At 69.0% G+C, this 56,247-nt stretch carries 54 protein-coding genes (2 of these 54 running past the window's edge); 34 read left to right on the top strand and 20 right to left on the bottom strand.

Annotation, left to right across the window (positions count from 1 at the left end):
- Together ACGFNP_RS17470 and ACGFNP_RS17475 are read right to left on the bottom strand one after the other, a co-directional pair.
- Window positions 1–633, bottom strand: the 5' portion of a protein-coding gene (locus ACGFNP_RS17470) for a MurR/RpiR family transcriptional regulator (RefSeq protein ID WP_358330154.1). It extends 273 nt beyond the left edge of the window; only the first 633 of its 906 coding nucleotides appear in the window; it begins with the start codon at window positions 631–633; its stop codon lies off the left edge, out of view.
- Window positions 618–2,021, bottom strand: a complete 1,404-nt coding sequence (locus ACGFNP_RS17475) for a glycoside hydrolase family 3 protein (RefSeq protein WP_393319539.1) — start codon at window positions 2,019–2,021, stop codon at window positions 618–620. The genes ACGFNP_RS17470 and ACGFNP_RS17475 overlap by 16 nt, the downstream gene beginning before the upstream one ends.
- 118 nt (window positions 2,022–2,139) lie before the next feature.
- On the opposite strand from ACGFNP_RS17475, the gene ACGFNP_RS17480 reads away from it, so the two are divergent.
- Complete coding sequence (locus tag ACGFNP_RS17480) at window positions 2,140–3,669, top strand: glycoside hydrolase family 10 protein (RefSeq protein WP_393319542.1); 1,530 nt, start codon at window positions 2,140–2,142, stop codon at window positions 3,667–3,669.
- A 16-nt stretch (window positions 3,670–3,685) separates the two neighbouring features.
- Window positions 3,686–4,786: an anhydro-N-acetylmuramic acid kinase gene (locus ACGFNP_RS17485; protein WP_393319545.1), complete on the top strand. Its 1,101-nt coding sequence runs from the start codon at window positions 3,686–3,688 to the stop codon at window positions 4,784–4,786.
- Between the two features lie 13 nt (window positions 4,787–4,799).
- Here ACGFNP_RS17485 and ACGFNP_RS17490 read toward each other — a convergent pair whose 3' ends face one another.
- On the bottom strand, window positions 4,800–5,450 hold the full coding sequence (locus ACGFNP_RS17490) for an FHA domain-containing protein (protein WP_358330142.1): 651 nt from the start codon (window positions 5,448–5,450) through the stop codon (window positions 4,800–4,802).
- A gap of 181 nt (window positions 5,451–5,631) precedes the next feature.
- Here ACGFNP_RS17490 and ACGFNP_RS17495 point away from each other — a divergent pair, with 181 nt between their 5' ends.
- The 6 genes from ACGFNP_RS17495 (at window position 5,632) to ACGFNP_RS17520 (ending at window position 10,353) form a co-directional block, all read left to right on the top strand.
- Window positions 5,632–6,753: a citrate/2-methylcitrate synthase gene (locus tag ACGFNP_RS17495; protein ID WP_393319548.1), complete on the top strand. Its 1,122-nt coding sequence runs from the start codon at window positions 5,632–5,634 to the stop codon at window positions 6,751–6,753.
- Entirely contained in the window at window positions 6,750–7,040 is a 291-nt protein-coding gene (locus tag ACGFNP_RS17500) for a DUF3017 domain-containing protein (protein ID WP_358330136.1), read from the top strand. The genes ACGFNP_RS17495 and ACGFNP_RS17500 overlap by 4 nt, the downstream gene beginning before the upstream one ends.
- A gap of 53 nt (window positions 7,041–7,093) precedes the next feature.
- Complete coding sequence (locus tag ACGFNP_RS17505; RefSeq protein ID WP_393319551.1) at window positions 7,094–8,308, top strand: NADP-dependent isocitrate dehydrogenase; 1,215 nt, start codon at window positions 7,094–7,096, stop codon at window positions 8,306–8,308.
- A gap of 201 nt (window positions 8,309–8,509) precedes the next feature.
- On the top strand, window positions 8,510–8,707 hold the full coding sequence (locus ACGFNP_RS17510; RefSeq protein WP_358330129.1) for a hypothetical protein: 198 nt from the start codon (window positions 8,510–8,512) through the stop codon (window positions 8,705–8,707).
- Window positions 8,708–8,716: 9 nt separating this feature from the next.
- On the top strand, window positions 8,717–9,121 hold the full coding sequence (locus ACGFNP_RS17515) for a type II toxin-antitoxin system VapC family toxin (RefSeq protein ID WP_393319554.1): 405 nt from the start codon (window positions 8,717–8,719) through the stop codon (window positions 9,119–9,121).
- A 194-nt stretch (window positions 9,122–9,315) separates the two neighbouring features.
- Window positions 9,316–10,353, top strand: a complete 1,038-nt coding sequence (locus ACGFNP_RS17520; protein WP_393319557.1) for a polysaccharide deacetylase family protein — start codon at window positions 9,316–9,318, stop codon at window positions 10,351–10,353.
- Here ACGFNP_RS17520 and ACGFNP_RS17525 read toward each other — a convergent pair.
- On the bottom strand, window positions 10,328–11,464 hold the full coding sequence (locus tag ACGFNP_RS17525) for a saccharopine dehydrogenase family protein (RefSeq protein ID WP_393319561.1): 1,137 nt from the start codon (window positions 11,462–11,464) through the stop codon (window positions 10,328–10,330). The two genes, ACGFNP_RS17520 and ACGFNP_RS17525, sit on opposite strands and share 26 nt — an antisense overlap.
- 202 nt (window positions 11,465–11,666) lie before the next feature.
- Between ACGFNP_RS17525 and ACGFNP_RS17530 the strand changes: the two genes are divergently transcribed.
- Both ACGFNP_RS17530 and ACGFNP_RS17535 read left to right on the top strand, forming a co-directional pair.
- On the top strand, window positions 11,667–13,619 hold the full coding sequence (locus ACGFNP_RS17530; protein ID WP_393319564.1) for a serine/threonine-protein kinase: 1,953 nt from the start codon (window positions 11,667–11,669) through the stop codon (window positions 13,617–13,619).
- Between the two features lie 54 nt (window positions 13,620–13,673).
- Window positions 13,674–14,648: a malate dehydrogenase gene (locus ACGFNP_RS17535; RefSeq protein WP_358330115.1), complete on the top strand. Its 975-nt coding sequence runs from the start codon at window positions 13,674–13,676 to the stop codon at window positions 14,646–14,648.
- A gap of 272 nt (window positions 14,649–14,920) precedes the next feature.
- On the opposite strand, the gene galE is transcribed toward ACGFNP_RS17535, so the two are convergent.
- Window positions 14,921–15,874, bottom strand: coding sequence for a UDP-glucose 4-epimerase GalE (galE, locus tag ACGFNP_RS17540; protein WP_393319567.1), 954 nt, complete (start codon window positions 15,872–15,874; stop codon window positions 14,921–14,923).
- 86 nt (window positions 15,875–15,960) lie between these two features.
- Here galE and ACGFNP_RS17545 point away from each other — a divergent pair, with 86 nt between their 5' ends.
- The 3 genes from ACGFNP_RS17545 to ACGFNP_RS17555 all read left to right on the top strand — a co-directional run bounded on the left by ACGFNP_RS17545 (window position 15,961) and on the right by ACGFNP_RS17555 (window position 19,697).
- On the top strand, window positions 15,961–17,274 hold the full coding sequence (locus tag ACGFNP_RS17545) for a hemolysin family protein (protein WP_358330110.1): 1,314 nt from the start codon (window positions 15,961–15,963) through the stop codon (window positions 17,272–17,274).
- A 14-nt stretch (window positions 17,275–17,288) separates the two neighbouring features.
- The gene (trpS, locus tag ACGFNP_RS17550) at window positions 17,289–18,293 is read left to right on the top strand and encodes a tryptophan--tRNA ligase (RefSeq protein WP_358330107.1); all 1,005 of its coding nucleotides are present in this window, start codon (window positions 17,289–17,291) and stop codon (window positions 18,291–18,293) included.
- Window positions 18,294–18,422: 129 nt separating this feature from the next.
- A complete protein-coding gene (locus ACGFNP_RS17555) occupies window positions 18,423–19,697 on the top strand; it encodes an ATP-binding protein (protein WP_393319571.1) in 1,275 nt (424 codons plus the stop codon).
- A gap of 99 nt (window positions 19,698–19,796) precedes the next feature.
- Here the strand turns inward: ACGFNP_RS17555 and ACGFNP_RS17560 are convergent, their stop codons facing one another.
- Window positions 19,797–20,303: a MarR family winged helix-turn-helix transcriptional regulator gene (locus ACGFNP_RS17560; RefSeq protein ID WP_393319574.1), complete on the bottom strand. Its 507-nt coding sequence runs from the start codon at window positions 20,301–20,303 to the stop codon at window positions 19,797–19,799.
- Between the two features lie 60 nt (window positions 20,304–20,363).
- Between ACGFNP_RS17560 and ACGFNP_RS17565 the strand changes: the two genes are divergently transcribed.
- Together ACGFNP_RS17565 and ACGFNP_RS17570 are read left to right on the top strand one after the other, a co-directional pair.
- The gene (locus ACGFNP_RS17565; RefSeq protein WP_393319577.1) at window positions 20,364–21,644 is read left to right on the top strand and encodes an amidohydrolase family protein; all 1,281 of its coding nucleotides are present in this window, start codon (window positions 20,364–20,366) and stop codon (window positions 21,642–21,644) included.
- 107 nt (window positions 21,645–21,751) lie between these two features.
- Window positions 21,752–22,684, top strand: coding sequence for a YihY/virulence factor BrkB family protein (locus ACGFNP_RS17570; protein WP_358330095.1), 933 nt, complete (start codon window positions 21,752–21,754; stop codon window positions 22,682–22,684).
- On the opposite strand, the gene ACGFNP_RS17575 is transcribed toward ACGFNP_RS17570, so the two are convergent.
- Entirely contained in the window at window positions 22,677–23,804 is a 1,128-nt protein-coding gene (locus ACGFNP_RS17575) for a D-alanyl-D-alanine carboxypeptidase (RefSeq protein WP_358330092.1), read from the bottom strand. The two genes, ACGFNP_RS17570 and ACGFNP_RS17575, sit on opposite strands and share 8 nt — an antisense overlap.
- A gap of 89 nt (window positions 23,805–23,893) precedes the next feature.
- Between ACGFNP_RS17575 and ACGFNP_RS17580 the strand changes: the two genes are divergently transcribed.
- Entirely contained in the window at window positions 23,894–24,097 is a 204-nt protein-coding gene (locus tag ACGFNP_RS17580; protein ID WP_250904727.1) for an SCO4848 family membrane protein, read from the top strand.
- Here ACGFNP_RS17580 and ACGFNP_RS17585 read toward each other — a convergent pair.
- On the bottom strand, window positions 24,057–25,460 hold the full coding sequence (locus tag ACGFNP_RS17585) for a peptide ligase PGM1-related protein (protein WP_358330089.1): 1,404 nt from the start codon (window positions 25,458–25,460) through the stop codon (window positions 24,057–24,059). The genes ACGFNP_RS17580 and ACGFNP_RS17585 overlap by 41 nt on opposite strands.
- A 501-nt stretch (window positions 25,461–25,961) precedes the next feature.
- Between ACGFNP_RS17585 and ACGFNP_RS17590 the strand changes: the two genes are divergently transcribed.
- A complete protein-coding gene (locus ACGFNP_RS17590; protein WP_214633381.1) occupies window positions 25,962–27,173 on the top strand; it encodes a M20 family metallopeptidase in 1,212 nt (403 codons plus the stop codon).
- Window positions 27,174–27,299: 126 nt separating this feature from the next.
- On the opposite strand, the gene ACGFNP_RS17595 is transcribed toward ACGFNP_RS17590, so the two are convergent.
- Window positions 27,300–29,174 (bottom strand): Xaa-Pro dipeptidyl-peptidase, encoded by a 1,875-nt coding sequence (locus tag ACGFNP_RS17595; protein WP_393319583.1) that lies wholly within the window; start codon window positions 29,172–29,174, stop codon window positions 27,300–27,302.
- Between the two features lie 292 nt (window positions 29,175–29,466).
- Between ACGFNP_RS17595 and ACGFNP_RS17600 the strand changes: the two genes are divergently transcribed.
- From ACGFNP_RS17600 to ACGFNP_RS17625, 6 genes are all read left to right on the top strand, one after another.
- Entirely contained in the window at window positions 29,467–30,546 is a 1,080-nt protein-coding gene (locus ACGFNP_RS17600) for a BMP family ABC transporter substrate-binding protein (RefSeq protein WP_358330083.1), read from the top strand.
- A gap of 105 nt (window positions 30,547–30,651) precedes the next feature.
- Window positions 30,652–32,259 (top strand): ABC transporter ATP-binding protein, encoded by a 1,608-nt coding sequence (locus tag ACGFNP_RS17605; protein ID WP_358330081.1) that lies wholly within the window; start codon window positions 30,652–30,654, stop codon window positions 32,257–32,259.
- Window positions 32,259–33,398 (top strand): ABC transporter permease, encoded by a 1,140-nt coding sequence (locus ACGFNP_RS17610; RefSeq protein WP_393319587.1) that lies wholly within the window; start codon window positions 32,259–32,261, stop codon window positions 33,396–33,398. The genes ACGFNP_RS17605 and ACGFNP_RS17610 overlap by 1 nt, the downstream gene beginning before the upstream one ends.
- Window positions 33,395–34,684 carry an ABC transporter permease gene (locus ACGFNP_RS17615; protein ID WP_393319590.1) on the top strand — a complete coding sequence of 430 codons (1,290 nt, stop codon included), beginning with the start codon at window positions 33,395–33,397 and terminating at the stop codon, window positions 34,682–34,684. The genes ACGFNP_RS17610 and ACGFNP_RS17615 overlap by 4 nt, the downstream gene beginning before the upstream one ends.
- Window positions 34,681–35,076, top strand: a complete 396-nt coding sequence (locus tag ACGFNP_RS17620; RefSeq protein ID WP_358330072.1) for a cytidine deaminase — start codon at window positions 34,681–34,683, stop codon at window positions 35,074–35,076. The genes ACGFNP_RS17615 and ACGFNP_RS17620 overlap by 4 nt, the downstream gene beginning before the upstream one ends.
- Window positions 35,076–36,350: a thymidine phosphorylase gene (locus ACGFNP_RS17625; protein WP_358330069.1), complete on the top strand. Its 1,275-nt coding sequence runs from the start codon at window positions 35,076–35,078 to the stop codon at window positions 36,348–36,350. Before ACGFNP_RS17620 ends, ACGFNP_RS17625 begins: the two co-directional genes overlap by 1 nt.
- A gap of 52 nt (window positions 36,351–36,402) precedes the next feature.
- Here ACGFNP_RS17625 and ACGFNP_RS17630 read toward each other — a convergent pair whose 3' ends face one another.
- Window positions 36,403–36,789 carry a MarR family transcriptional regulator gene (locus ACGFNP_RS17630; RefSeq protein WP_358330066.1) on the bottom strand — a complete coding sequence of 129 codons (387 nt, stop codon included), beginning with the start codon at window positions 36,787–36,789 and terminating at the stop codon, window positions 36,403–36,405.
- A gap of 135 nt (window positions 36,790–36,924) precedes the next feature.
- Here ACGFNP_RS17630 and ACGFNP_RS17635 point away from each other — a divergent pair, with 135 nt between their 5' ends.
- From ACGFNP_RS17635 to ACGFNP_RS17645, 3 genes are all read left to right on the top strand, one after another.
- Window positions 36,925–38,283 carry an MFS transporter gene (locus ACGFNP_RS17635; RefSeq protein ID WP_393319595.1) on the top strand — a complete coding sequence of 453 codons (1,359 nt, stop codon included), beginning with the start codon at window positions 36,925–36,927 and terminating at the stop codon, window positions 38,281–38,283.
- Between the two features lie 81 nt (window positions 38,284–38,364).
- Window positions 38,365–39,015: a hypothetical protein gene (locus ACGFNP_RS17640; RefSeq protein WP_393319598.1), complete on the top strand. Its 651-nt coding sequence runs from the start codon at window positions 38,365–38,367 to the stop codon at window positions 39,013–39,015.
- Between the two features lie 4 nt (window positions 39,016–39,019).
- Window positions 39,020–39,370: a cupin gene (locus ACGFNP_RS17645; RefSeq protein WP_358330058.1), complete on the top strand. Its 351-nt coding sequence runs from the start codon at window positions 39,020–39,022 to the stop codon at window positions 39,368–39,370.
- Window positions 39,371–39,572: 202 nt separating this feature from the next.
- Here the strand turns inward: ACGFNP_RS17645 and ACGFNP_RS17650 are convergent, their stop codons facing one another.
- Window positions 39,573–39,968, bottom strand: coding sequence for an NUDIX domain-containing protein (locus ACGFNP_RS17650; RefSeq protein WP_393319601.1), 396 nt, complete (start codon window positions 39,966–39,968; stop codon window positions 39,573–39,575).
- A gap of 64 nt (window positions 39,969–40,032) precedes the next feature.
- Here ACGFNP_RS17650 and ACGFNP_RS17655 point away from each other — a divergent pair, with 64 nt between their 5' ends.
- The 4 genes from ACGFNP_RS17655 to ACGFNP_RS17670 all read left to right on the top strand — a co-directional run bounded on the left by ACGFNP_RS17655 (window position 40,033) and on the right by ACGFNP_RS17670 (window position 43,133).
- Window positions 40,033–41,106 (top strand): adenosine deaminase, encoded by a 1,074-nt coding sequence (locus ACGFNP_RS17655; protein WP_358330053.1) that lies wholly within the window; start codon window positions 40,033–40,035, stop codon window positions 41,104–41,106.
- On the top strand, window positions 41,103–41,714 hold the full coding sequence (locus ACGFNP_RS17660) for a PH domain-containing protein (RefSeq protein WP_358330050.1): 612 nt from the start codon (window positions 41,103–41,105) through the stop codon (window positions 41,712–41,714). Before ACGFNP_RS17655 ends, ACGFNP_RS17660 begins: the two co-directional genes overlap by 4 nt.
- A 61-nt stretch (window positions 41,715–41,775) precedes the next feature.
- The gene (locus ACGFNP_RS17665; RefSeq protein WP_358330047.1) at window positions 41,776–42,594 is read left to right on the top strand and encodes a MerR family transcriptional regulator; all 819 of its coding nucleotides are present in this window, start codon (window positions 41,776–41,778) and stop codon (window positions 42,592–42,594) included.
- Window positions 42,595–42,647: 53 nt separating this feature from the next.
- Complete coding sequence (locus tag ACGFNP_RS17670; RefSeq protein ID WP_393319606.1) at window positions 42,648–43,133, top strand: GyrI-like domain-containing protein; 486 nt, start codon at window positions 42,648–42,650, stop codon at window positions 43,131–43,133.
- A gap of 71 nt (window positions 43,134–43,204) precedes the next feature.
- Here the strand turns inward: ACGFNP_RS17670 and ACGFNP_RS17675 are convergent, their stop codons facing one another.
- The 5 genes from ACGFNP_RS17675 to ACGFNP_RS17695 are packed head-to-tail and all read right to left on the bottom strand — an operon-like array spanning window position 43,205 to window position 48,153.
- Entirely contained in the window at window positions 43,205–44,839 is a 1,635-nt protein-coding gene (locus ACGFNP_RS17675; RefSeq protein ID WP_393319609.1) for a phospho-sugar mutase, read from the bottom strand.
- Entirely contained in the window at window positions 44,836–45,006 is a 171-nt protein-coding gene (locus ACGFNP_RS17680) for a hypothetical protein (protein ID WP_393319612.1), read from the bottom strand. Before ACGFNP_RS17680 ends, ACGFNP_RS17675 begins: the two co-directional genes overlap by 4 nt.
- 60 nt (window positions 45,007–45,066) lie before the next feature.
- Window positions 45,067–45,870 (bottom strand): purine-nucleoside phosphorylase, encoded by an 804-nt coding sequence (locus ACGFNP_RS17685; protein WP_358330038.1) that lies wholly within the window; start codon window positions 45,868–45,870, stop codon window positions 45,067–45,069.
- Between the two features lies 1 nt (window position 45,871).
- The gene (locus tag ACGFNP_RS17690) at window positions 45,872–47,176 is read right to left on the bottom strand and encodes a M20/M25/M40 family metallo-hydrolase (protein WP_358330035.1); all 1,305 of its coding nucleotides are present in this window, start codon (window positions 47,174–47,176) and stop codon (window positions 45,872–45,874) included.
- Entirely contained in the window at window positions 47,173–48,153 is a 981-nt protein-coding gene (locus tag ACGFNP_RS17695; protein ID WP_358330033.1) for an Lrp/AsnC family transcriptional regulator, read from the bottom strand. Before ACGFNP_RS17695 ends, ACGFNP_RS17690 begins: the two co-directional genes overlap by 4 nt.
- A 110-nt stretch (window positions 48,154–48,263) precedes the next feature.
- Here ACGFNP_RS17695 and ACGFNP_RS17700 point away from each other — a divergent pair, with 110 nt between their 5' ends.
- Window positions 48,264–49,568 (top strand): MFS transporter, encoded by a 1,305-nt coding sequence (locus ACGFNP_RS17700; RefSeq protein WP_393319616.1) that lies wholly within the window; start codon window positions 48,264–48,266, stop codon window positions 49,566–49,568.
- On the opposite strand, the gene ACGFNP_RS17705 is transcribed toward ACGFNP_RS17700, so the two are convergent.
- Window positions 49,565–50,017 carry a gamma-glutamylcyclotransferase gene (locus ACGFNP_RS17705; RefSeq protein WP_219531270.1) on the bottom strand — a complete coding sequence of 151 codons (453 nt, stop codon included), beginning with the start codon at window positions 50,015–50,017 and terminating at the stop codon, window positions 49,565–49,567. The two genes, ACGFNP_RS17700 and ACGFNP_RS17705, sit on opposite strands and share 4 nt — an antisense overlap.
- 71 nt (window positions 50,018–50,088) lie before the next feature.
- Between ACGFNP_RS17705 and ACGFNP_RS17710 the strand changes: the two genes are divergently transcribed.
- Window positions 50,089–51,483 carry an NAD(P)H-quinone dehydrogenase gene (locus tag ACGFNP_RS17710; protein WP_219531269.1) on the top strand — a complete coding sequence of 465 codons (1,395 nt, stop codon included), beginning with the start codon at window positions 50,089–50,091 and terminating at the stop codon, window positions 51,481–51,483.
- A 64-nt stretch (window positions 51,484–51,547) separates the two neighbouring features.
- Here the strand turns inward: ACGFNP_RS17710 and ACGFNP_RS17715 are convergent, their stop codons facing one another.
- The 3 genes from ACGFNP_RS17715 to ACGFNP_RS17725 all read right to left on the bottom strand — a co-directional run bounded on the left by ACGFNP_RS17715 (window position 51,548) and on the right by ACGFNP_RS17725 (window position 55,612).
- Entirely contained in the window at window positions 51,548–52,936 is a 1,389-nt protein-coding gene (locus ACGFNP_RS17715) for a hypothetical protein (protein WP_393319621.1), read from the bottom strand.
- Between the two features lie 127 nt (window positions 52,937–53,063).
- Complete coding sequence (locus ACGFNP_RS17720; protein WP_393319624.1) at window positions 53,064–54,815, bottom strand: acetyl/propionyl/methylcrotonyl-CoA carboxylase subunit alpha; 1,752 nt, start codon at window positions 54,813–54,815, stop codon at window positions 53,064–53,066.
- Between the two features lie 77 nt (window positions 54,816–54,892).
- Window positions 54,893–55,612: an SDR family oxidoreductase gene (locus tag ACGFNP_RS17725; protein ID WP_393319627.1), complete on the bottom strand. Its 720-nt coding sequence runs from the start codon at window positions 55,610–55,612 to the stop codon at window positions 54,893–54,895.
- A gap of 123 nt (window positions 55,613–55,735) precedes the next feature.
- On the opposite strand from ACGFNP_RS17725, the gene ACGFNP_RS17730 reads away from it, so the two are divergent.
- Window positions 55,736–56,008: a WXG100 family type VII secretion target gene (locus tag ACGFNP_RS17730; protein ID WP_219531266.1), complete on the top strand. Its 273-nt coding sequence runs from the start codon at window positions 55,736–55,738 to the stop codon at window positions 56,006–56,008.
- Window positions 56,009–56,081: 73 nt separating this feature from the next.
- Window positions 56,082–56,247: the 5' portion of a S8 family serine peptidase gene (locus ACGFNP_RS17735; RefSeq protein WP_393319630.1), read on the top strand. The gene runs 1,010 nt beyond the window's last position; 166 of the gene's 1,176 nt are visible here — the first part of the coding sequence; its start codon is at window positions 56,082–56,084; its stop codon lies beyond the right edge, outside the window.

The raw sequence follows: 56,247 nt of genomic DNA on the forward strand, positions 1-56,247 counted from the left end.
GTCCGGCGTCTCGCCGCTGCAACTGATCGCCACCACCACGTCGCCGTCCCGGAGCAGGGCCGCGCTGGTCAGCGCCATGTGGGCGTCGCTGAACGGATGGCTGGACAGCCCGATCCGCAGCAGCTTCTGCGACATGTCGGTCGCCACCAGTCCGGACGCCGCCACGCCGTACACGTCCACCCGCCGGGCCGCGGCGATGGCCGTGACGATCTCCCCGAGCGGTTCGGGGTCGAGCTGCGCCGCCGTGTCGGCCAGCGCCTCGGACTCGGCCCGCGCCACCTTGGCGATGACGTCGGTGAGCGGGTCGTCGGGGCCGAGGTCGCCGGGCACCAACCGTTCGGGCTGCTTGGCCACGGCGGCGGCCAGGGCGAAGCGCATCTGCGAGTAACCGGTGAAGCCGAGCGCCCTGGCGGTGCGTACGATCGTCGCCTCGCTCGTCCCGGACACCGCGCTGAACTCGGTGATCGTGCTCCGGACCACCACGCCGGGGTCGGCGAGGATGATGCGCGCGATCGCCTGCGCGGCCGGGGTCAGCGACGGGAACACCGCACGGACGGCGGAGACCGGGTTCGACGGCTCGTTCATGCGCCCGTCCGTCCCATCGAGCGGCGCCCCGGTCACCGGGTCAGCCATTCGGCGGCCGCCTGTGCCGAGACGCGGGAGATACCGTGCGTGACCAGGTGCGCGGCTCCGGCGGGCGCCGCGGGGATGCCGGTGTCCACGACGATCACCTCGGGCCGCACCTGTACGGCCCGCGCCACCGTCTCCCGCACCCAGGAATGCCGGGCGGCGTCGTGCACCACGAGGACGACCGGCCGATCGTCGAACGGCGGCAGCTCGCCCTCGGGTTCCATCTGGACCCGCTCGGTGCCCGGCAGCAGCGCGCCGAGAGCCGCCGTGATGCCGGTCGGCGTCGAGGGGTCCACGGCCTTGTTGAGGCGCGTGTTGACCTCCACGACCAGCGGCGCCCGGGTCAGCGAGGCCGTTCCCGTGGTGGTCAGCGCGGCTCTGGCGGCGTCCAGGCCGACGCCTCCGTCGACGTCGGCGCGGGCCTTCTCGCGCAGGGCCGACTGCCGGTCGTACCAGCCGGACAGGGCGAGCACCCGGGCGGCGGCCTCGGCCAGGCGCTCCTCGGAGAGCACGCCCGCCCGGACGGCGGCCACGATGGCGTCGCGGATCTCGTACAGGCTCCGCTCGGTCGACAGGCCCACGCAGATGGCGTCGACGCCCGCGCCGAGCGCGCGGACCGCGATCTCGCCGGGGGTGAACATCGCGGCCACCGCCCGCATCTCGATCGCGTCGGTGACCAGCATCCCGTCGAAACCGAGCTCGCCCCTGAGGAGCTCGGTCATGACGGTACGGCTGAGCGTCGCGGGCATCGACGGATCGAGGGCGGGGACGAGCAGGTGGCCCGACATGATCGAGCGCACCCCGGCCTCGATCGCGGCCCTGAACGGCGGCAGGTCGCGCTCGGCCAGCAGCTCACGCGAGGCGTGCACGGTCGGCAGCGCCAGGTGCGAGTCCGTTACCGTGTCACCGTGACCGGGGAAGTGCTTGGCGCAGGCGGCGGCCCCGGCGCCCTGCACTCCGTTGACGTAGGCCACGGTGTGGCGGGAGACCAGGTCGGCGGTCGGGCCGAACGAGCGGACGCCGATCACCGGGTTGGCCGGGTTGGCGTTGACGTCGGCCGAAGGCGCGTAGTTGAGCGTGATGTCGGCTTCGGCGAGCATCCGGCCGATCTGGCGGCCCACCCGCTCGGTCAGGGCCACGTCGTCCACCACACCGAGCGCCCGGTTGCCCGGGAAGGAACTGCCGGAGGTGACCTCCAGGCGGGTGACCGCCCCGCCTTCCTCGTCGATCGCCACGACGGCGCCCGGGTTCTCGGCGCGAAAGCGCTGGACGAGCTGCTCCCCGGGCTCGTTGCGGGCGAACAGCACCAGGCCGCCGAGTCCTTCGCCGAGCGCCCTGAGCAACCAGTCGGGCGCGGACGCGCCTTCGTAGCCTGGCTGGAGCACTGTCATCGCTAGTCGGTACAGGTCAGGGGACATGTCGGCATTTTCCTTCACGATTATTGAATTGAAGGTAATTTTCTGTCATCGTCGCCCTCGACACAACCACTTCCGAGAGGCCATCCCCCACATGCCCAGCAGAAGGACGTTACTGAAGGGCCTCGCCCTCGCCGCTGCCGCCTCTGTCGTACCGCTCCCCGCCTTCGCCGCCGACTATGTGCCGCCGTTGCGCCAGATGCGCGGCATGTGGATCGCCTCCGTGGTCAACATCAACTGGCCCTCCAAGACCGGGCTGACCGTCGAGCAGCAGAAGGCCGAATATCTCGCCTGGCTGGACCTGGCGGTGCAGCGGAAGCTGAACTCCGTCTTCGTGCAGATCAGGCCGACCGCCGACGCGTTCTGGCCGTCGCCGTTCGAACCGTGGTCGCAGTGGCTGACCGGCACCCAGGGGCAGGACCCCGGCTACGACCCGCTGGGCTTCATCGTCGAGGAGACGCACAAGCGCGGGCTGGCCTTCCACGCCTGGTTCAACCCGTACCGGGTCTCGATGCAGGCCGACCCGGCCAAGCTGCACCCCGACCACCCGGGCCGCAAGCACCCCGACTGGATCCTGCCGTTCGGCGGCAAGCTCTACTACAACCCCGGCATGCCCGAGGTCCGTAAGTTCTGCCAGGACGCGATCATGGACGCGGTCACCCGGTACGACATCGACGGCCTGCACTTCGACGACTATTTCTACCCGACGAACACCACCGCCTTCGACGACAGCGCCACGTTCGCCCAGTACGGCGCGGGCTTCCCCGACCTGGCCACCTGGCGGCGCAACAACGTCGACCTCATGGTCTCGGAGATGCAGCAGCGGGTGCGCCAGGCCAAGCCGGACATCGCGTGGGGCATCAGCCCGTCGGGCATCTGGCGCAACAAGGCCAGCGACCCGCTCGGCTCCGACACCGCCGGCGGCCAGTCCTACGACAGCCTGCACGCCGACACCAGGGGCTGGGTGAAGAAGGGCTGGCTCGACTACATCGCGCCCCAGCTCTACTGGTACATCGGGCAGCCGCCGGCCGACTACGCCAAGCTCGTCCCGTGGTGGTCCGACGTGGCGAACGGCACCGGCACGCTGCTCTGGATCGGCCAGGCGGCCTACAAGGCGGGCGACCCGGCCCAGACCGCGCCCGAATGGCAGGTCCCGGCCGAGCTGTCCAAGCACCTCACCCTCAACCGGGACAATCCACCGGTCAGCGGCGACATCTGGTACAACGCCAACGACCTGCGGGCCGACCGGATCGGCTCGATCAGCACGGCCGTGGCCGACCACTACACCCGGCCCGCGCTGGCCCCGGTGCTGACCAGGCTGGCGGGCGGCGATGCGCCGCACCGGCCGGTGCTGGCGTACGCGCTGCGCAAGCATGATGGGGTGGAGGTACGCGCGGTCGCGACGGATCGGCACGAGCCCTTCCAGTTCGCCATCTTCCGGTTCCCCGGCAAGGCGGGGGCCGGTGCGTTCGCCGACGCCCGCAACCTGGTCGCGGTGGTTCCGGGTGACCGGCAGGTGCGCTGGGTGGACCCGGAGGGCAAGCGCGGGGATCACTACTACGTGGTCGCCGTCGACCGGGCCAACCGGACCAGCAAGCCGAGCAACGGCTTCCGCGTCCTTTAAGTTCACAAGGAGCACGATGCGGGTTCTCGGCCTCATCTCAGGCACGTCCCACGACGGGATAGACAGCGCGGTCGTGGACTGGTCGCTGAACGGCGGCGTGCTGACCGGCACGCTCGTCCACACCGGCGAGCGGCCGTACGAGCCCGACCTGAGAGCCCGCATCGTGGCCGCGCTGCCGCCCAGCCGGATCGACCTGGGCGAGGTCTGCGCCCTGGACACGCTCATCGGCCAGGCGTTCGCCGAAGCGGCGGCGCAGGGGCCGCCGGCCGACCTGATCTGCTCCCACGGGCAGACGCTCTTCCACTGGGTGGCGGGCGGCCGGGTGCTCGGCACCCTGCAACTGGGCCAGCCCGCCTGGATCGCCGAGCGCACCGGGCTGCCCGTGGTGTCGGACGTGCGGGCGCGCGACGTGGCCGCCGGCGGGCAGGGGGCGCCGCTCGTCTCCTACCTCGACCTGCTGCTCATGGCCGGGCTACCGGGGCGTACCGGGGCGTTGAACCTGGGCGGGATCGCCAACCTGACCGTGCGGGAGCCGGCCATCGCCTACGACACCGGGCCCGCGTGCGCGCTCATCGACGCCGCCGCCCCGCCGTACGACGAGGACGGGGCGCTCGGCGCGGCCGGGAAGGTCGACGCGGCGCTGCTGGCGGAGCTGCTCGCCGAGCCGTACTACGCGAAGGAGCCGCCGAAGTCCACGGGCAAGGAGCTCTTCACCCCTGGGTACGTCAAAGCGGACCTGCCGCAGGCCGACCTCGTCGCCACACTCACCGCGCTCACCGCGGAGACCGTGGCGGCCGAGATCCGCGGGCACGGACTCGACACCGTGATCGTCTCCGGCGGCGGTGTGCGCAATCCCACTCTCATGGGCATGCTACGCGCGCGGGTGCCGCGGACGCGGCTCGTGACCAGCGACGAACTCGGTGTGCCCGCCGACGCGAAGGAGGCGATCGCCTTCTCACTGTTCGGCTGGCTCACCGCGCACGGCCTGCCATCGACCGTGCCCAGTTGCACGGGCGCCTCGGGGGCGCGCGTCCTGGGCACGGTGACGCCGGGCTCCGGTCCACTCGCACTGCCGGAGCCCCTCGCCGTGGCACCGGTCGCGATCCGTTTCCGCTGAAGTCCGCCGCAGTCTATGAGGCCCTGCGTCCGGCGGCCGTCGGCTGTTGCTGCTCGGCCGACGTCCCCGACCGCTGTGGTGGCACCACGGGGGTCGGGCGCACCAGGCCCAGCGCGACGACCTCGTTGGCCAGCCGCGTGCGCCGGTTGGTGCCCTCAGGAATGCGGAACTTCTGGTACAGCCGCAGCAGGTGTTGCTTGACCGCGGCTTCGGTCACGACCAGGTCGTCGGCGATCTCGCGTGCGGTCGCCGGGGCGACGAACGCCTCATCCGAGAGCGCCGGTCTGCAGAGCGAGGTCAGCACATCGACCTCGCGCCTCGTCAGCTCCGGCGCAGCGGCCCTGCGCAGTTCGACCTCGGGGGCGAAGTCCTCTCGGGGGACTCCGCCGATGCGACCGCGCGCCGCTCCGAAGGAGACGACGTCGCCGTCGTCAAGCACCCTCCGGGCGATCGGCCTGCCGTTCACCCGCGTGCCGTTGCGGGACAGGCCCAGATCAACGACGTACAGGTAGGGTCCTCGCCTGACGAACTCGGCATGGAGTCGAGACACACTCGGGTCGGTCAGCCGGATGTCTGCGCCCCGGCCCCTCCCTACCGTTGTGATCTCGGGGCGCAACGGGACCACCTCGCCGGTGTCCTCGATGCGTATGAACGGCCCCTCCACGGCAGTTCCTCCCCAGGTAGCCCGCCGTAACTATTACTACAGCTCCGGCTTACCCAAACGAGGGGATGCGGAATCGCCTTTGCCATAAGGAGAATCCGGCGTGAAATTGGTCTGGACCTTCGCGGCCGGTTTTGCCTGCTCACAGGTAGACTTCGGGCGGAGATATGCGGAGGAAACACTCATGGCGGACAAGCCCACGAAAGGCCTGGCCGATGTCGTAGCCGCGTCCACAGCGCTCAGCGACATTGACGGGAAGGCCGGTCGCCTGTTCTATCGCGGATACGACATCCACGATCTGGCCGGCCGCGCGACGTTCGAAGAGACGGCCCACCTGCTGCAGTGCGGCAAGCTCCCCAACCGGGAGGAGCTGGACAGGTACGGCCAGGAGCTGATCCGGGGACGCGAGCTCGGCGCGCTGGTCTCCGCGAACATCCCGGAGATCGCCGAGAAACAGAAACCGATGGAGGCCCTGCGTAGCCTGGTCTCACTCTCCGGTGCGGACGACCCGGACAAGGACTCCATCGCTCCCGACGCGAATCACCGCAAGGCCGCCCGCCTGACCGCGCAACAGCCCCTGCTGGTCGCCCGCTACCACGCCGCCCGCAACGGCGCCGAGGTCCCGGAGCCCGACCCGGCGCTGAGCATCGCGGCGAACTTCCTGCTGCAGGTCACCGGGCGCACCCCCGCGCAGCGCGAGGTCGAGATCTTCGACACCTGCCTGGTGCTGCACGCCGACCACACCATGAACGCCTCGACGTTCGCCGCCCGCGTCTGCGCCGCGACTCTGTCGGACATGCACTCGGCCATCGTCGCCGCCATCGGCACGCTCAAGGGCCCTCTGCACGGCGGCGCGAACGAGCAGGTCATGAAGACCCTCGAATCGATCTCGCCCACCGGGGTGGCGCAGGCCGTCCGCGAGAAGCTGGCCGCCGGCGAGAAGATCATGGGCTTCGGCCACCGCGTCTACAAGACCGAGGACCCGCGGGCCACGCATCTGCGCAGGATGTCGCAGGAACTCGCCGAATCATCCGGCGACGACACCTATTATCGGATGTCCAAGGAGATGGAGGAGGTCGTCTTCGAGATGAAGGGCCTCTATCCCAATGTCGACTTCTACGCGGCATCGGTCTATCACTATCTCGGCATTCCGACAGACCTATTCACACCGGTCTTCTCGATCAGCCGCATGTCCGGCTGGACCGCGCACGTCATCGAGCAGCACGCCGACAACCGACTGATCCGCCCCGACAGTGAGTACATCGGTGAGCGCGATCAGAAGTGGAAGCCGATCGAGGAGCGTTGACGATTTCCAGGGAGAGTTGGGGGCCGTACCCGCTGATTCTGGCGGGTGCGGTCGTCGGCGTTGTCCTGATCTTCCTCGTGGACCCGCGGTGGGGCGGGTTCGCGCTGGGCGCCGCCATCATGGTGGCCGCCGCGCTCCGTTTCGCCGGGTACGGCGGGCTTGCCGTACGCAGCAAGAGGACCGACGTCATCACGCTTGGGGCGTTCGGATTCGTGCTCGTCCTTACCTCGCTGATCTTGGCGAACGACGAGCTCAAGGGGATCATCATGTCCCTTTTGGCCCGGTGACCGGGCAGTCCGATAGCCTCAATGTATCGATTCATTGAAGGGGAACCATTCGCATGCCCAAGATCAAGGTGGAGGGTCCGGTCGTCGAGCTTGACGGCGACGAGATGACCCGGATCATCTGGCAGTTCATCAAGGACCAGTTGATCCTTCCCTACCTCGACGTCGACCTGAAGTACTACGACCTCGGCGTCGAGCACCGCGACGCCACGGACGACCAGGTCACGATCGACGCCGCCAACGCCATCAAGAAGTACGGCGTGGGCGTCAAATGCGCCACCATCACCCCGGACGAGGCGCGTGTCGAGGAGTTCGGCCTGAAGAAGATGTGGCGGTCTCCCAACGGGACCATCCGCAACATCCTCGGCGGCGTCATCTTCCGCGAGCCCATCATCATGTCGAACGTGCCGCGGCTCGTCCCGGGCTGGACCAAGCCGATCGTCGTCGGCCGTCACGCCTTCGGCGACCAGTACCGGGCCACCGACCTGAAGATCCCCGGCGAGGGCAAGCTGACCCTCACCTTCACTCCGAAGGATGGCTCCGAGCCGGTCGAGCTCGAGGTCTACGACTTCCCGAGCAGCGGTGTCGCCCTGGCGATGTACAACCTGGACGACTCGATCCGCGACTTCGCCCGCGCCTCCATGCGTTACGGCCTCGCCCGTAACTACCCGGTCTACCTCTCGACCAAGAACACGATCCTCAAGGCGTACGACGGCCGCTTCAAGGACATCTTCGCCGAGGTCTTCGAGAGCGAGTTCAAGGCCGACTTCGAGAAGGCCGGCCTCACCTACGAGCACCGCCTGATCGACGACATGGTCGCCGCGGCGATGAAGTGGGAGGGCGGTTACGTCTGGGCCGCCAAGAACTACGACGGCGACGTCCAGTCCGACACCGTCGCGCAGGGCTTCGGCTCGCTCGGCCTGATGACCTCGGTCCTGATGACCCCCGACGGCCAGACCGTCGAGGCCGAGGCCGCTCACGGCACGGTGACGCGTCACTACCGCGAGCACCAGAAGGGCAACCCCACCTCCACCAACCCGATCGCCTCGATCTTCGCGTGGACCCGTGGCCTCGCCCACCGCGGCAAGCTGGACAACACCCCGGCCGTGACCGCGTTCGCGGACACGCTGGAGCAGGTCTGCATCGAGACCGTCGAGAGCGGCCTGATGACCAAGGACCTGGCGCTGCTGGTCGGCGGCGACGCCAAGTGGCTCACCACCCAGGACTTCCTGGCGGCACTGGACGAGAACCTCAAGAAGAAGATGGCCTGATTGTCGAACACGGCCTCTACCTGTGGCTACGCTGCCAGGTAGAGGCCGTTTCCGTGTCCTGGGCCGTCAAGCCTGTGGACCGGATGCGAACACGGCGGATGGTTGCCGCGTCGCCTCCAGGAGAGTGAAAGCCGGTGTCCACGAGGGCCGGGCACCGTATGCTGAGATCTACCAGCCTGCAGCGCCCCGGAGGAGGTCCTCATGAGCACACCCGACGCGGACCACCCCGCCTACACGCCGATCAGGCCTCGCTTGTCGGTCGAGGAACTGCTCGCGGCCAAGAACACCCAGCCGATCCGCTCCGTGGATGACCTCGCCGCCGACACATTCGAGTCGGACGAGGAACTGGAAGAGTTCCTGGCCTTCACCTACGCCGAGCGCCATCGAGACGTAGCCTGAACCGACGCCGTGCAACCCGTCATCTTCGACACCGACGTCGCCTCGCTGATCCACAAGCGCAAACTCACCGGCCCGCTGGCGACCCGCCTGATCGGCCGCAAGCCGCTGATCACTTTTGTGACCTTCGGCGAGCTGACCAAGTGGGCTGAAATCCGCCGCTGGGGCACCCGCAGCCGCCAGGAGCTGGCCGACTGGCTCTCCGGCATTCCGATCCTGCCCGGTGACGAGCCGGTGGCGGCGATGTGGGGCCGACTGTCGGCCGCCGGCATCCAGCGTGGACGCCCCCGCCCGATCAACGACATGTGGATCGCCGCCTGCTGCCTCACCTACGACCTGCCGCTGGCCACGCTGAACCTCAAGGACTACGAGGACTTCAAGACCCACCACGGTCTGCGCATCCTCGGCACCGACTAGCCCCGCGAGCGCGAGGCCTGGTCTACGTCGTGCTGGATCCCGACGTCATGTGAAGCATTCTCGTCGAAGGCGCCGCCCTCGGTCAGCCCTTTCCGTGTTCTCCAGAACATCTCTTGGCCGTCACAGAGCGTGGTCGAGACGATTCAATGGGTAAGAGTCCCTGGTAACAGTCACAGGCGTCCCAGGGAGTTCGGATGCGATTGCGTCTTATGAGTGGGGTGGGGCTGATCGCGGTCACGGCGGTCGTGTGCGGCTGCGGTTCGGAGCCGGCCAAGAAGCCAGTGACCACCAAGGCCGACATGGCGGCGAAGCTGCAGCAGGTCAAGGCGGCCAAGATGGCGGCCGCCGCCAAGGTGAAGGCCAACGAGCTGGGACAGATCCCGGTGCTGATGTTCCACCGGGTCATCAAGAACCCCGCGACCACTGACGACCGGACTCCCGAGCAGTTCAGGGGCGATCTTGAGCGCCTGGTCAAGGACGGGTACGTACCGATCACCGCCGCCGAGTTCGTCACCGGGAAGATCGACATCCCGGCGGGCAAGCACCCCGTCGTGCTGACCTTCGACGACTCCTCGCCGTCGCAGCTCACGCTGGACGAGATGGGCAACCTGGCGCCGGACACCGCCATCGGCATCCTGCGTGACGTGGCGGCGAAGAATCCCGGTTTCCGGCCGGTGGCCACGATGTACGTCACCCGCGACATGTTCGGCAAGACCGAGCACGACGAGCAGGCGCAGATGCTGCTGTGGCTCAAGGACAACGGGTTCGACATCGGCAACCACACACGCGACCACATCAACCTGCACTCCCGGTCGGAGAAGGAGGTCGAGGAGCAGATCGCCACCATCCAGACGATGATCACCTCCTTGGGCGCCGCCAAGCCGGTGACCCTGGCCCTGCCGTACGGGAACCAGCCGCACAACAAGAAGTGGGCCATGCACGGCAAGCTCGGCGATGTGGCCTACGATCACAGCGGCGTCTTCCTGGCCGGTTACACGCCCGCGCCCGCGCCGTTCAGCAAGTCCTTCGACCCGCTGGGCATCCCGCGCATCAGGGCCATGGACAAGAAGGGCGACTGCACGCAGTTCTGCTCCGTGGCCTGGCTCGACTGGCTGAAGAGCAACCCGGACATGCGCTACACCTCGGACGGCGACCCGGCGACCGTGGCCTTCCCCAAGTTCAAGACGCCGTTCCTGCGGTCGTCCTTCAAGACGTGGGCTCTCGCGTACTGAACGTGATGCCTGCCCGGCGCAGGCGGTCGATCAGCGGGCGGCCCATCGCGGACGCGGTGGTGACCTGGCCCGCGATCTCCGGCACGTCGTCGAAGGCCAGGCAGAGCGCCGACTCGCCGAGCATCTTGGCCGTCTCGTCGTAGCCGGGGTCGCCGCCCGCGACCTCGGTGACGACCCGCCGGCCGCCGCCCTCGCCGAGGAAGGTGATCTTGAACCAGTTGCGGGCCCGCTGCTCGGGGGTGGGCCCGTCGCCCGGCTTGACGCGGCTCGCCATCCAGTCGCGTACCGGGGGGATCTGTGCGAGAGCGGCCATGGTCCCCGCTCCCGCCGCGACCGCGAGCGCGGTGGGCAGGCCCTTGACGGCGTAGTACTGGCGGTAGGTGAAGTCGGGCCCGTAGCGGTCAAGGAGGCGGGCCGAGCGGCCGACGATCTGCGGGTCCAGGCTCGGCATCGGCAGGGCCCAGCCGCCGACGTAACGCAGCCCGCCGGGCAGGGAGCTGACCCGGCGGCCAGGTGGTGGCGGCTCGGCCGCGCGCCGCCGCGCCGCCGCGTCGAGGAGCTGCAGGGGGCGCGAGATGATCGTCATCGCGGAGGCCCGCGTGCCTCCGGACGCCCGCATCTCACTCCTCAGGAACCCGCTGACCTTGAGCGGCACGTGCTCCGGCAACTGGCCGACCGTGAACAGCACGCCCAGGTCGTAGGGGATCGAGTCGAAGCCGCACGCGTGCACGAGCTTGGCGCCCGTCGTGGAGGCCCGCCGGTGGTAGCGGACGTACATCCGGTCCACGAACTCGGCCTCGCCCGTCAGGTCCAGATAGTGCGTGCCGGCCTCGGCGCAGGCGGCCACGAGCGGCTCTCCGTAACGGAGGTAGGGGCCGACGGTCGTGACGACGACGCGCGCCTCGCGGGCGATCGCGGCCAGTGAGGCGGGGTCGGTGGCGTCGGCGACCAGGATCGGAGCGTCGATGCCGAGCCGCTCCAGCTTGGCCCGGTCCCGCCCGGCCAGCGCCCAGCGGACCTCGGGTCCGGCCGTTCTGGCGAGGTAGGACGCGGTGAGCGCCCCGGTGAATCCGCTCGCGCCGAACAGCACGATGTCGTACGAACGGGACATATTCCCGAGCCTCCCGGTGTTTCACATCACTTTGCCCGATACTGTGCTTATTCGGCGTTTCTCCCAACGATGGTGATGCCGGGTGGCCATACTGCTCCTGGCGACAAACCGTGACGTCACGAACGGTTAACGGTTCCCTGAGAGCTTACTGAGCGTCGTAAAGTTTGCGTCGTTAGGCTTTGTTTGAACGTGGGGAAGATGAATGCCGCAGATCTCGCCGCTGGTCGCCGGCGACCCCGGCCAGCTGGGGTCGTTCCGGCTGGTCGGCCGGGTTGGGGAGGGCGGCCAGGGCATCGTCTACCTGGGCGTCACCGATGAGGGTGAGCAGGCTGCGATCAAGCTGCTGCATGTCAAGTTCAGCGGGGACACGATCGCCAGGTCGCGGTTCGCCAGGGAGCTGAAGGCGGCGCAGCGGGTGGCGTCCTTCTGCACGGCCCGGGTGATCGAGGCCGACCTCGACGGCGACACGCCGTACATCGCCAGCGAGTACATCGACGGGCGCGCGCTCAGGGACATCGTCGACGACGACGGCCCGCTGCGGGGGACGGCGCTCGACCGGCTGGCGATCGGGACGGCGACCGCGCTGACCGCGATCCACCACGCCTCGATCGTGCACCGCGACTTCAAGCCCGACAACGTGCTGATCGCCGCCGACGGGCCGCGTGTGGTGGACTTCGGCATCGCCAGGATCATCGATTCCAGCGGCACCATCACCAGCCGGGCCATCGGGACGCCCGCCTACATGGCGCCCGAGCAGATCGCCGGCGACGATGTCGGGCCTTATACCGACGTGTTCGCCTGGGGGGCGGTGATCGCGTTCGCGGCCACCGGGGAGACCGTGTTCGAGGGCAACTCGATCGCGGTGGTGCTCAACCGGATCCTGAACCACGAGGTCGACGTCTCCATGCTGCCCGAGCCGCTGCGCGGAGTGGTGCGGTCGGCCCTGTCCAAGTCACCCGACGACCGGCCCTCGGCCGACCAGATCCTGCTGCGGCTGCTCGGCCAGCCCGAGACCGTCGGGGCCTCCACGGCCCTGCTGACCCGGGGTGTGCAGGTGGCCAGCGACGACACCACCCCGTTCATCAGGGTGCCGACCGGCAGCATAGGCACGGGCTCGCTGGCGAAAGCGCAGCTCATGCATCCGCCGGAGCAGTCTTCGGTGACCGGTGGCGAGCCGATCCCGTGGGCGACCGGCTCCACGCCGCCGCCCCGCGTTCAGGACACGGATCTGCCCATGCCCGCCCGGGACACCGGCCTGCCCGCGCCCGCCCAGGACACATTGCCGCGCCGCCGCCGCGCCTGGTGGTTCGCGCTGGTCGCGGCGGTCCTGCTGATCGGCGCGACGGCGGTCGTGGCGGTGCGGAACGACTGGGCGCAGCTCATGTTCGGCAAGGGCACCTCGCCCGCCCCCGTCCCGCCCAACTCCTTCACCTCGGTGGTCGACAAGGTGGCGCAGACCAAGAAGATCGTGATCGGTGTGAAGGGCGATCTCCCCGGCGTCTCCCTGGAACGCGACGGGGACTTCGAGGGCTTCGACATCGAGCTGGCCAAGCGCATCGCGCAGGAGCTCGGCGCCAAGCAGACCAAGTTCGTCAGGATCCCCAGGGCGGAGAGGGAGAAGGCGCTGGCCGACGGCACCGTGGACCTCGTGATCGCCACCTACTCCATCGACAAGAGCGACGTCGAGTTCGCCGGCCCGTACTACGTGGCCCACCACGATCTCCTGGTCAGCGACGGCGACGCGATCGACTCGATCGACGACCTCCAGGGCAAGAAGATCTGCGCCCCCGACAGCCCGTCCGTCGGGAGTGTCCAGGCCAAGGTGAAGGTCCAGCTCGTCCCGGCGACCAACTACGCGCAGTGCATGGACAAGCTCAGGAGCGGCGAGGTCGACGCGGTGCCGGGCGAGGACCTCATCCTGGCCGGGTTCGCCAGCCGCGAGAACCAGCGCTTCAAGATCCTCGGCGCCAAGCTCAACGACGAGCGCTATGCCATCGGCATCAAGACCGGAGACACGAGGACCTGCAAGGCGGCCGAAGGCGTCATCACCGCCCTCTACAAGGGTGGCGTCGTCAAGAGCCTGCTGACCCAGTATTTCCGCAACGTGGACTTCACTCCCGAGCAGGACACGCCCTCGATGAACTCCTGCGGATGACGAACGGGTAGCATCCGAAAGTCAATGATTCATCCTCCGAGTTAGGGGAAGGCCATGGCCACGCCCGTCAAGGTGACCGTCACCGGAGCCGCCGGTCAGATCGGCTACGCACTGTTGTTCCGCATCGCGTCGGGGCAACTGCTTGGCTCGAACGTCCCGGTCAAGCTCAGTCTGCTGGAGATCCCGCAGGCGGTGAAGGCAGCCGAGGGCACCGCCATGGAGCTCGACGACTGCGCGTTCCCGCTGCTGTCCGGCATCGAGATCACCGACGACCCGAACATCGCGTTCGCGGGTGCCAACGTCGCACTGCTCGTCGGCGCCATGCCGCGTAAGGCCGGGATGGAGCGCGGCGACCTGCTCGGCGCCAACGGCGGCATCTTCGGCCCGCAGGGCAAGGCGATCAACGAGCACGCCGCCGACGACATCAAGGTCCTGGTCGTGGGCAACCCGGCCAACACCAACGCGCTCATCGCCCAGCAGAACGCGCCGGACGTCCCGGCCGACCGCTTCACCGCGATGACCCGCCTCGACCACAACCGCGCGCTGTCCCAGCTCGCCGCCAAGCTCCAGGTCCCGGTCACCGAGATCAAGAACATGACCATCTGGGGCAACCACTCCGCCACTCAATACCCGGACCTCTACCACGCCGAGGTCGGCGGCAAGATCGCGGCCGAGCAGGTGGAGTCCGAGTGGCTGCGCGACACGTTCATCCCGACGGTGGCCAAGCGCGGCGCCGCCATCATCGAGGCCCGCGGCGCCTCGTCCGCCGCCTCCGCGGCCAACGCCGCGATCGACCACGTCTATGACTGGGTCAACGGCACCGAGTGGACCTCGGCCGCCGTCGTGTCGGACGGCTCCTATGGCGTGCCCGAGGGGCTCATCTCGTCGTTCCCGGTGCGGGCGGCCGGGGGCCGGTTCGAGATCATCCAGGGCCTGGAGATCGACGCGTTCTCCCGCGACCGCATCGACGCCAGCGTGCGCGAACTCACCGAGGAGCGCGACGCGGTGGCGTCGCTCGGCCTGATCTGATCTGTCCTGGTCTGTCCTGACAAGGCGCGCGTCCGTTTCCGGGCGCGCGTCTTTTGTCTGGGCGGCGCATGTACGATTTGCGGCTTATTTCCCTTTTCGTACACTAAGGGCAAAGGGTGATACCCGTGGCCGGAGCCGGCGGCGAGGTGGCGAATAACACCCCTGCCGCCGCGGTGAGGCTGCCCAGTAGAACGAGGACGCCGAAGACTACCTTCGTGACCCTTGGTGAAAAGCTCCTCACATTTCGATATCACAGCACATATCTGGACTTCCTATACCGATTTCCCGGAAAGCGCCCCCCAAGCGTCAGAGACGATGTCCCGCAGGGAGGCGCGCTCGGCCTTCCAGCCCAGCTCGCGCCGGATCTTCTCGGACGACGCGACGAGCACGGCCGGATCGCCCGCCCGGCGTGGCCCGAGGACGGCGGGGATGTCGTGCCCGGTGACCTCGCGGCAGACCGAGATCACCTCCTGGACGGAGAAGCCGGCGCCGCTGCCCAGGTTGTAGATCTTGTGCTCTCCCGGGGAGAGCGCCTCCAGCGCCAGCAGGTGGGCGACCGCCAGGTCGGCCACATGGACGTAGTCGCGCACGCAGGTGCCGTCGTCCGTCGGGTAGTCGGTGCCGAACACGCTGACCGACTCACGCTCGCCGGTGGCCACCTTGAGCACGTTCGGGATGAGGTGGGTCTCGATGGCGTGCCGCTCGCGATAGCGGCCGTACGCGCCGGCCACGTTGAAATACCGCAGGCTCACCGCTCCGAGGCCGTACAGGCCCGCGTAGGCGGTCAGGGCGGTGTCCACGGCCAGCTTCGAGGCGCCGTACGGGTTGGTGGGCCGCGTCGGGTCGGTCTCCAGGATGGGGGAGCGCTCGGGCTCTCCGTACGTGGCCGCGGTCGAGGAGAACACGATCCCGCGCACGCCCTGCTCGCGCATCGCGTCGAGCAGCGCCAGCGTGCCGCCGAGGTTGTGCGACCAGTAAAGGCCGGGCTTCTCCACCGACTCGCCGACCAGCGACTTGGCCGCGAAGTGCAGCACCGCCTCGACGCCCGCCAGCGCCTCGTGGGCCTCGGTGATGGAGCCGCGGACGAACCGCGCCCCCTCCGGCACCGCGTCCTCGTGGCCGGTCGACAGGTCGTCGAGCACGGTCACCTCGTGGCCCGACTCGACGAGCTGCGCCGCCACGACACTGCCCACGTATCCGGCGCCTCCGGTGACCAGCAACCTCATGGTTACTCCTGTGGCTATATGTTTGATTTTGTCGGGCTCGGGCTTCAGCATACGCGGGAAATCCGCCGAGTACGCTGCCAACCACCATGTTTGACACCCTCGCGGCCAATATCGCGCTGGTCCTGCTGTTCATCCTCGGCGGCGGCTTCTTCGCCGCCGCCGAGATGGCGATGGTCTCCCTGCGGGAGAGCCAGGTGCGCAAGCTCGCTCAGAGAGGTCGCCGCGGCGAGCGGGTGGCCAAGCTCGCCCGCGACCCCAACCGCTTCCTGTCGGCGGTGCAGATCGGGGTGACCGTCGCCACCATGCTGTCGGCCGCGTTCGGCGCCGACCGGCTCGGTATGCAGTTCGTGCCCGTGCTCGAACGGTGGAACGTGCCCCACGCCGTCGCACCCGTACTCGCGCTGGTGCTGGTGACGCTCGCCATCTCCTACGTCTCTCTCGTGCTCGGTGAGCTGGCGCCCAAACGCCTGGCCCTGCAGCGGGCCGAGGGGCTCTCGCTGGTCGTGGCGCCCTTCCTCGACCGCCTGGCCGCGCTGTCGCGCCCGATCATCTGGGCGCTGTCGAAGTCGACCGACGGCGTGGTCAAGCTGCTCGGCGGCAACCCGCAGGCCGACCGGGAGGAGGTCACCACCGAGGAACTCCGCGACATGGTCGTCGGGCACACCGACCTGACCGCCGACGAGCGCAAGCTGATCGCCGAGGTGTTCGCCGCGGGCAAGCGCCAGCTCCGCGAGGTCATGCTGCCCCGCACCGAGGTGGAGTTCATGGAGGCCGACACCACGCTGGCGGAGGCGGCGGTGCTGGCCTCGGGGCTGCCGCATTCGCGCTTTCCCGTCTATCGCGAGTCGTACGACGAGGTCATCGGGTTCGTGCACGTCAGAGACCTGCTCGACCCGGTGCTCACCGGGCGGATCGAGCCGATCAGCGAGCTGGTGCCGATCCGGCCGGTCAAGTTCGTACCGGCTTCCAAGCGCCTGCTCACCACCCTCTCGGAGATGCGCGACGAGGGCCACCACCTGGCCATCGTCGTCGACGAGTACGGCGGGACGGCCGGCATCGTCACGCTGGAGGATCTGGTCGAAGAACTCATCGGCGACATCAGGGACGAGTACGACGTCGAGGGCGACACCGTGGTCCTCCCGGCGGGCGAGATGGAGATCGACGGCCTGACGAACCTCAACGACTTCTACGCCCAGACCGGCATCCGGCTGGCCGACGGCCCGTACGAGACGCTGGGCGGGTTCGTGATGTCCGTGCTCGGCCACGTGGCCGCCTGTGGGGAGGTGGTGGAGGTGCCCGGATTCGAGCTGACCGTCACCGAACTCGACGGCCGCCGTATCGCCAGAGTGAGAGTGAAACGGCGTCCAGCCGTCGAGTCGCCGCCCGACCTGGATTCCTGACACAATTGGCTGCTATGGCCAGACCTCGTGTCCTCTCCGGCATCCAGCCCACCGCAGACTCCTTCCACCTGGGCAACTATCTGGGTGCGGTCCGCCAATGGGTGACGCTGCAGGAGACTCATGACGCCTTCTACTGCGTCGTCGACCTCCACGCGATCACCGTGCCGACGGAGCCGGCCGCGCTGCGCCGCCGCACCCGCGTGGCCGCCGCCCAGCTGTTCGCCGCCGGGCTCGACCCGGAGCGCTCGACGGTGTTCGTGCAGTCGCACGTTCGGGAGCACACCGAGCTCGCCTGGATCCTCATCTGCCTGACGGGCATGGGCGAGGCGGCCAGGATGACGCAGTTCAAGGACAAGTCCGCCAAGTTCGGGGAGAACGCGGCCAGCGTCGGGCTCTTCACCTATCCGGTGCTTCAAGCGGCCGACATCCTGCTTTATCAGGCCAACAGTGTGCCGGTCGGCGCCGACCAGAAGCAGCACCTGGAGCTCACCCGCGACCTCGCCGGGCGGTTCAACCACCGCTTCGGCGACACGTTCACCATCCCCGAGCCGTACATCCTCAAGGAGGTCGAGAAGATCACCGACCTCCAGGACCCGACGGCCAAGATGTCCAAGTCGTCCTCCAGCCCTGCGGGCATCCTCGACGTCCTGGAGCAGCCGGGCCCGCTGCGCAAGAAGGTCATGCGCGCGGTCACGGACACCGGGTCCGAGGTCCTGTTCGACGAGGACGGCAAGCCCGGCATCTCCAACCTGCTCCGCATCCTGTCCGCCCTCACGGCCACGCCGATCCCCGACCTGGTCGCGCGCTACGCCGGGCAGGGATACGGGACCTTCAAGAAGGACGTGGCGGAGGCCGTGGTGGAGGCGTTCACGCCCATCCGCGAGCGCACGGAGAAGCTCCTGGCCGACGAGGCCGAGCTGGACCGCCTGCTGGCCATCGGCGCCGAGCGCGCCGGCGCCGTGGCCCGCCAGACCATGGCCGAGGTACGCGACCGGGTCGGCTTCCTGCCCAGCCTCTGACCTGCCTGGCGCCAGAGGTGTGATCTTCGGCAGATCTAAAGGCTGATCTTCGGCAGATCTAAAGGAAGAGGTTCGGCAGATCTAAAGGAAGAGGTTCGGCAGATCTAAAGGCTGGGCTACAGTGCACGCATGAGGGAAGCGGTCGACTACCTGCCTCGGCGTGCGGCTTCTCTGGTGTATGACGCACTTGAGGACACCCGTGTCGTCGTCGTCAACGGTGCTCGCCAGGTCGGTAAGAGCACCCTTGCCGAGCGGGTGCTGCGCCATGTCCCCGGCAGCGTGGCCCGCTTCCTGGATGATCCAGTCACCCGCCTGGCGGCGCATGAAGATCCGGTCCGTTTCGTGAGTCATGACGGGCTGATGCTCATCGATGAGGTGCAGCGGGTGCCTGATCTTTGGCTCGCCATCAAGCATGTGGTGGATCGTGACCCGCGCCCTGGACGATTCCTGCTCACCGGATCCGCTCGTCTTCTCGCGCTACGCAGCCTCCCTGACTCGCTGCCCGGCAGGTCGGAGACCATCGAGCTCTGGCCGCTCTCGCAGGGGGAGATCGACGGCCATGAGGACGGCTTCATCGACGCGGCATTCGCGATGGGGGAGGATCTGCGCGCCGAATCGATCGGTCTACGCCGAAAGGACTATCTCGCTCTGGCCGCTCGCGGCGGATACCCAGAGGCGGTCAAGCGGACAACTCCTCGGCGTCGTGAACGGTTTTTCGACGGCTATCTGGCAGATCTGATCGCCCGGGATGTGAAACAGGTCGCCGAGATCGAGCGCGCGTCCGACATGCGGCGGTTGGTCGCCTTGCTGGCGGCTCAGACCGGAGGGCTGCTCAATATGAGCCGACTCGCGAGCGAGCTGGGTCTGTCGAGCCCGACCGTTCGCAGCTATGTGGAGATTCTGGAGACCATCTTCGTGGTCCGCCTTGTGCCGGGCTGGTCGTCGAACGCGACCACGAGAGCCGTTGCCACGCCCAAGGTGATCTTCGTCGACCCAGGCATGGCCGGATACCTCACCAGCGGAAGCGTCGCCGACGCCACCCATGGCGGGCTCCTCGAGAACTTCGTGCTCAGTGAGATGACCAAGCAGCTGACCTGGGCTGACACATCGGCTCGCCTCTATCACTATCGAGACCGAGACCAGTACGAGGTGGACGGGGTCCTCGAGAACAACGCGGGCGAGATCGTCGCCATCGAGGTCAAGGCGGCGGAGACCATTCGCGCCGATGACTTTCGCGGACTGCGGCTCCTCAAGCGTCGCTTGGGCGATCGCATGATGGCGGGGTTCGTTCTGTACTGCGGGCCTCAGTCGTTGAGTTTCGGCGACGGGCTCTCCTGCCTCCCGGTCTCCGCTCTTTGGACGACGCGTTCTCCAGCGCAGGCGCCGCTTTCCGGCGATCAGTAGCCAAGACAGGGATCACCAGGCGACGACGCCGCCATCCTCGCTGAGTAAGACGCCGGTCGTGGGCATAGGACGTGCCCGCTCCCACGCTGGAGCAGGTCACTAGCGGAAGCGGCGGCGGCCCACGGCCAGGAGCACCTCCCGGAGGGCGTCCGCCGCCTGTCGTACCGCTTCCTCCGGGACGCCCGCCATCACCTCCTCGTGGGCCTTTCCCGAGGCCTCCAGGGCGGTGTTGGCCAGGCGCAGGCCCTCGGGGGTGAGCTGGACCCACCTGCTGCGCGCGTCGCCGGTGTTGGCCGCCCGCTCCACGTACCCGGACGAGGTCAGGCGCTGCAGGACGTTGCTGGTGCCGCCCGAGGTGAGATAGAGGCTCTTCGACAGCTCGCTGGGCTTGAGCCGGTGCGGGGGGCCGGTGCGGGTCAGGGCGGCGAGGACGTCGAACTCGGCGTAGGTCAGGCCCAGGTCCGCCAGCTCGGCCTTGATCGCCGTCTCGAAGAGCATGTTGAGGCGGGACATGCGCTTGCTCAGTTCGAGGCCGGCGACGAGCGACGATGACAGGCCCGAGTCCTGCCAGCGGGGGACCATCGCGTCGACCTCATCGTGCTTCATGGATCGAGGATACTTGGCGGTATATTGCTTTCTAAAAAGCTTCTTACTAAGCTTTTCGGTATGACAACTTTGATCAGGAACGGAATCGTCGTCGACACGGAGCCGGAGCCGGTCGTGCTCGGGCAGGTGGACGTACGGGTCGAGGACGGCCTCATCGCCGAGGTGGGGCCGGATCTGCCCGAGGTGCCGGGGGCGGAGGTCATCGACGCGACCGGGATGATCGTGCTGCCGGGATTCGTCGACAGCCACCGGCACACCTGGCAGGCCGGCATCAGGGCGATCGCGCCCGACATCACCTTCGGCGGATATCTGCAGCGCATCCTGGGCGAGCTGGCCCCCGGCTACCGGCCCGAGGACGTCTACGCGGGGAACCTGGCCGGAGCGCTGGAATGCCTGGACGCCGGGATCACCACGCTGCTCGACTGGTCGCACGTGCAGTTCACGCCCAAGCACACCGACTCCGCCGTGCGGGCGCTGCGCGAGTCCGGCATCAGGGCGATCTTCGGGTACTGCCACGGCGGCCCGCGCGAGAACCTGCTGAAGGAGGGCCACCGGGTCCATGACGAGCACTTCGGTACGGCCGGCCTCGTCAGCATGGCGATCGCCGCCCTCGGGCCGGAGATCGTCAGCGAGGAGGACGCGCTGGAGGAGTGGCGGCTGGCCCGCGAGCTCGACCTGCCCGTGACCGCGCACCTCGGCGGCCACAACAGGGAGAGCGCGACCAAGGGGCTGGCGTTCCTTTCGGCCAACGGGCTGCTGATGCCGCGTACGACGTACGTGCACGCCAACCACTACAGCGACGACCAGCTCAAGCTCATCGCCGACAGCGGTGGCGGCGTGTCCGTGTCGCCGATCGACGAGATGGCCCTGGGCATCGGCTACCCGATCAGCGGGCGGGCGCGGGCCGCCGGGATACCCACCTCGTTCAGCATCGACACCGTGACGTGCGCGCCCGGTGACATGTTCAGTCTGATGCGGGCTGCGTTCGCGCTGGAGCGGGGTCGTCCCGATGGGCAGGGGCTGGGGTTCCGCGCCGGTGACGCGCTGCGGATGGCCACCATCGAAGGCGCCGAGGTGGTGGGGCTCGGTGACACCGTCGGCTCGCTGCGCGCCGGGAAGCAGGCCGACCTGGTGCTGCTGCGTACCGGCACGCTGGGCATGGCGGCCGCGCACGATCCGATCGGCGCGGTGGTGCTGAACGCCGACACCAGCGCCGTCGACACAGTCCTGGTCGCCGGGCAGGTGGTCAAGCGGGACGGGCGGCTGCTGCGCCACGACGTCACGGAGGTGCTCGCCCGGCTCGCGGAATCAGCCCGCGCAGTGACCGCCCCGCGCTCCTGAACGAGCCTCGCGGTTCACGAGCCCGCGGTTCGCGCGTCTCCGTGGTACAAGAGCGGTAGCCAGGGCAGGTGCCCGGTGACGGCGGGGCACCTCGGAAGGCGGCGCGCGTGTTGGCGAAGGTGATGGCGCGCGTCGAGTCGGCCAAGGCGCGGGGCGGCCGCATCGTCGAGTCCTGGCGGATCCGCCGCCCCTGGCTCGACCATCTGATGAGGACCGTGCAGCGCTACCAGCTGCGATTCGGCGACCGGCTGGCCGGCGCGGTGACCTACTTCGCGTTCCTGTCGTTCTTCCCGCTGATCGCGCTCGCCTACGCGCTGTTCGGGTACGTCCTGTCGAACGACACCAACGCGATCAGGGCGCTGGAAAGGGCGATCAAGGAGCAGTTGCCCGGACTCGCCGACCAGATCAACCTTCAGGCCATCGCCGAGGCCAGGGCGACCGCCGGGATCATCGGCCTGGCCGGTCTCCTCTACGCGGGCCTGGGCGCGGTGGACGCGCTGCGCGGGGCGCTGGCGGAGATCTCGATGACCACGGCCCCGCCGCTGAACTTCTTCGTCGGCAAACTGCGCGACCTGATCTCCCTGCTCATGCTCGGGTTCACCATGGTCGTGTCGGTGCTGATCGGCGGAGCCGCCACGCAGGCGACGACCAACGTCGCGACGACCCTCGGACTGGGCAGCGCGCCGGTGACGACCGGCACGCTCTGGCTGGTGGGACTGGTGGCCAGCGTGGCCGCCGACTGGCTGCTGTTCCTGATCGTGCTGGGCTGGGTGGGCCGGACCACCCAGCCCTTCCAGGTGCTGGCCAGGGGCGCGCTGCTCGGCGCCGTAGGGTTCGGGCTGCTCAAGCAGGTCGCGTCGCTGCTGCTGGCGCAGACGCTGTCCAACCCGGTCTATGGCGCGTTCGCCGTCATGGTGGGGCTGCTGGTGTGGATCAACCTGTCCGCCAGGTTCGTCCTGTACGTCGCGGCCTGGACCGCCACGGCCGGACTCAACCCGCCGCCGTCACCCTCACCCATACCCTCGAACGGGTTCACCTGAGCTCGAAGTTCTCCGGGCCTCGGGACTTCAGAGCCAGGCGTCGCCTGCGGCGGATGCCGTACCCCAGCCAGATCAGGCCGAACAGCAGCCCGCCACCGATCACGATCGAGCCGACCGTGCGGCTGGTGTCCGTCTGCTTCGACGCGGCCCGGTCGAGCAGCGGCGCCGGGACCGGCGACGCGGTGATGACCGGCGCGGTCGCCTGCTGCACGGGCAGCACGGCCGGCAGCGGATCGACGAGCCGGCCGACCGGCGTGATCTTGCCCCGGGCGGCGAAGCCCCAGTCGAGCAGGTCCGCGACCTCGTCCCAGAAGTACCCGTCATGCCGCATGATGGTCACGATGATCGTGTGGCCGCCACGCGTCGCGGCGCCGACGAAGCTGCCCAGGGCCTTGGACGTCCAGCCGTTCTTGACGCCGATCATGCCCTTGTAGCGCCACAGCAGTTTGTTGTGGTTGCTGATCTCGTAGTAGTGCTTGGGCGCCGGAAACTTTGCCGTCTTTGTGCTGATATATCGCCGAAAATCGGGGTTCGCCAGACCGGCCCGCGCGATGAGCGCCAGGTCATACGCCGAACTGCTCTGCCCTGGCTTGTCCAGCCCGCTGGGCGTCTTGGCCACCGTGTCGTTCGCCTGCAGGCGCTTGGCCTCGGCGTTCATGTCGCTCATGGTCTTGGCCAGGCTGCCGTTCGCCTCGGCCAGGGCCATCGCCGCGTCGTTGCCCGACGACATCATCAGCGCCCTGAACAGGTCGTCGACCTTGTAGAGCGGCTTGGTCGTCAGACCGACGGCGGTGCCCTCCTGGTTGACCGCGTTCCTGCTCGGCTTGACCGTGAGGTTCTTGTCCAGCTTGGGAATGAGCGTGAGCGCGGTGAGCGTCTTGAGCGTGCTGGCCGGCAGGTAGCGCCCGTGCGGGTTCTTGGCCGCGAGCACCTCGCCGGTCTCCAGGTCGGCGATCACGTACGACGTGGCCTTGGATTTCGGCGGTGCCTTGATGCCGTCGGGCTTCACCAGACCGCGGCTGCCCAGCAGATCCCCGCCGACGGGAGCCGTCGACCCGGAATGGGCCGGTCCCGTGAGCGCGACCGCCGCGAGGAGTGCCGTGACAGGCACCAGTTTCATCAGCATGGCGGTCTCAGCGTAGCTTCGTGTCATTGCACATGTGCCGACACATCCCCCGATGCTCGGCGCCTGATACTAGAGAAGTGGTCATGTCGCGAAAGATCGCCGGATTCCTCATCTTGCTCGGCGTGTTCATGGTCTTCGAGTGGGTCAACCTCGGGTTTAACCTGCAAGACGGCCATCCCACGAGCTTCTACGTGGTGCACGGCATCCTGATCGGAGTGAACCTCATACTCGCGATCGTGCTGGGCGTCATCGGCTGGAAGGGACTCCGCAGAGCGCGCGACAGGTGAGCCGGTGCAACTCGTCGGCCTCCTCGCGGGAGTCGCCGATCGTGGTGAAGCCGAGCTTGCCGTGCTCGGGGATCGCCCCGAGCAGATGGAAGACGTTTCCGGTACGACGGGCGTGATCGAAGCCGAGACCGAGCTGCTCGGCCATCCGGACGACCTGGCCGGGGGACCGCCCGCGGAGGGAGCCGGCCGCGCAGTTGTCGGTCGCGGTGTAGTACTTGGGCTGGTCGCCGGCCATGAGCAGGCCGGTGGCCGGGTCATAGGAGGCGCCGGTGGTCAGCACCGTGGCGCCGAAGGGATGCGTGGTGCCGCCGATCCGCAGGTTGACCTCGCACAGCAGCGCCGCGTAGCCGGCGTCGGTCTCCAGCGCGAAGAAGTCCATGCCGAACAACCCCACCACGCCCCGCTCCGCCATGATGCGGGCGATCCGCTCGGCCGACGCGCCCACCTCGTCGCGGTACTCCGGCGCCGCCGGGAACGTGCAGCCCTGGTAGACGTCGTTGTTGGCGCCGCCGAGCACCTGGTCGTGGGTGGCGATGACGTGGTGCCGGCCGTCGGGCGTGATGCGGGCCAGCGCGCTGGGGTGGTGGAGCGGGCGCTGCTCGATGTACTCCTCGACCACCGCGCCGCGTTCGCGGATCTTCGTGGTGAAGCTCTTCCAGGTCTCGCCGTACGCGGAGAATCTCGTCCGAGATGGGTCGCCCTTGGTCACGATGGCGTTGCCGAGCCCTGAGTAGCCGTCGTTCAGCTTGACCATCACCCGCTCGCCCGGCAGCGACTCGATGGCGTCCTCGATCTCGGCCAGGGCGTGCAGGTCGCCGAAGCCGCGGGCCATCGGCACGCCGGCCTCCTGGCCGACCTCGCGGGAGCCGCTCTTGGAGCCGTAATAGGCGAGCGAGGTGGCCGGGCCGTAGATGGGAATGTTCAGGAACGAGGCCAGTTCCTCCTCCAGCTCGCTCAGCACGAACGGCACCATCCACGCGTCACCGTCGATCGCCTCGCGTACCTGTTCGAGGACCTCGGGCCGCGAGAGCAGGGTTCTGGTCAGCGGCTGCGAGTGCGGGTCGTCGAGGCTGATCAGGCGCAGCCGCTTGGCGGCGTCATCCGGATCGGGCAGGAAGCCGAAGTAGTAGGCGATGATGTCCGGATCGATGGGCGCGGAGGAGAGGTAGACCACCTTGACGCCGGGTTCGCGGAGCGTGAGCAGGAGGAAGAGCAGCCGCTCCTCATAGCACCTCGCCCCGGTGATGCGGCGGAGCTCATCCTGCGGGAGGGAGAGCGAGGGCACGACCACCAGGGTCCCCTCGCCCGGCTCGAAGATGCTCAACCCGGCATACTTCTCCCCGAACGGGATTTTAGTGATCATATTGCGAGTGAAACACGCAGTCTATACGAAAGCATCCATCGTCGGAGTGTCATGACCATGACGGGAGGTGACAGGATTCGAAATCCTTGACCACGTTTGGAAGTGGCGTCCGCGGGTCACCAACTAATGATCCCTTGTGACTATTTTTCGGGTCAGCCGAGCCCTCACGCACGGTGACGACCTGCGGTTACGGGCATGCAGTCGGCTGACTTTCGGGGTATCTGTCGGCGCGAGACCGCGCCTAAGAGATAAAGTTGGTGCATCGCCTTCGGGTTCATGGCCGACCGCCGTGTTTCCGTAGTGGGTTGTCCTCAGGAGGGGATCACAACCCCCGTGCCGACGATCTCTGGCACCGAAACCTGTGGGTGCGGCATTTTCGCCGGACGGCTGCTCTGACCGGACAGCTGGCCTCAGCGATGCCAAAGGACGATTTACGGCGCTATAAGCCGTGCGACTTCGGGCAGTCGACGATCGCGTGGCAATTGGACGGGACGGTGACTCATGCGGGGACGTGAGCTTCGGGGGGAACTCGACGCGTTCCTGACGGAGACCGATCAGGAGTTGGTGGCATTCCGCCGCGACTTGCACATGCATCCTGAGCTGGCCTTCGCCGAATATCGCACGACGCAGCGCATCGCCGAGCGGCTCACCGCCGCCGGTCTGATGCCGTCGGTGCTGCCACGCGGCACCGGCCTGATCTGCGACGTGGGCAGTGGAGACGGTCCGACGGTCGCGCTGCGCGCGGACATCGACGCGCTGCCGCTGCACGACGAGAAGGACGTGCCCTACCGCTCGACCGTTCCCGGCGCCTGCCACGCGTGCGGCCACGACGTGCACACCGCGATCCTGCTCGGCACCTCGATCTTCCTCGCCCAGCAGGCCGCCGCCGGCCTGCTGCCCGGCCGGGTCCGCCTGATCTTCCAGCCCGCCGAGGAGTTGCCCGGCGGCGCGCTGGAGGTCATGGCGCACGGTGGCATCAGCGGCGTGGAGCGCATCTTCGGCCTCCACTGCGACCCGCGCGTCGACCTCGGGCAGGTCGGGCTCAAGCCCGGCCCGATCACCTCCGCCTGCGACAAGCTGGTCATCAGGGTGTCGGGTCCCGGCGGCCACACGGCCCGGCCGCACCTCACCGCCGACCTGGTCTTCGCTCTCGCCAAGGTGCTCACCGAGCTGCCCGCCGCGCTCTCGCGCCGGGTGGACCCGCGTTCCTCGCTCAGCCTGGTCTGGGGCAAGGTGGAGGCCGGCACCGCGGCCAACGCCATTCCCGACGAGGGCGTGGCCGAGGGCACTGTGCGCTGCCTCGACGAGAACGCCTGGCACGCCGCGCCCGACCTGATCAAGTCGCTGCTGGAGTCGGTCGCCAGCGCGTACGGGATCGAGGCGACGATGGAATACACCCGTGGCGTGCCGCCGGTCGTCAACGACGAGATGAGCGTCGACATGCTGGCCGAGGCGGTGGAGCGGGCGCTGGGGCCGGGCGCGGTGGTGCCCACGCAGCAGTCGCTCGGCGGCGAGGACTTCGCCTGGTACCTGGAGTCGATCCCGGGGGCGCTCGCCCGCCTGGGCACGCGCTCGCCCGGCGGCGTCACGTACGACATCCACCAGGGGACCTTCGACGTCGACGAGGCCGCCATCTCGATGGGCGTCCGCTTGATGTCCGCCACCGCCCTGACCGCGCTGTGGGAACCGGTCGTGGACTCGATCCTCGCCTGATTTTCTGTTACGGCCAGCATGGGCCAGCCCCACCCTTCTGGGCGGGGCTGGCCTCTTTCCAGGGGCACGCTCCTGGGGTTTACGGGGCTGGACGCCGTGACGTGCGCATTCTTGACCCCGGCCGCCCTAGGGCTTGGTCACCGGCAGGATCAGTGATGAGTGGGCCGGGTCGATCGTGAATTTGCTGCCTTCTGGGTAGCGCAGGGTGTAGTCGTGGTCGGTTGAGGTGATGATCAAGCCGATCTTGTGGCCCTGTTTGAAGCGGTAGTCCTTGGGCTGGAAGTCCCAGGTGAAGGTGTAGTCCTTTGAAGGGCTGATGGTTTCTGTTCTTGCTGGGTCGTGGCGGTTTCTGATGTCCAGCCAGCCTCTTGAGACGATCTTGTAGGGGGTTGTCGCGGTGCCCAGCCTGCGCAGTGCCGTGCAGCCTGTGTCGCCCGGGACGCCTTGGCCGTAGCAGAGGGTTTCGCCGGTCGCGACCAGGGTTCCGTCCGCTCTTGTGTCCGTGCCGTAGTCGACCAGCAGGGCCGTGAGATAGGGGGAGGGGCCGGCGTCGCGGGCGGCGCGGAGTGAGATCTCCGGGGTGCCGGAGATCCGGACGTCCGCCGGCAGCTCCGGAGTCAGGTAGGCCAGGCGGTTGGGGTCCGGGGCGGAGGCCGTTTCCACGAGTTGTTCGGCGGTGCGGGTCTTCTGGTCGACGAAGGATTCGCGGGTCGAGCGCTGCGGCAGGAGGCTCAGCTTGGCGCCGGAGCCAAGATGGAGGGCTACGGGCTTGGTGGCCGGAAGTGGCCACGATCTGTGAGTGCCCCACTCGCCGGGGGCGATTTCGACGTCCGCCTGGGGCTCCCGCATGATGCCGCTGTCGATCCCGTACAGCCAGTAGTCGAACCAGCCGTGCAGTTGCCGGAGCCATTCGACGGTGCGCAGGTTGAAGGGGTTCATGTGAGTGCCCTGGTGCAGCCAGATCTTGCGTGGCACGTGGCGCTTCGACAGGGCGTACCACCATTGGGCGAACTGCTTGGTCTTGACGTTCCAGTCGTTGAGGCCGTGCACGAGGAAGACGCTGGCTTTGACCTTGTTCACGTCGTTGAGGTAGTTGCGGGCGTTCCAGAAGCGGCTGTAGTCGCCGCTGATCCGGTCCTGGGTCGCCGTCAGGTAGTCCATGACGGGTCCGCAGACCTGCTGGCCGGCGGCGCGGGTGAGCACGTACTTGGCCAGCACGTCCGCGTCCTCGCCCTGGAAGCCGCCCGCCGCCACCACGCCGCCGTTCGCCCGGTAGTAGTCGTACCAGGAGGAGATCGCGGCGATCGGCACGATCGTCTTCAGTCCCTCGACGCCCGTCGAGGCGACCGCGTTGGGCAGCGTGCCGTTGTAGGAGACGCCGATCATGCCCACGTTCCCGGTCGACCAGGTGGCCGAGACGGGCTCGCCCTCGGGGGTGAACCCCTTCGCGCGGCCGTTCAGCCAGTCGATCGCGGCCTTCGGGCCGGCCGTCTCGTTGCGGTCGCCGGTGGTGGGGCAGCCGGTGGCGCGGCCGCTGCCCAGGTTCTCGACCAGCGCGATCGCGTAGCCGCGGGGCAGGAAGTAGTTGTCGTAGTAGCCGTCGAACGGCTCGGTCGCCAGCTTGTTGGCGTACGCGCGCAGGGTCGGCAGCGGGTTGCCGTTCTCGTCCACGTCCACGACGTGGTTCGGCACGTCGTTGCCGCCCGCGTAGTAGGGACTGGCCTCCATGATGACCGGGACCTTCAGGCCCTCGTCGGTCTCCTTCGGGCGCAGGATGTCCACGGCGACGCGGTCGGGCAGGCCGTCGCTGTCGCTGTCGGTCCCCGCGACCTCGACGTACACCGTCTGCTTGACGGCGTCGGCGCGGGAGAAGACGGGCTGGGTGGCGTTGTTCTCGATCGTGATGGTGGGGGTGCCCGCCTCCGCTGTGGCGGGCGATGTGCCCATGGCCGCGAGAAGGACCGCGGCCATGGGCACGATCATGGCCTTCCAAGGATGCATGTAGGGCTCCAGGATGAGATAACCACCGTTGATCAGTGAATCTCTGCCATGATCGGCTGGACGGCAAGGGCCCCCCTGCGTTCAAGGTTGGGTAAAGCTTCGGGTGCCGGTCCCCGTCTCGCATCCGCAGATTCAGGTCACGGACGCGACTGATGTCGATAACGGAGCGGTTGCGACCCTGTGTGCCGGTTTTGTCCGCCCTGGTCAACCAACTATCTTCCGTGCAGGGTTGCCGTACATTTCTTCGCGCCCGCGATGAAGTTTGACGGCGGGGAAATGGAAGGGAGTCGCCTTGCTCAGCAAGCGATTCGGCAGGATGGCGGCCGGCTCGGTAGCCGGTGCCATGCTCATGGCGGCCGCGGCCTGTGGCGGCAGCGGCGGTACCGGAGGGGATGCCACGTCCAGCGCGGCACCCAGCTCCGCGGCCAGCAGTGAGGCGCCGAAGTCCGGCGCGCTCAAGGTGGGTCTCGCTTTCGACGTCGGCGGCCGTGGCGACAAGTCCTTCAACGACGCCGCCTACGCGGGCCTGGAGAAGGCCAAGACCGAGCTCAGCGCCGACATCAAGGAGCTGAGCCCCGCGGCCGACGGCTCCAACCGCGGTGAGCTGCTCCGCCAGCTGGCCGACGCGGGCTACAACCCGATCATCGGTGTCGGCTTCGCCTACGGCGACGACATCAAGAAGACGGCCGAGGAATACCCGGAGATCCAGTTCGCGGTCGTCGACTCCGCCTCGAACGCGGCCAACGTCACCGGCCTGCTGTTCGCCGAGGAGCAGGGCTCCTACCTGGCGGGCGTCGCCGCGGCGCTCAAGGCCAAGAGCGGCCACGTCGGCTTCGTCGGCGGTGTCGAGAACGACCTGATCAAGAAGTTCCAGGCGGGCTTCGACGCCGGCGTGAAGTCGGTCAAGAAGGACGCCAAGATCGACGTCAAGTACCTGACCCCCGACGGTGACTTCAGCGGCTTCAAGGCCCCCGACAAGGGCAAGGTCGCGGCCGAGAAGATGTTCCAGGACGGCGCGGAGATCGTCTACCACGCCGCCGGCGACTCGGGTCTGGGCGTGTTCCAGGCGGCGGCCGCGGCCAAGAAGAAGGCCATCGGCGTCGACTCCGACCAGCGCCTGACGGTCAAGGAGACCGACCTGCAGTCGGTCATCATGACCTCGATGCTCAAGCGCGTGGACGTGGGCGTGTTCGAGTTCATCAAGGCGTTCCAGGGTGGCGCCAAGGGTGGCAGCAACACCATCTACGACCTCAAGGTCGACGGCGTGGGCCTGGCCACCACCGGTGGCGAGATCGACGACATCAAGGACAAGCTGGACGCCGCGAAGCAGGACATCATCGACGGCAAAATCACGGTTCCGTCCAAGCCGTAATTGAGATAGGAACGTTGATCGAGGGCCCGGAGTCCAACCCGACCCCGGGCCTTCGGCCTATCCCTCACACAATGAGCGGAGCGATTGAGGAGCGGTGAGCGACCAGTGAACGCCGACACCGTCGCCGCGGTGCAACCCGCCGTCGAGCTGGAAGGCATCACCAAACGCTTCCCCGGCGTCGTCGCCAACCACGACATCCGCATCACCGTCGAACCCGGCACGGTGCACGCGATCGTCGGGGAGAACGGCGCGGGCAAGTCCACCCTGATGAAGATCCTCTACGGCATGCAGAAGCCGGACGAGGGCACCATCAAGGTGAATGGTGCGGAAGTAGCCTTCCGGACACCGAGCGACGCCATCGCCTCGGGCATCGGCATGGTGCACCAGCACTTCATGCTGGCCGACAACTTCACCGTGCTGGAGAACATCGTCCTCGGCGCCGAGCCGAAGAGGGCCGGCATGCTCGACGCCGCCGGCGCCCGCGCGCGCATCACCGAGCTGGCCGCCCGCCATGGCCTGCGCGTGGATCCCGACCGGGTCGTGGAGGACCTCGGTGTCGGCGACCGGCAGCGGGTGGAGATCCTCAAGGTCCTCTATCGCGGCGCGCGCATCCTGATCCTCGACGAGCCGACCGCGGTGCTCGTACCCCAGGAGGTCGACGAGCTCTTCGACAACCTGCGCGAGCTCAAGGCCGAGGGGCTGACGGTCATCTTCATCTCGCACAAGCTCGACGAGGTGCTCAGCATCGCCGACGCGATCACCGTGATCCGGCGCGGCACCACGGTCGCCAGCGTCGACCCCGGCCAGGTCACCGCGCGGCAGTTGGCCGAGCTCATGGTCGGCAGCGAGCTGCCCACGCCGGAGACGCGCGAGTCCACGGTGACCGAGGACGTGGCGCTGACGGTGTCGGGCCTGACCATGGAGGCCGACGGCTTCCGCCCGGTGCCCAAGGGCACGTCGGTCGCCCTGTATGTCGAGAAACTGCGTGAGGAGGGCCGGCGGCTGCTCCTCGACGACGTGTCGTTCGAGATCCGCAAGGGTGAGATCCTCGGCATCGCCGGGGTCGAGGGCAACGGCCAGTCCGAGCTGATCGAGGCCATCATGGGTATGTTGCCCGTGCACGGCGACATCACGCTCGACGGCGCCGACATCAGCACCTGGTCCACCCTCAAACGCCGCGAGTCGGGCATCGGCTACATCCCCGAGGACCGCCACCGCCAGGGTCTGCTGCTGGAGGCGTCACTCTGGGAGAACCGGGTGCTCGGCCACCAGACCAGGCCGCCCGCGCGCTCGGGCATCTGGATCAACCGGCGGGCGTCCAGGGCCGACACCGAACGCATCGTCAAGGACTACGACGTCCGTACACCGGGCGTCGACACGCTGGCGCTGGCCCTGTCGGGCGGCAACCAGCAGAAGCTGATCGTCGGGCGGGAGATGAGCGGCGAGCCCAAGTTCCTCATCGCCGCCCACCCCACCCGTGGTGTCGACGTGGGCGCGCAGGCGGCGATCTGGGACCACCTGCGTCACGCCAGGGCCGCGGGCTTGGCCGTACTCCTGATCTCGGCCGACCTCGACGAGCTCATCGGGCTGTCCGACACGCTGCAGGTGATCTACCGCGGCCGGCTCGTCGCCCGTCTCGACCCGTCCGACGTCACGCCCGAACGGCTGGGCGGCTACATGACCGGCGCCATCACCAGTACTGAGGAGACGTGATGCCCGCCGGGCTCTACCGGGCGCTGCTGACGATCGCCGGCGCCATCGCGGCCATCATCCTGGCGATCGTGATCTCCAGCGTGGCGATCATCGCGGCGGGGGCCAGCCCCGAGGCCGCGTTCGCCGCCTTCTTCGACTTCGGCGAGACCGAGCGGGCGGTGGTCAACGGCATCGTGACCATGCTCAACCGGGCCGTTCCGCTGTACATCGCGGGCCTGGCGGTGGCCGTCGGCTTCCGGATGAACCTCTTCAACATCGGTGTGGAGGGCCAGTACCGGATCGCGGCCGTCTGCGCCGCGTACGTCGGCTCGACGTTCGCGGCGCCCGCCTGGATCCAGATCCCCGTGATCATCGTGGTGGCGATGACCGTGGGCGGCTTCTACGCGCTGATCCCCGCCGTGATGAAGGTGACCCGGGGGGTGAACGAGGTCATCGCCACGATCATGCTGAACTACATCGCGATCAACCTGGCCGCCTTCCTCGTCCGCGGCCCCTTCACCGGGGAGCGGGCCAAGGGCGTGCTGACCACCACGACGCCCACGCTGCCCCAGTCGGCCTGGTTCCCCAACCTCAACGTCGTGTTCGAGATGTTCGGGCTGCCGGCGCCTCGCGGCGGCGGGCTCTGGGGCTTCCTGCTGGTGGCCATCGTGGTGGGCATCGTGCTCTGGGTGGTGTTGGAGCGGACCCGGTTCGGCTTCGACGTCAAGGCCAGCGGCCTCAACGCCTCGGCCGCGCTGGCCTCGGGCGTCGACCCGAAGAAGATGGTCATCTCCGCGATGGTGCTCTCCGGCGCGATCGCCGGGCTGATCGGCCTGCCGGAGATCCTCGGGGACAAGCACTCCTTCGGCTCCAACTTCACCCCCGGTCTGGGCTTCCTGGGCATCGCCGTGGCGCTGCTCGGCCGGAACAAACCCGGTGGCATCGCGGTCGCGGCGCTGCTGTTCGGCTTCCTGGACCGGGCGCAGGGCCCCCTGCAGTTCGCCAACGTGCCGCCCTCGGTCATCATGATCATGCAGGGCACGATCGTGCTGCTCGTGGTCATCGCCAACGAGATCACCAGCAGGATCGCGCTGCGGCGCGAGGAACGGCGGGCCGCTCAGCAGCTCGGCAGGAACACTCCCGTTGAGGTGGCAGCATGAGCAAGTTCAGCCGGTATCATCTGGCGCTCATCGGCGTGGCCGTGCTCATCCTGCTGATGTCGGTGGTCCGCGTCGTGTCCGGGCAGGACGACATCACCTCGTCCGGCACGTTCAACGCGGCGCTGCTGCTGTCGGTGCCGATCGGCCTGGCCGGGCTCGGCGGCCTCTGGGCCGAGCGGGCCGGCGTGGTCAACATCGGCCTCGAAGGCATGATGGTGCTGGGCACCTGGTTCGCCGGCTGGGCCGGATACCAGTGGGGCTTCATGGCCGCGCTGGTCGCCGGGCTGCTCGCGGGCGCGCTCGGCGGCCTCATCCACGCGGTCGCGACCGTGACGTTCGGCGTCGACCACATCATCAGCGGCGTGGCCATCAACCTGCTCGGCCCCGGCATCACCCGCTTCCTGTCGGAGGTCTTCTACAAGGAGGGCACCGCCGCGGCCGCGGCGGGCGCGGGCATCACCACCTCGCCTGCCATGTCTTCGGAGGCGCCCCAGCCCAGCCTGCCGCTGTTCTCGTCGGGTCCCGACTGGCTCGGCAGCCTGGAGCGCACCCACTGGTTCCTGGTCTCCGACCTCGCGGGCATCCTGCGCGGGCTCACGCACGAGGTGAACGTGCTGGTGATCCTGGCCGTGCTGCTGTTCCCGCTGACGTTCTTCGTGCTCTGGCACACGGCCTTCGGCCTGCGGCTGCGCTCGGCGGGCGAGAACCCGTGGGCGGCCGAGTCGCTGGGCGTGAACGTCTACCTGATCAAGTACGTGGCCGTCGTCATCTCCGGCGCGTTCGCCGGGCTCGGCGGCGTGTTCCTGGTCTTCGTCACCACCAAGTACGTCGAGGGCCAGACCGCGGGTCGCGGGTTCATCGGCCTGGCCGCCATGATCTTCGGCAACTGGCGGCCCGGCGGGCTGGCCGCGGGCGCCGCGCTGTTCGGGTACGCCGACGGTCTGCAACTGCGCAGCTCCGGGGCCCAATCGCCCGTCACGGCGTTCTTCCTGTTCGGCGCCATACTGCTGCTCATCTACATCGCCGCCAAGGTGCGCGCGCTGCTGTCGTCCGGCCAGCCCGCGGAGATGGTGGCCAGGGGCGCCAGGGAGTACAACCTGATCGCGGCGGCCGCCGGGGGCATGATCGTGCTGATCTGGCTGTGGCTGACCGTCGACCAGCTGCCGAACGAGTTCGTCTTCATCACACCACACGTGCTCACGCTGCTCGTGCTCCTCGTGGCTTCGCAGCGACTGCGGATGCCCAAGGCCGACGGCGTGCGCTATCGCCGGGGGGAACAGCATTGAACATCGACTGGGACGGCCTGCGCACGGAGGCCATCGAGGCCATGCACAACGCGTACGCGCCCTACTCCAAGTTCCCCGTCGGCGCGGCGGCGGTCGTGGACGACGGCCGGGTCATCACCGGCTGCAACGTCGAGAACGCCTCCTACGGCCTGGGCCTGTGCGCCGAGTGCGGGCTGGTCTCGGCGCTGCACTCGTCGGGCGGCGGTCGGCTGGTGGCCTTCACCTGCGTGGACGGCCACGGTGAGCTGCTGATGCCGTGCGGGCGGTGCCGGCAGTTGCTGTTCGAGTTCGGCGGCGAGGAACTGCTGGTCGAGACCGTGGACGGGCCGAAGCGGATGGCCGAGATCCTGCCCTACGCGTTCGGCCCCGACGACCTGTCCAGGTCCGCCTGATGGACGCCATCGAGGTCATCGTCGCCAAGCGCGACGGTGGCGAGCTGACGGCCGCCCAGATCGACTGGGTGATCGACGCCTACACCCGCGGCGAGGTCGCCGACGAGCAGATGTCCGCGCTGGCCATGGCGATCCTGTTGAACGGCATGAACCGGCGCGAGATCGCCGGCTGGACGCAGGCGATGATCCGCTCGGGCGAGCGGATGGACTGGTCCGCGCTCGACCGGCCCACCGCCGACAAGCACTCCACCGGCGGCGTCGGCGACAAGATCACGCTGCCGCTGGCCCCGCTGGTGGCCGCGTGCGGCGCCTACGTCCCGCAGTTGTCCGGCCGCGGCCTCGGCCACACCGGCGGCACGCTCGACAAGCTGGAGTCGATTCCCGGCTGGCGGGCCTCGCTGTCCAACGACGAGATGCTCTCGGTGCTGCGGTCGGCGGGCGCGGTCGTCTGCGCCGCCGGCTCTGGCCTGGCTCCGGCCGACAAGAAGCTGTACGCGCTGCGCGACGTCACGGGCACGGTCGAGTCGATCCCGCTCATCGCCTCGTCGATCATGTCCAAGAAGATCGCGGAGGGCACCGGGTCGCTGGTGCTCGACGTCAAGGTGGGCTCCGGGGCGTTCATGAAGACGCCCGAGCGGGCTCGCGAGCTGGCCGAGACCATGGTCGCGCTGGGCACCGACGCGGGCGTGCGCACGGTCGCCCTGCTCACCGCGATGGACCGCCCGCTGGGCCGCGCCGTGGGCAACGCCCTGGAGGTCCAGGAGTCGGTCGAGGTCCTCGCGGGCGGCGGGCCGCCGGACGTCGTGGAGCTCACCGTACGGCTGGCGCAGGAGATGCTGGAGGCGGCCGGGATCTCCGGCCCGGACCCGGAGCGGGCGCTGGCGGACGGCTCGGCCATGGACGCCTGGCGCCGGATGATCACCGCCCAGGGCGGCGACCCGGACGCGGTGCTGCCCAAGGCGGCGGAGACCATGGTGGTCGAGGCGCCTTCCTCGGGTGTTCTGTCGCGCCTGGACGCCTATGCCGTCGGTCTGGCGGCCTGGCGGTTGGGGGCGGGCCGGGCTCGTAAGGAGGATCCGGTGTCGTTCGGCGCGGGCATCATGGTGCATGCCAAGCCGGGGGACCTCGTTCGGGCGGGACAGCCCTTGATGACCCTGCACGCGGACGAGACGGCTCGCTTCGAACGGGCCTTGGAGGCGTTGCGGGGTGGCTACGAGGTCGGGGCGGCGAGCACCGAGGTGCTGCCCCTGGTGATGGACCGGATCACGGCCTAGCCGGCCGTACTGCTGTTCGGCGTCTGTGCCCTCGTACGGGCGCCGTTCGACGTCAGCGGGCGAGGGCGGGCGCGTCGGCGAACACGTCGGCGAGCACGGCGCGCTGCGTCGGGAGGGCCGCTCGGTGGCGCTCTCTGCCCGCGTCGGTGATGCAGACGAAGACGCCGCGGCGGTCCTGGGCGCACACGCCGCGCGAGACCAGCTGAGACTTCTCCAGCCGCGCCACGACCCTGGACAGCGCGCTCTGGCTCAGATGGACCTCGTCGCAGAGCTCCTGGATCCGGAGCTCCCTGTCGTGATGGACGATGCGGTCCAGCACCTCGAACTCGCTCGGCCCCAGGCCGTGCTTGTCACCCAGCTCGCGTTCCAGCGAGCACATCGCCTTGGCGTGCTTGGCCAGGACGTAGTGCCAGGTCCCGACCACGAACTCCTCGTCCATGACGCGGAGGTTACCACCTCGCTAAATCTTATGCAACGGAATTAAATGCGTTTGCATTAGATGCGGATGCATGTAGTGTACTGACCCATGTCCTCTTCTTCATCCCGTTGGGGCGCGCTTGTCGTGCTCTGTGCAGTGATCTTCCTTGATGCCCTCGATGTGTCGATGGTCGGCGTGGCGCTGCCCGCGATCCAGCACGATCTGGGCCTTTCTACCTCTTCTCTGCAGTGGGTTGTCAGCGGCTACGTGCTCGGTTATGGCGGTCTTCTGTTGCTGGGCGGCAGGACCGCCGACTTGCTCGGGCGACGCAGGGTGTTCCTGGTCGCGCTGGGCGTCTTCGCCATCGCGTCGTTGCTCGGTGGGCTGGTGGACGACGGCACCCTGCTGATCGTGGCCAGGTTCGTGAAGGGGGTGGGCGCCGCCTTCACCGCGCCGGCCGCGCTTTCCATCATCACGACCACCTTTCCCGAGGGCCCTGAGCGCAACAAGGCGCTCAGCATCTTCACCGCGTGTGGAGCCAGTGGCTACTCGCTCGGGTTGGTGCTGTCCGGCCTCCTGACCGAGATCGGCTGGCGGTGGACGCTGCTGATGCCGGTACCGGTCGCGATCATCGCGCTGGTCGCCGCGCTCAAGGTGCTGCCGCGTAGCACGGAGGAGCGGGCCGAAGGCGGCCACGACCTGATCGGCGCCGTGCTGATCACCGCCTCGATGCTGCTGCTCGTCTTCACCGTCGTCCAGGCTCCCGAGGCCGGCTGGACCTCGCCGCGGACGATCGGCTCGCTGGTCGCCGTCGCCGCGCTGCTCGGCCTGTTCGTCTTCGCCGAACTCCGGATGAAGCACCCGCTGGTCCGGCTCGGCATCCTGCGCTCCGGCTCGCTCGTCCGGGCGAACCTGGGGCTGCTCATCCTGATGGGCTCCTACGTGGCCTTCCAGTTCGTGGCCATGCAGTACTTCCAGAACCTGCTCGGCTGGTCGGCACTGGGCACCGCGCTGGCGTTCCTGCCCGCCGGACTGCTCGTCGCGATCTCCTCGACCAAGATGGGCGACTTCGCCGACAGGTTCGGCACCACCAAGCTGGCCACCATCGGCGCGGCCGCGCTGGCCGGTGGCTACGCGATGTTCCTGGGCATCGACGAGCGGCCCAGCCTGGGCGGTCTGGTCATTCCCGGCATGCTGCTGCTGGGGATCGCGTTCGCGCTGTCGTTCGCGCCGCTGAACATCCAGGCCACGAACGGCGTGAACGACGACGAGCAGGGGCTGGCCTCCGGGCTGCTCAACACCTCCGGGCAGGTGGGCGGCGCGATCGTGCTCGCCGCGGTCTCGGCGGTGCTCTCCTCGGGTGGTACCACCCTGTCGATCGACACGCTGCGGTCGGCGATCGTGGTGTCGCTGGTGCTGGCGCTGGTGGGGGTGGCGATCTCGGCCACCGGGCTGCGGGCTCGTAGGCCGGCGGTGGCCGAGCAGGAGGACGCGAAGGTCTTGGAGACGGTCTGACCGATTCGTTGTTCGGCCCCGCGCGGTGGTCTGCCCCGCGGGGCCTGCTTGTAGCCCCCTGTACTGGGGAATCACTCTGGTATGCGCCCGTCATCCGCGCCCGGGCATTCGTCGGGGCTCCGACCTGCCCACGCCGCCGCTCTCGTCGCTGCCGCTTGTCTCGCCGTACTGACCGCATGCGGTACGACCCCATCAGGCGGCACGGCAGGCGGCGCCACCACGAGCGCGGCACCCCAGGCCGCCAGTCCATCGACGACGCCCAGCGACACGCCCACGCCGAGCTACGCCAAGCAGCAGTCGTCATCGACGAGCAAGGTCGAGGTGGACGTAGACCACGGTGGCGGCGACCCCGCGATCGTGCTGGGCGTCCGATACGCCGCCCACGACACCTACGACCGCGTGGTGATCGACCTCAAAGGCGCCATGCCCGGCTACAACGCCCAATGGGTGGAGAAGCTGCTCCAGGACGGCTCGGGCAAGAACTTCCACGTCCCCGGCGGCGCGTACCTCCAGATCCTGCTCAACCCCGCCGAGGCCCACGACGCCAAGGGCGCGCCCACCTGGACAGGCGGCCCGATCTTTCCGGCCGACCTCGGCAACATCACGCATGTGATCAAGACCGGCGACTTCGAGGGCTACGTCGGCGTCGGCCTCGTGCTCGACCACCGGGCGGCGTTCGACCTGAAAGAGCAGACCGGCCCTGACCGGCTCGTCATAGACGTGGGACACTGACCCGGTGGTGAGAAAGATCGAGGCGGCGACCCGCATCCCAGTGCCCGGCGGCAAGCTCATCGACGAGCACGTGGGCCGCGTCAACAGTGGCGACGAGGCGATCTCCATCGCCCACATGGTCGCCCCGCCCGGCTGGGACGAGCCCGCCCAAACGCCCTCGTTCACGGAGTACACCGTCGTGCTGCGCGGCACGCTCCTGGTCGAACACGCGAACGGCACCACCGAGGTGACCGCCGGACAGTCCGTGGTCACGGACCCGGGCGAGAAGATCCGCTACAGCACCGGTCCGGACGGCGCCGAGTACATCGCCGTCTGCCTCCCCGCCTTCTCTCCGGACGCGGCCAACCGGGCCTGACAAACCAACCTATTTTTTCTTTTACGGCACTGCCGCCCCCACCCCCAAACGCCGTACGTGGCGGGGGCCTCCAGGGAGACGGCCTCTGACCCGCACGGGGCCGGGCGCCGTTACGGCGTGTTCTTGACCGGTTTCCTGGGACGTCAGCCGGGCGTTTCATGCATCGTGTCTCGCCGCCACCGCGACGGTGCCGGGCAGCCTGTCAGGTGAGCCGGCCCGTCTGGTGCAGGTGGTCGAAGATGAGCTGGTCGACGGGGGATACGCGGTCGCGGTCGGCGTAGGTCAGCCAGGTGACTTCTTCGATTTCGCTGCTCGGGGTGGGTGTTCCTCGGTAGTCGGCGGTGTAGCAGGTCATCTGGACGGTGACCCCGTTGGCGTGGCCGTGCGCCTGGGCCTGGAAGCTGCCGAAGTGTGTGGCGCTGGCCGGGATGATGGCGACGGCCAGTTCCTCGTCGATCTCTCGGATGAGAGTGTCGAGGTCGGTTTCGCCTGGCTCGCGTTTGCCTCCGGGGATGTAGTAGACGTCCTTGTCGCGCGAGCGGGTGCTGAGGATCTTGCCGTCTTCCAGGTGGACCCAGGCGATCTTGTCGATGGTCATTCGATGAGTATGCCGCCGTGGCGGAGCGAAAGGTTCGTGGGCCGAAGGCGCATATCATGGGCGGATGAGGCCCACGCTTGACGAGATCCGACGGGCGCCCAAGGTGCTGCTGCATGACCATCTTGACGGCGGCCTGCGGGCCGAGAGCATCGTCGAGCTGGCTCGCGACTGCGGCTATGGCGAGTTGCCCACCACCGACTCCGACAACCTCCGGGAGTGGTTCGAGGCGGCGGCCGACTCTGGCTCACTCGAACGCTACCTGGAGACGTTCCAGCACACCGTCGGTGTCATGCAGACGCGCGAGGCGTTGGCCCGCGTCGCCGCCGAGTGCGCCGAGGATCTCGCCGATGACGGGGTCGTCTACGCCGAGGTGCGGTTCGCGCCCGAGCAGCACACCACTACGGGGCTCAGCCTCGATCAGGTGGTGGAGGCGGTGCTGGAGGGGTTCAGGCAGGGGTCCGCTGGGCGCGAGATCAAGGTCGGCACGCTGCTGACCGCGATGCGGCACCAGGCGCGGTCGATGGAGATCGCCGAGCTGGCCGTGCGTTATCGGGATGTCGGCGTGGTGGGGTTCGACATCGCCGGCGCCGAGGCGGGCTACCCGCCCACCAGGCACCTCGACGCGTTCGAATACCTGCAGCGGGAGAACGCGCACTTCACGATCCACGCCGGTGAGGCGTTCGGGCTGCCGTCCATCTGGCAGGCCATCCAGTGGTGCGGCGCCGACCGGCTCGGGCACGGGGTGCGCATCATCGACGACATCTCGGTGTCCGGCGACGGCTCGGCCAAGCTGGGCCGCCTGGCCGCGTACGTCCGTGACAAGCGCATCCCCCTGGAGATGTGTCCCACCTCCAACCTGCAGACCGGGGCCGCCGACTCCATCGCCGAGCACCCGATCGGGCTCCTGCGCCGCCTGCACTTCAGGGTGACGGTCAACACCGACAACCGGCTGATGAGCCGCACCAGCCTGTCGCAGGAGTTCGACAAGCTGGTGGAGGCGTTCGGCTATGGCTGGGATGACCTGCAGTGGTTCACGGTCAACGCGATGAAGTCGGGGTTCATCCCGTTCGACGAACGGCTGGCGCTGATCAACGGTGTGATCAAGCCCGGGTTCGCGCGGATGAAATGGCAGCCGTGAAACAGATCTATCGCTCCAAGACCGCCTTCGTGCTCGGGTGGGTGTGGCTGGCGTTCGTCGCCTTCAACATCTGGGATCTGACCGCCCGCTACAACGGCAAGCCCTCGCTGGTGGCGGGTGCCGTGCTGGGCGCGCTGACCGCAGTGGTCTACCTGGTCGCGCTCCGGCCCGCGACGGTGGTGACCGAGGAGGGGCTGGAGGGGCGCAACCCGCTCCGCTCGACGTTCGTGCCGTGGGCGTCGGTCAACGACGTGGTCGTGGGCCACACCATCAACGTCAGCTACGGCGCCGAGCAGATGCTGCGGCTGTGGACGCCGATGAGCACGGCTCGCGAGCGGGCCAGGGCGCAGCGCCGGGCCGCGCCCAAGCCGCAGCGCGGCCGGTTCAAGACCGAGCCCACGCTGAGCAAGGCGGAGCAGGCCGCGGCGGAGGCGTTCGCCGGGAAGACGCACGCCGACTGGGTGGGGGAGCAGATCACCGAGCGGGCCGAGTCGGCCCGGCGCCGCGACGTGGAAGCCCCGCCCGCCCGCGCCAGCTGGGCGATCGACTCGTTCGCGGTGCTCGCCGCGGCGATCGCGCTCGTGGTGATGGCGGTCGTGATCGGCTAGCGCCGGCCAGAGGTGCGGCGTTGACTCTCACACCGTGTCAGGCCCTACACCTGGAGGAGTCATGTTCAGTATCGGAGACTTCGCCAGGCTAGGGCTCGTGTCCGTGCGTATGTTGCGGCACTACGACGCGATCGGGCTGTTGCGGCCCGCGCACGTGGACCCGGCCACCGGCTACCGCTCATACCAGGCGGCGCAGCTGTCCAGGCTCAACCGCATCGTCGCGATCAAGGACCTCGGCTTCACGCTGGAGCAGGTCAGGGCGATCCTCGACGACAAGGTGAGCACGGAGGAGCTGCACGGCATGGTCCGGCTGCGCCGCGCGCAGCTGGAGGCGCGGATCAGCGCCGACCTGGCCAGGCTGCGCGGTGTCGAGGCGAGGCTCCGGACCATCGAAACGGAGGGGCGCATGAAGACGGACGAGGTCGTGCTCAAGCAGGTCGCCGCGATCAGGGTCGCCGAGCTCAGCGCGAAGGCCGCCAGCTACGAGGCTGAGGACATCGGTCCGGTCATCCAGCCGCTGTACCGCGAGCTGTGCGCGCGGCTGGAGGCGGCACAGGTGACCACGCCGGGTCCCGGCATCGCGTACTACATCCCCGAGGACGACGGCGCGGTCATCGTGCACGCCGCGTTCCCCGTGACGGTGGGACCAGAGGACCGCCACGACTTCCAGATCGTCGCCCTGCCGGGCATCGAGACGGTGGCGACGATCATTCACCACGGCTCGATGGAGGAGGTCGGCTCGACGTTCCAGGCGCTGGCGCACTGGATCGAGGAGAACGGCTACCGGGCCAGCGGCCTGGCCAGAGAGGTCTACCTGCACTGCCCGGACGACCTGGCCGAATGGGTGACGGAGCTCCAGATCGAGGTGGCACCGGTCTAGCCGATGAGTTTCGGGGGCCCGCCTTGTCTAGGTATGTGAAGGAGGACAGAACAGTGCCGCACATCATTGACCATCCCGATCGCCCCTACGTGGGGATCCGCAGGACCATCAGGATGACCACCTTCGGCCTGGTGGCCGACCGCATCGGCGAGCTGATCGGCTGGCTGGCCGAGCGGGGCGTGGCACCCGCCGGGGCGCCGTTCCTCAGGTATCTCGCCATCGACATGCCGGCCGACCGGCTGGAGGTCGAGGCGGGCGTGCCGGTCGCGGCCCCGGTGGCGGGCGAGAACGACATCTTCGCCGCTCACCTGCCGGCCGGCCGCTACGCGACGGTACGCCACCACGGCCACCCCGACCAGCTCATCGGCGTCATCAAGAACCTCCTGGCCTGGGCGGACGAGCAGGGCCTGAAGTGGGACATGACGCGCGACGGCGACACCGAGCACTGGGGCTGCCGCCTGGAGATGTACCAGACGGACCCGCGCGTGGAGCCCGACCTCCGCAACTGGGACATCGACCTGGAGTTCCGCCTGGCCTGACGACGCCGGATGGTGCCTAGTGGCCGGATGGTGCCTAAAGGTCGGATGCTGACGATGCCGGATGGTGGTGTCTAGAGGCCGAGTGCGGCGCTGACATCGGCTTTCAGGGCGTCGAGCTCGCGTACGGCCAGCGCCCGGGCATCACCCACCGCCCCGGTCACCGGGATGACCACCTCCAGGTAGCACTTGAGCTTGGGCTCGGTCCCCGAAGGCCGGACCACCACCCGGGCGTCGCCGGACAGCGTGTAGCGCAGCCCGTCGGTGGGCGGCAGCCCGCCGTCACCCAGGCGCAGATCGTCGGCCCGCTCGACCGCGCGCCCACCGAGCGCGGCCGGGGGGTCGGCGCGCAGCCGGGCCATGGCGCCGGCGATGAGCGACAGGTCGTCGACCCGGACGGACAGCTGCGCGGTGGCGTGCAGCCCGTAGCGCCTGGCCTGGTCGTCGAGCAGGTCGAGCAGGGTCCGCCCGGCACGCTTGGCCGCCGCGGCGATGCCGGCCACGGTCAGGGCGGCGCCGATGCCGTCCTTGTCGTGGACCGGCAGCCCGGCGTCGGAGCCGACGCTGTAGCCGATCGCCTCCTCGTACCCGAAGACCAGCCCGGGGCCCGCTTTGATGATCCACTTGAAACCGGTCAGCGTCTCGCCGTAGCGGACGCCGTGGGCGGCGGCGATCTTGCTGAGCAGTGTGGAGGAGACGATCGTGGTGGCCACCAGGCGATCGCCGGACGTGTGCGTGATCACGTGCTCGGCCAGCAGGCCGCCCACCTCGTCGCCGGTCAGCATGCGCCAGGAGCCGTCGCCCAGCGGCACGGCCACGGCGCAGCGGTCGGCGTCGGGGTCGTTGGCCAGCACGACATCGGCGTTGATCTTGACGGCCAGCGCCACGGCCAGGTCGATCGCGCCCGGCTCCTCCGGGTTGGGAAAGGCCACCGTCGGGAACTCGGGGTCGGGGTTGCGCTGCTCCTCCACGGCCATCGGGCTCTCGAACCCGGCGGCCAGGAACGCGCCGGTCAGCGTGGCCGATCCGACACCGTGCAGCGGCGTGTAGGCGACCCGCAGCGCGCGCGCGTCGCCGAGCGGCAGCGCGGTCACCGCGTCGATGTAGTCGTCGATGATGCTCTCGCCCAGCTCGGTGAGCGTGCCGGGGCCGTCGAGCGGCAACTGGTCGACGCGGCCCACCGCCTCGATGGCGGCGGAGATCTCGGCGTCGATCGGCGGCACGATCTGGGAGCCGTCGCCCCAGTAGACCTTGTAGCCGTTGTCGCGCGGCGGGTTGTGGCTGGCGGTGACCGTCACCCCGGCGTCGGCGCCGAGGTGACGGACGGCGAAGGCCAGCACGGGGGTCGGCAGCGGGCAGGGGAGCAGCGAGGCGTGCAGCCCGGCACCGGTCAGCACGGCCGCGGTGTCGCGGGCGAACATGTCGGACTTGTGGCGGGCGTCGTAGCCGATGACGACGTGCCTGCCGGGGCCGAGCACCTTGGCCAGACCTGCCGCGGCCCGCATGACGGTCACCCGGTTCATCCGGTTGGGGCCCGCGCCCAGCTCACCGCGCAGACCGGCCGTACCGAACTCGAGCCGGGCGCCGAAGCGGTCACGCAGCGCCTCGTCGTCGCCGGATTCGAGCAGGGCCGACAGCTCGGCCCTGGTCTCGGGATCGGGATCCTGAGCCAGCCACAGACGGGCCTCACGGGCCAGGTCGGCGCTCACCGCCGGCCTCGCAGGTCGGGTCGGTCAGGGGAGGTCCGGTCGGGCTGGTCAGAGGAGGCCCAGCCGGGCCGGTCAAGGGAGGCGCCGGGGGCCAAGTCGGGGGTCGGGTCGGGGGTCGGGTCGGGGGTCGGGTCGAGGGTCGGGTCGAGGGTCGGGGCGGTGGTCACTGTCGGGCCTCACGAGTCAGGTCGGCGAGATCACGCGGGACGGGGGAGCCTGGTCGCCGGTCAGAGCCGGTCCACGATCTTGGACAGCAGCGTGCCCATCCGGGCCGCCGTCTCGCGGCCGACCTGCAGGACCTCCTCGTGGTTGAGCGGCTCGTCCGCCAGCCCCGCCCCCGGGTTGGTGACCAGGGAGACGCCCAGCACGTCGAGACCGGCCTCACGGGCCGCGATCGCCTCCAGGACCGTGGACATGCCGATCAGGTCGCCGCCCAGCGTGCGCAGCATGCGGATCTCGGCGGGCGTCTCGTAGGTCGGGCCGCGGAAGGCCACGTAGACGCCCTCGGCGATGGTCGGGTCGACCTCGTGGACGAGCGCCCGCAGTCGCCGCGAGTAGACCTCGGTGAGGTCGATGAACGTGGTGCCGGTGATCGGGTTGGCGCCGGTCATGTTGATGTGGTCGCTGATCAGCACCGGGTCGCCGACCTGCTGCGTCTCGGGGCGCAGGCCGCCCGCCGCGTTGGTCAGCACGATCGTGCCGACGCCCGCGGCGGCCGCGGTACGTACGCCGTGGACGACGGAGTCGACGCCCCGGCCCTCGTAGAGATGGCTGCGGCCGAGGAAGACGAGCGCGTGCCGTCCGCTGGGAGTGCGGAGGACGCGGATCTTGCCGCCGTGCCCGGCCACGGCCGGAGCCGAGAAGCCGGGCAGGTCGGTGAAGGGGATCTCCGTGACCGTCTCGCCGATCGCGTCGGCGGCCGGCACCCAGCCGGACCCCATGACGAGGGCCACGTCGAAGGTGTCGAGGCCGGACGCGCTCTTCAGCGCGTCGGCGGCCGCTCCGGCCAGGGTGTACGGGTCGTTGCTCACGTCAATAGTTTAGGAGGAGCCTGTCGAGCACCCGTACCCCGAACTGAAGGGCGTCCACCGGCACCCGCTCGTCCACGCCGTGGAACATCGACGCGAAGTCCATGTCCCCGGGCAGCCGCAGCGGCACGAACCCGAACCCGCGCACGCCCAGATCGGCGAAGAACGTCTTGTTGTCGGTGCCGCCGGACATGCAGTAGGGCACGGCCCGCGCGGCCGGGTCCTCGGCCTTCAGCGCCGCGATCATCGACTCGACCAGGGCGCCGTCGAACGTGGTCTCCAGCGCGATGTCGTGGTGCACGAACTCGCGGCGTACGCCCGGCCCGATCAGCGAGTCGATGGTCTTGAAGAACTCGTCCTCGTGGCCGGGCAGGAAGCGGCCGTCGATCACGGCGGTGGCCTGGCCGGGGATGACGTTGGACTTGTAGCCGGCGTTGAGCTGGGTCGGGTTGGCGGTGTGGTTCAGGGTGGCGCCGACGAAGCGGACGAGCGGCCCGAGCTTGTCCAGGAGGGGCGCCGGGTCGTCCTCGTCGAAGGGCAGGCCGAACGCGTCCGCGACCTCGGTGAGGAACTGGCGGACCGTCGGGGTGAGGGTGATCGGCCACTCGTGGGCGCCGACCCTGGCCACGGCCTTGGCCACCTCGGTGACCGCGTTGTCGGGGTTGAGCATCGAGCCGTGCCCGGCGGTGCCGTCGGCGATGAGTTTCATCCAGCCGAGGCCCTTCTGCGCGGTCTCGATCAGGTAGAGCCGCAGCGACGGGTCGACCTCCAGGGAGTAGCCGCCCACCTCGCTGATCGCCTCGGTGACGCCCTCGAACAGCTCGGGGTGGTGCTTGGTGAGGTGCTTGGCGCCGTACGTGCCGCCCGCCTCCTCGTCGGCCAGCCAGGCGAAGACCAGGTCGCGGCGCGGCTTGCGCCCCTCGCGGGTGAGCTGCCGGAGTACGGCCAGCATCATCGCGTCCATGTCCTTCATGTCCACCGCGCCCCGGCCCCAGATGTAGCCGTCACGCACCTCGCCGGCGAACGGGTCGACGGACCAGTCGGCCGCGTTGGCGGGCACCACGTCCAGGTGGCCGTGGACCAGGAGCGCGGGCAGCGACGGGTCGGAGCCCTCGACGCGGGTGATGACGTTGCCCCGGCCCGGCTCGCTCTCGATGTAGGTGGCCTCGATGCCGACCTCGTCCAGCCTGGCCATGACGGCCTCGGCGGCGGCCCGCTCGCCGGGGCCGGTACCGTCCCCGTAGTTGCTGCTGTCGACGCGGATCAGTTCGGCGCAGAGGTCGGCGACTTCGTTCTCGGCGGGCGTCATGGGGTCCTCTCCAGGGTGAGCAGGCCGGACTTGTGGAGGTGACCGCGCTTGTAGGCGCGGGTGATGAGGGTGACGTCCATGTCGGTGACCTCGTCGAGGGGGCCGACGACACCCGTCAGGAAACGGTAGAGGTCTGCCTCATGGGCCACCGCGACCTGGACGATCAGAGAATGCGTGCCCGATGTCGCCGCGCAGTAACGCACGCTGGGGTGCGCCGCGAGCGTCTGGCCGACCCGGTCGAGGCCGTACGGGCGGACCTTGAGCCAGAGCTTGCCCTCCACCTCCAGGCCGAGCAGCGCGGGCTCGACCTCGGCCCGCAGCAGCAGCACTCGCCGTTCGAGCAGCGAGGACACCCGCCGGCGCGCGGTGGGTACGGAGATGTCGAGCTGCTCGGCGATCGCGGTGAAGGCGATCCTGCCGTCACCGGCCAGCAGCTCGGCGATGTCCTGTTCCAGAGGCGACAGACCGTCCTGATCCGGAAGGGGATCATGGAGCATGGCCGGGCGGAGCTGAGCCGCCTCCTGCTCGCTGAGGTAGGGCGCGTGCCATTCGGCCACGGTCCTGAACGTGTGGAGCACGACCTGCGTCTGCGTCTGCAGCACCCCGTCGATCTCGCTGATCTCCGCGGTGAGGATGTCGTGCAACTCCTCGCGCGTACGGGCGACCAGCTCGCAGGCGAGGTCGGCGGCCCCGGTCAGCGAGTAGACCGAGCGCGTGTCGGGCCGGTCGGCCAGCGCCTTGGCGACCTGCGCCGCCGCACCGGGACGGACCTGGACGTGCAGGTGCACGGGTCGCCCGTGGCCCGAACGCAGGTCGTCATAGATCGCGGTGACGCGCACCATGCCGTCGGCGATCAGCCGCTGCAGCCGGCGCGCGACCGTGCGCTCGTGCTCATCGACGGCCCTGCCGATCTCGCCCCACGACGCGCGGGGGCTGATCTGGAGGGCGGCGACCAGGCGCCGGTCGAGAACATCCACAGGGAGCCGTTTCTATGTCGGGTTTGTAAATATGTGGCGAGGCATTTGACTGTTTCGGTCGCCCGAATGCACAGTAAGCCATCATCGCAGTTGTCAGCAAAGGAGCCCCCGTGGCGACCTCCCCCGTGGCACCATCGCCAGTCGGCATTCCCAAAAGCCGTGTCCGCCAGCTCATGGCGGCCAGCATCGGCAACGTCGTCGAGTGGTTCGACTGGTACACATACAGCTTCCTGACCGTCTACTTCGCCGAGCAGATCTTCCCCAAGTCCGGCACGAACAGTCTGGTCCCGGTGCTGAGCGCCTTCGCGGTGTTCGCGGTCGGTTTCTTCATGCGCCCCCTGGGTGGCCTGCTGGTGGGCGCGTTCGCCGACCGGTACGGACGCAAGGCTGCGATGACCTTCACGATCATCCTGATGGGCGGCGGCTCGCTGCTGCTGGCGGTCACGCCGACCTATGCGACGGCGGGCGTGCTCGCGCCGATCATCCTGACGCTGGCGCGGCTGATCCAGGGACTCTCGGTCGGCGGCGAGTTCGCCGCGGCCACCACGTTCCTGGTCGAGTCGGCGCCTCCCGGGCGTCGCGGACTGTTCTCGAGCTTCCAGTACGTCAGCACCACCATCGGCCAGCTCTTCGCCTCCGGCCTGGCCGCGCTGCTGGCCGCCAACCTGGCAGAAGCCGACATGAACTCCTACGGCTGGCGTATCCCGTTCGTCGTGGGCGCGGTCATCAGCCTCGTGGGCCTGTGGATCCGCAAGGGCGCCGAGGAGACCAGCGCGGTGGTCAGCGAGATCCAGGAGGGCAAGGCGGAGCGTCCTGGCCTGTTCGAGTTCCTGGTCCGTTACCCGACCAAGGCCGCGATGATCGTCGGCATCACCGTGGCGGGCACGGTCGCCTACTACACCTGGACGACCTTCCTGCCGACCTACGCCCAGCAGAACGTGAGCTTCGACAAGGGCGAGTCGCTCACGGTCAGCACGATCTCGCTGGTCTTCTTCATGATCCTGCAGCCGCTGCTCGGCATGCTCTCGGACCGGGTCGGGCGCCGGCCCATGCTGATCACCTTCGGCCTGGCGTTCACGATCCTGCCGGTGCCGCTGCTCGGCATGCTGACGAACTCGTTCTCCAGCCTGCTGTTCATCCAGTGCCTTGGCATGATCTTCCTGGGCTGCTTCACCTCGGTCTCGGCCGCGGTCAACTCCGAGTTGTTCCCGACTCGGGTGCGGGCGGCGGGGGCGGGCTTCCCGTACTCGCTGACCGTCGCGATCTTCGGCGGCACCGCGCCGCTCATCGGCACGGCGCTGAAGGACGCGGGCAACTCGGGACTCTTCCCGTGGTACATGTCGGCGCTCGCCCTGGTCTCCACGCTGGTGTACGTCTTCGCGCTGAAGGAGACCAAGGACCAGCCGCTGCGCTAGTCGCCGATCGATCTGCAGGGGCGTCCCCGCAGCTCCTTGACGTAGTCGTCGGGGGCGCCCGCCCGCTCGGCGGCGTCCGCCAGGATGCCCAGGTAGCGGGCGGAGGGCAGGCCGCCCTCGTAGCCGTCGAGCACGTAGAACCAGGCCACCTGCTCGCCGTCGAGGGTCTGCACCCGCAGCCGCACCTTGTGGTAGAGGCCGCGGACGGCGCCCTCCCACTGGTCGAGCGAGTTGGCGTCCGACTCGGGCACGTCGTAGAGGACCACGAAGACGTGCTCGTCGGGGTCTTCGACGATGGTGGAGAGCGAGCCCTCCCAGCCGATGTCGTCGCCGCCGAACGTCAGGCGCCAACCCTGCAGCCAGCCCACACCCCGGATCGGGGAATGAGGGGCGCGCATGGCCATCTGCTCGGGGTCCATGTTGCTGCCGTAGGCCGCGTATACAGGCACAGCTGATAAGAGTAGCGGGCGAGAGGCCGCCCCGTTCGTCGTCAGCGCGCGCCATGCGGGAGAATGGGCACGTGACGAGGATCGTGATCATCGGTGGCGGACCAGGCGGCTACGAGGCGGCCCTGGTGGCAGCGCAGCTAGGCGCGCAGGTCACCATGGTCGAACAGGACGGACCGGGCGGCGCGTGCGTGCTGACCGACTGCGTGCCGTCCAAGACCCTCATCGCCACCTCCGTACGTAAACAGGCCCTGCTCGACGCGCCCTCTCTGGGCGTCGGTTTCACCGGCGGGCTCGACGGCGACGTCGGCGTGGCGAGCGTCGACCTGCCACTGGTCAACAAGCGGGTCAAGGAGCTGGCACAGGCCCAGTCGGCCGACATCGAGACCCGGGTGGCCGCCGAGGGCGTCGAGATCATCAAGGCGCGCGGGCGGCTGGCCGACCCGCAGTTGGTCAAGGCGGGCGACCGCGCGATCAAGGCCGACGTGGTCATCGTGGCGACCGGTGCGACGCCGCGCATCCTGCCGGGGGCCGAGCCCGACGGCGAGCGCGTGCTCACCTGGCGCCAGCTTTATGACCTCGACGCGCTGCCCGAGCATCTGATCGTGGTCGGCTCCGGGGTGACGGGCGCCGAGTTCGCCGGCGCCTACCGTTCGCTGGGCGCCGAGGTCACGCTGGTCTCCAGCCGTGACCGGATGATGCCCAACGAGGACGCCGACGGCGCCGAGGTGCTCGAAGAGGTCTACCGGCGCCGCGGCATGAACGTCATGGGCCGCTCGCGCGCCGCCTCCGTCAAGCGGACCGCCGACGGCGTCGTGGTCACACTCGAAGACGGCCGTACGGCCGAGGGCTCCCACGCGCTGATGACGGTCGGCATGGTGCCCAACACGGGCGGCATCGGCCTGGAGGAGGCCGGGGTCCAGCTCGACAGGAACGGCTTCATCAAGGTCGACAAGGTCTCGCGCACCTCCGCGCCGGGCGTCTACGCGGCGGGCGACTGCACCGGCGTGCTCATGCTCGCCTCGGTCGCCGCCATGCAGGGCCGCATCGGCGTCTGGCACGCGCTGGGTGAGGCCGTGCAGCCGTTGCGCCTGGCCACGGTGGCCTCCAACATCTTCACCGACCCGGAGATCGCCGCGGTCGGCGTCGCGCAGCGCTCCATCGAGGCCGGCGAGATCGAGGCCAACGTCGTCAAGCTGCCGCTGGCCACCAATGCCCGCGCGAAGATGCAGGGGTTCAACGACGGCTTCGTCAAGCTGTTCTGCCGTCCGCACACCGGGATCGTGCTGGGCGGCGTGGTGGTGGCGCCGAGGGCGTCCGAGCTGATCCTGGCGCTCTCCGTGGCGGTGCAGCAGCGGCTCACGGTGGACCAACTGGCCCACACTTTCGCGGTCTATCCGTCTTTGTCAGGATCCATCACCGAGGCGGCCCGCCGCTTGATGCAGCCCGAGGCGCAGATCGGGATCTGACCCGGCTCAAACGGAAACGGGCGCGTCCCCCGAAGGGAACGCGCCCGATCATCCGTTGAACGGGTTACCAGTCGCCGCCGCCGAAGTCGCCACCACCGAAGTCGCCGCCGCCGCCGAAGTCACCCCAGCCGCCGCCGCCGTCTCCGCCGCCGAAGTCGCCGCCGCCGCCACTGATGTCGCCCCCGCCGCCGTCACCGTAGCCGCCGTAGCCGAAGCCGCCGTAACCGAAGCCGCCGCTGAGCATGCTGCCCATCAGGGTGCCGACGAACATGCCGGTCATGACATCGCCGAAGCCGCCGTAGTAGCCGTAGGCGTAAGGCTGGTAGGCCGGTCCCGCGTCGTAGTAGGGACGCCGCTGGCCGTCGACCATGACCTCCCGCATCTGCGGGTCGAAGCCGCGCTCCACGGCCTCCGCGTCGGCCGCGCAGGCGGGCACGTCGCGCACCGCGCCACCGGGCGGCGCCCAGCGCACGTCACGCACCGACGGGCCGTGCTGCGGGTTGAAGAAGCAGGGCGCCCGCCGCTCGGGGGTCGGCTGGTTGTTGACCTTGGCCTTCACCACGGCCAGCCAGTAGCGGCCGTCCTCCAGCGTCTGGGTCACCTCGCGGACCTGGTCGGCCCGCTGAATGGCCGCGAGCTGCGTCTTGGCCTTCTCGTAGGAGTCGAGTGCCTGCTGCCACTCGGTGATGTGCTGGCCGCTCTGGCCGGAGAGCGCGACGTCGGCGTCGAGCGTGGTGATCTCCTCGCCGAGCTTCGTGACGTCCTCCTCCACGGTCTGCTTGACCGCGGCCAGGTCCTTGGCGGCCTGGATGGCCTGCTTCTTCTTCTTGTTCTTCGAGTAGACGAAGTAGCCGCCGCCGCCGACCACGACGAGCGCGCCCAGGGCGATCAGCGCACCGCTGCCGCCGCCGCTGCCGCCCACAGGGCCGGAGTTGAGCGCGGACTTCTTGTTCTCGGAGGCGAGGTTGACCCGCTCCACGAAGTCATTCATGCCGGACACGACGTCGTCGTTGTTGCGCACCGCCAGCTTGGCCAGCTGGTCAGTGAGGCCGGGCTTGCCGAAATTGGACTCCGCGAACAGGGAGTTGCCGTCGAGGACGGCCACGGTGACCCGGCCCCCACCCTTGGCGGCCGCGGTGGCCGTGCCCAGGGAGCTGAGGTACTGCTTGGCGTCCGACGACGAGGTCAATGTGCCGTCGGGCAGCGCCGCGACGTAGACGTCACTCTTGGAATCCTTCAACGTGTCACGGATATCGGACTGCTGGTCCGAGGTCAGCGACGAGCCCGACTGCACGAAGAGCGGATCCTTCTTGTCCTTCCAATAGGACACAACGCTCGATGCGTCAGGGGGTGCGGCCGCCGCGTTGGCGGCAGGGGACAGCGCAAGTACGACGAAAAGACCGGCGATCAGAGCCGCGATCGCGGCCCCTGCTCGGCGCAGCGAATGGGTCATTGGCAGCAAGCCTCCTTCGCTCAGGATGACGAACGGGCGCTCAACAAAGTTCCTTTGCATATGCACGTTACCCGTATGAAGCCGTCCGAGCGCGGGGCGTGGTCAAGGTTCCTGGAGCCTCCGGCGGTCAAGCGTCCTTGATCTCGCAGATCGTGGCCCCTGACGTGACGGTCTGCCCGACCGCGGCGGTCAGGCCGGTGACGGTGCCCGCCTTGTGCGCGGTCAGCGGCTGCTCCATCTTCATGGCCTCGAGCACCACGATCGCGTCGCCCTCGGCCACCGTGTCGCCGTCGGTCACCACGACCTTGACGATCGTGCCCTGCATGGGGCTGACCAGCGTGTCGCCGCCCGCCGCGGGCTTCTTCGCGCCGCCGCGCTTGGGTTTCCTGCCCGCGGGCTGCGCGCCGCCCCTGGAGGCGCCGGTCGTACCGAGGCCGGAAGGCAGGACCACTTCGAGGCGCTTGCCGCCGACCTCGACCGTCACCGACTCGCGCGCCGCGGGCTCGTCGGCGGAGCCGTCTCCCGCGTAGGGCGCGATCGTGTTGTCGAACTCGGTCTCGATCCACCGGGTGTGGACGGCGAACGGCTCCGCGGTGAAGGCCGGGTCCGACACGACCGCGCGGTGGAAGGGGAGCACGGTCGGCATGCCGTCGATCTCGAACTCGGCCAGCGCCCGGCGTGAGCGCTCCAGCGCCTCCGTACGCGTGCGACCGGTCACGATCAGCTTGGCCACCAGCGAGTCGAACGTCTGAGGCACGGTCATCCCGGCCTCGAACCCCGAGTCGAGCCGCACGCCGGGACCCGACGGCGGGCGCATGACGGTGAGCGTGCCCGGCGCGGGCAGGAAGTTGCGGCCGGCGTCCTCGGCGTTGATACGGAACTCGATCGAGTGACCGCGCGGCGCCGGATCGCCGAAGCCCAGCGACTCGCCGTCGGCGATGCGGAACATCTCACGCACCAGGTCGAAGCCCGACACCTCCTCGGTGACGGGGTGCTCGACCTGCAGCCGGGTGTTGACCTCCAGGAAGGAGATCGTGCCGTCTTGGCCGACGAGGAACTCGCAGGTGCCCGCGCCGACGTAACCGGCCTCGCGGAGTATCGCCTTGGAGCTGGTGTAGAGGGTCTCGACCTGCGATTCGGACAGGAACGGCGCGGGCGCCTCCTCCACCAGCTTCTGGTGGCGGCGCTGCAGCGAGCAGTCGCGGGTGCCGACCACGACCACATTGCCGTCGCGGTCGGCCAGGCACTGGGTCTCGACGTGCCGCGGGCGGTCGAGGTAGCGCTCCACGAAGCACTCCCCGCGGCCGAACGAGGCGATCGCCTCGCGCACGGCCGACTCGTAGAGCTCGGCGACCTCTTCCAGCCGCCGGGCGACCTTGATGCCCCGGCCGCCACCGCCGTACGCGGCCTTGATCGCGATGGGCAGCCCGTGCTCCTCGGCGAAGGCGACCACTTCGTCGGCCCCCGAGACCGGGTCCTTGGTGCCCGCGACGAGCGGCGCGCCGACCTTCTGCGCGATGTGCCTGGCCTGGACCTTGTCGCCGAGCGCGGCGATGGCGGCCGGCGGCGGGCCGATCCAGATCAGGCCCGCGTCGATGACGGCCTGGGCGAAGTCGGCGTTCTCGGCCAGGAACCCGTAACCGGGATGCACCGCGTCGGCGCCGGAGCGCCGGGCGATCTCCAGCAGCTTGCCGATGTCGAGGTAGGTCTCCGCGGGGGACTGGCCGCCCAGCGCGTACGCCTCGTCGGCGATCTTGGCGTGCAGGGAGTCGAGGTCTTGGTCGGCGTAAACGGCCACGCTGCCGATCCCGGCGTCCTTGCACGCCCGTGCGACCCGGACGGCGATTTCCCCCCGGTTGGCGATCAGAACCTTCTGCACCGACCTACGTCCTTTCCTAGGCATCCTTCCGCGCCGGGCACTGAGACGGAGTGTAAGTGTTCGCTGTCGGCCGCCGGTCAGCGACCCAGATAAGCGCCGCCGTTCACGTGGATCACCTGCCCCGTCAGATGCCGCGCGCCCGGAGAGGCGAGGAAGACAACGCTGTCCGCCACGTCGGACGGGGTGCCGGGGCGGCCGTTGCGGGTGTTGTCGACGCGGGCCCTGATGCCCTCCTCGGTCAGGCGCCCGCGGAAGAACTCGGTGTCGAGCACCAGGCCGGGGGAGACGACGTTGGCGGTGATGCCCCGCGGGCCGAGCTGGGCGGCCAGGTCGGCGGTCCACGCCTCGACGGCCGCCTTGGCCGCGCCGTACGAGCCGGAGCCCGTGCCGCGGGCGGCGATCGAGCCGATCGTGATGATCCGCCCGCCCTTGGCGAAGCGCGGCAGCAGCGCTGTCGTGACGAGCACGGCGGACAGCAGGTTGGCGTTGAGGTTGGCCAGCCAGCCCTCGGCCACGTCCAGCAGGTCGTCGGACTGTCGGCGGTCCAGGTTGGTGTTGCCGCCCGCGTTGTTGACCAGGACGTCGACCCGCTCGGGCAGGCGGCCCGCCGCGTCCTTCACGGCGGCGGGGGCGGCGGCGTCGAACGGCAGGTAGGCGGCGCCGAGCCGGGCCGCGGCCTCCTTCAGCACCTGCTCGCGCCGGCCGGTGATCGTGACCCGGTCACCCGCGGAGGCGAACGCCGCGGCGATCGCGTAGCCGATCCCGGTGCCACCGCCGGTGACCACAACCTCGCGCATGGCCGGATGCTCCTTAGAATCCGAATATTCCTCTGGAAGACCATAGCCGCTCGGCATAACAGGAGCGAGGCGTGAGTGACGCGCTTATGTTGAGGGCGCTTTCAGTCGATCCAGGAGGTATGCATGAGCCAGAGCCTGCTCGGTGGCGACCCCGCGGAAATGCAGCAGATGGCCACCCAGTTCAACCAGCAGTCCGAGGCGGTGCGCACCACGATGACCGCGCTGGACCGCGAGGCCGCCAAGGTCGGCACCGCTTGGACGGGCCCGGGAGCCGAGCGCTTCCAAGGGGCCTGGCAGAACTACCGGACGGCCTTCCAGCGCATGACGGAAGAGCTCCAGGAGGCCTCCCGGGTGATCAACACCTACCGGGGCAACATCGAGTCCGCGACCCGCTGAGCCTCGCGGAGAGGCCCCGGTCTGACCACCGGGGCTTCTTTTCGTTCAGGTGGGCAGGCTACGCTCTTCCGCCATGATCGGACGGACTCTCGCGGCGGGCGTGCTCGCCCTGCAGCTCACCTCGGCCCCCGCGCTCGCCGCGGAGCAGGTGCAGGCCGAGAGAAGCGCGCCCGTGGAGTGCAAACCACGCAAGGGGACGACGCAGTTGCCCGGCACCGAGCCGTGGGCGCAGAAAAGGC

It is taken from the genome of Nonomuraea sp. NPDC049269 (assembly GCF_043197155.1).
In the GTDB taxonomy this organism is placed as follows: domain Bacteria; phylum Actinomycetota; class Actinomycetes; order Streptosporangiales; family Streptosporangiaceae; genus Nonomuraea.

Coding starts and splice junctions, on each gene's coding strand:
- ACGFNP_RS17475 (WP_393319539.1), bottom strand. CDS start 2,021: ATGACAGTGCTCCAGCCAGGCTACGAAGGCGCGTCCGCGCCCGACTGG.
- ACGFNP_RS17480 (WP_393319542.1), top strand. CDS start 2,140: ATGCCCAGCAGAAGGACGTTACTGAAGGGCCTCGCCCTCGCCGCTGCC.
- ACGFNP_RS17485 (WP_393319545.1), top strand. CDS start 3,686: ATGCGGGTTCTCGGCCTCATCTCAGGCACGTCCCACGACGGGATAGAC.
- ACGFNP_RS17495 (WP_393319548.1), top strand. CDS start 5,632: ATGGCGGACAAGCCCACGAAAGGCCTGGCCGATGTCGTAGCCGCGTCC.
- ACGFNP_RS17505 (WP_393319551.1), top strand. CDS start 7,094: ATGCCCAAGATCAAGGTGGAGGGTCCGGTCGTCGAGCTTGACGGCGAC.
- ACGFNP_RS17510 (WP_358330129.1), top strand. CDS start 8,510: ATGAGCACACCCGACGCGGACCACCCCGCCTACACGCCGATCAGGCCT.
- ACGFNP_RS17520 (WP_393319557.1), top strand. CDS start 9,316: ATGCGATTGCGTCTTATGAGTGGGGTGGGGCTGATCGCGGTCACGGCG.
- ACGFNP_RS17525 (WP_393319561.1), bottom strand. CDS start 11,464: ATGTCCCGTTCGTACGACATCGTGCTGTTCGGCGCGAGCGGATTCACC.
- ACGFNP_RS17530 (WP_393319564.1), top strand. CDS start 11,667: ATGCCGCAGATCTCGCCGCTGGTCGCCGGCGACCCCGGCCAGCTGGGG.
- ACGFNP_RS17535 (WP_358330115.1), top strand. CDS start 13,674: ATGGCCACGCCCGTCAAGGTGACCGTCACCGGAGCCGCCGGTCAGATC.
- galE (WP_393319567.1), bottom strand. CDS start 15,874: ATGAGGTTGCTGGTCACCGGAGGCGCCGGATACGTGGGCAGTGTCGTG.
- ACGFNP_RS17545 (WP_358330110.1), top strand. CDS start 15,961: ATGTTTGACACCCTCGCGGCCAATATCGCGCTGGTCCTGCTGTTCATC.
- trpS (WP_358330107.1), top strand. CDS start 17,289: ATGGCCAGACCTCGTGTCCTCTCCGGCATCCAGCCCACCGCAGACTCC.
- ACGFNP_RS17555 (WP_393319571.1), top strand. CDS start 18,423: ATGAGGGAAGCGGTCGACTACCTGCCTCGGCGTGCGGCTTCTCTGGTG.
- ACGFNP_RS17560 (WP_393319574.1), bottom strand. CDS start 20,303: ATGAAGCACGATGAGGTCGACGCGATGGTCCCCCGCTGGCAGGACTCG.
- ACGFNP_RS17565 (WP_393319577.1), top strand. CDS start 20,364: ATGACAACTTTGATCAGGAACGGAATCGTCGTCGACACGGAGCCGGAG.
- ACGFNP_RS17575 (WP_358330092.1), bottom strand. CDS start 23,804: ATGAAACTGGTGCCTGTCACGGCACTCCTCGCGGCGGTCGCGCTCACG.
- ACGFNP_RS17580 (WP_250904727.1), top strand. CDS start 23,894: ATGTCGCGAAAGATCGCCGGATTCCTCATCTTGCTCGGCGTGTTCATG.
- ACGFNP_RS17585 (WP_358330089.1), bottom strand. CDS start 25,460: ATGATCACTAAAATCCCGTTCGGGGAGAAGTATGCCGGGTTGAGCATC.
- ACGFNP_RS17590 (WP_214633381.1), top strand. CDS start 25,962: ATGCGGGGACGTGAGCTTCGGGGGGAACTCGACGCGTTCCTGACGGAG.
- ACGFNP_RS17595 (WP_393319583.1), bottom strand. CDS start 29,174: ATGCATCCTTGGAAGGCCATGATCGTGCCCATGGCCGCGGTCCTTCTC.
- ACGFNP_RS17610 (WP_393319587.1), top strand. CDS start 32,259: ATGCCCGCCGGGCTCTACCGGGCGCTGCTGACGATCGCCGGCGCCATC.
- ACGFNP_RS17615 (WP_393319590.1), top strand. CDS start 33,395: ATGAGCAAGTTCAGCCGGTATCATCTGGCGCTCATCGGCGTGGCCGTG.
- ACGFNP_RS17625 (WP_358330069.1), top strand. CDS start 35,076: ATGGACGCCATCGAGGTCATCGTCGCCAAGCGCGACGGTGGCGAGCTG.
- ACGFNP_RS17630 (WP_358330066.1), bottom strand. CDS start 36,789: ATGGACGAGGAGTTCGTGGTCGGGACCTGGCACTACGTCCTGGCCAAG.
- ACGFNP_RS17640 (WP_393319598.1), top strand. CDS start 38,365: ATGCGCCCGTCATCCGCGCCCGGGCATTCGTCGGGGCTCCGACCTGCC.
- ACGFNP_RS17650 (WP_393319601.1), bottom strand. CDS start 39,968: ATGACCATCGACAAGATCGCCTGGGTCCACCTGGAAGACGGCAAGATC.
- ACGFNP_RS17655 (WP_358330053.1), top strand. CDS start 40,033: ATGAGGCCCACGCTTGACGAGATCCGACGGGCGCCCAAGGTGCTGCTG.
- ACGFNP_RS17665 (WP_358330047.1), top strand. CDS start 41,776: ATGTTCAGTATCGGAGACTTCGCCAGGCTAGGGCTCGTGTCCGTGCGT.
- ACGFNP_RS17690 (WP_358330035.1), bottom strand. CDS start 47,176: ATGACGCCCGCCGAGAACGAAGTCGCCGACCTCTGCGCCGAACTGATC.
- ACGFNP_RS17715 (WP_393319621.1), bottom strand. CDS start 52,936: ATGACCCATTCGCTGCGCCGAGCAGGGGCCGCGATCGCGGCTCTGATC.
- ACGFNP_RS17725 (WP_393319627.1), bottom strand. CDS start 55,612: ATGCGCGAGGTTGTGGTCACCGGCGGTGGCACCGGGATCGGCTACGCG.
- ACGFNP_RS17730 (WP_219531266.1), top strand. CDS start 55,736: ATGAGCCAGAGCCTGCTCGGTGGCGACCCCGCGGAAATGCAGCAGATG.